Origin of the sequence: Mesorhizobium sp. M0019 (genome assembly GCF_040323975.1) — a bacterium.
Classification (GTDB): domain Bacteria; phylum Pseudomonadota; class Alphaproteobacteria; order Rhizobiales; family Rhizobiaceae; genus Mesorhizobium.
Window position 1 is genome coordinate 1 of record NZ_JAMYVK010000031.1, and the last position, 57671, is coordinate 57671.

At 61.2% G+C, this 57671-nt stretch carries 46 protein-coding genes and 4 pseudogenes; 36 read left to right on the forward strand and 14 right to left on the reverse strand.

Annotated features, from left to right (window positions below):
- The first annotated feature begins 1077 nt into the window (after window positions 1-1077).
- Window positions 1078-1374, forward strand: coding sequence for a hypothetical protein (locus NKK47_RS21460; RefSeq protein WP_352578175.1), 297 nt, complete (start codon window positions 1078-1080; stop codon window positions 1372-1374).
- On the opposite strand, the gene NKK47_RS21465 is transcribed toward NKK47_RS21460, so the two are convergent.
- Window positions 1258-1842, reverse strand: coding sequence for a hypothetical protein (locus tag NKK47_RS21465; RefSeq protein ID WP_352578176.1), 585 nt, complete (start codon window positions 1840-1842; stop codon window positions 1258-1260). The genes NKK47_RS21460 and NKK47_RS21465 overlap by 117 nt on opposite strands.
- An 892-nt stretch (window positions 1843-2734) precedes the next feature.
- Between NKK47_RS21465 and NKK47_RS21470 the strand changes: the two genes are divergently transcribed.
- The 3 genes and pseudogenes from NKK47_RS21470 to NKK47_RS21480 form a co-directional block, all read left to right on the forward strand.
- The gene (locus tag NKK47_RS21470) at window positions 2735-3031 is read left to right on the forward strand and encodes a DUF982 domain-containing protein (protein WP_352578177.1); all 297 of its coding nucleotides are present in this window, start codon (window positions 2735-2737) and stop codon (window positions 3029-3031) included.
- A gap of 103 nt (window positions 3032-3134) precedes the next feature.
- Window positions 3135-3383: a DUF982 domain-containing protein gene (locus tag NKK47_RS21475; RefSeq protein ID WP_352578178.1), complete on the forward strand. Its 249-nt coding sequence runs from the start codon at window positions 3135-3137 to the stop codon at window positions 3381-3383.
- 749 nt (window positions 3384-4132) lie between these two features.
- Window positions 4133-4838: pseudogene (locus tag NKK47_RS21480) on the forward strand (ArdC-like ssDNA-binding domain-containing protein); the annotation flags it as partial.
- Between the two features lie 353 nt (window positions 4839-5191).
- Here the strand turns inward: NKK47_RS21480 and NKK47_RS21485 are convergent.
- The gene (locus NKK47_RS21485; RefSeq protein ID WP_352517369.1) at window positions 5192-5845 is read right to left on the reverse strand and encodes a TetR/AcrR family transcriptional regulator; all 654 of its coding nucleotides are present in this window, start codon (window positions 5843-5845) and stop codon (window positions 5192-5194) included.
- 267 nt (window positions 5846-6112) lie between these two features.
- Between NKK47_RS21485 and NKK47_RS21490 the strand changes: the two genes are divergently transcribed.
- The 7 genes from NKK47_RS21490 to NKK47_RS21520 all read left to right on the forward strand — a co-directional run bounded on the left by NKK47_RS21490 (window position 6113) and on the right by NKK47_RS21520 (window position 14944).
- Complete coding sequence (locus NKK47_RS21490; RefSeq protein ID WP_352578179.1) at window positions 6113-7228, forward strand: sugar ABC transporter substrate-binding protein; 1116 nt, start codon at window positions 6113-6115, stop codon at window positions 7226-7228.
- A 68-nt stretch (window positions 7229-7296) separates the two neighbouring features.
- Window positions 7297-8262, forward strand: coding sequence for an ABC transporter permease (locus tag NKK47_RS21495; protein ID WP_352496350.1), 966 nt, complete (start codon window positions 7297-7299; stop codon window positions 8260-8262).
- 8 nt (window positions 8263-8270) lie between these two features.
- Window positions 8271-9776 carry a sugar ABC transporter ATP-binding protein gene (locus tag NKK47_RS21500; protein WP_352578180.1) on the forward strand — a complete coding sequence of 502 codons (1506 nt, stop codon included), beginning with the start codon at window positions 8271-8273 and terminating at the stop codon, window positions 9774-9776.
- Between the two features lie 8 nt (window positions 9777-9784).
- Entirely contained in the window at window positions 9785-10726 is a 942-nt protein-coding gene (locus tag NKK47_RS21505; protein ID WP_352496352.1) for an ABC transporter permease, read from the forward strand.
- A gap of 73 nt (window positions 10727-10799) precedes the next feature.
- On the forward strand, window positions 10800-11771 hold the full coding sequence (locus NKK47_RS21510) for a zinc-dependent alcohol dehydrogenase (protein WP_352529041.1): 972 nt from the start codon (window positions 10800-10802) through the stop codon (window positions 11769-11771).
- 24 nt (window positions 11772-11795) lie between these two features.
- Window positions 11796-13292, forward strand: coding sequence for an aldehyde dehydrogenase family protein (locus NKK47_RS21515; RefSeq protein ID WP_352578181.1), 1497 nt, complete (start codon window positions 11796-11798; stop codon window positions 13290-13292).
- On the forward strand, window positions 13292-14944 hold the full coding sequence (locus NKK47_RS21520; protein ID WP_352578220.1) for a GMC family oxidoreductase: 1653 nt from the start codon (window positions 13292-13294) through the stop codon (window positions 14942-14944). The genes NKK47_RS21515 and NKK47_RS21520 overlap by 1 nt, the downstream gene beginning before the upstream one ends.
- Before the next feature lie 51 nt (window positions 14945-14995).
- Here NKK47_RS21520 and NKK47_RS21525 read toward each other — a convergent pair whose 3' ends face one another.
- Entirely contained in the window at window positions 14996-15814 is an 819-nt protein-coding gene (locus NKK47_RS21525) for an aldo/keto reductase (RefSeq protein ID WP_352496356.1), read from the reverse strand.
- 138 nt (window positions 15815-15952) lie between these two features.
- Between NKK47_RS21525 and NKK47_RS21530 the strand changes: the two genes are divergently transcribed.
- The 3 genes from NKK47_RS21530 to NKK47_RS21540 are packed head-to-tail and all read left to right on the forward strand — an operon-like array spanning window position 15953 to window position 19594.
- The gene (locus NKK47_RS21530) at window positions 15953-17524 is read left to right on the forward strand and encodes an acyl CoA:acetate/3-ketoacid CoA transferase (protein WP_352578182.1); all 1572 of its coding nucleotides are present in this window, start codon (window positions 15953-15955) and stop codon (window positions 17522-17524) included.
- Window positions 17521-18294 carry an enoyl-CoA hydratase/isomerase family protein gene (locus NKK47_RS21535; RefSeq protein ID WP_352578183.1) on the forward strand — a complete coding sequence of 258 codons (774 nt, stop codon included), beginning with the start codon at window positions 17521-17523 and terminating at the stop codon, window positions 18292-18294. The genes NKK47_RS21530 and NKK47_RS21535 overlap by 4 nt, the downstream gene beginning before the upstream one ends.
- Before the next feature lie 40 nt (window positions 18295-18334).
- Window positions 18335-19594, forward strand: coding sequence for a glycerate kinase type-2 family protein (locus tag NKK47_RS21540; RefSeq protein WP_352578184.1), 1260 nt, complete (start codon window positions 18335-18337; stop codon window positions 19592-19594).
- Window positions 19595-19636: 42 nt separating this feature from the next.
- On the opposite strand, the gene NKK47_RS21545 is transcribed toward NKK47_RS21540, so the two are convergent.
- Window positions 19637-20653 carry an aldo/keto reductase gene (locus tag NKK47_RS21545; protein ID WP_352578185.1) on the reverse strand — a complete coding sequence of 339 codons (1017 nt, stop codon included), beginning with the start codon at window positions 20651-20653 and terminating at the stop codon, window positions 19637-19639.
- 156 nt (window positions 20654-20809) lie between these two features.
- Here NKK47_RS21545 and NKK47_RS21550 point away from each other — a divergent pair, with 156 nt between their 5' ends.
- The 10 genes and pseudogenes from NKK47_RS21550 to NKK47_RS21595 all read left to right on the forward strand — a co-directional run bounded on the left by NKK47_RS21550 (window position 20810) and on the right by NKK47_RS21595 (window position 30692).
- The gene (locus NKK47_RS21550) at window positions 20810-21952 is read left to right on the forward strand and encodes an acyl-CoA dehydrogenase family protein (protein ID WP_352496361.1); all 1143 of its coding nucleotides are present in this window, start codon (window positions 20810-20812) and stop codon (window positions 21950-21952) included.
- Window positions 21949-22728: a 3-ketoacyl-ACP reductase gene (locus NKK47_RS21555; RefSeq protein ID WP_352578186.1), complete on the forward strand. Its 780-nt coding sequence runs from the start codon at window positions 21949-21951 to the stop codon at window positions 22726-22728. The genes NKK47_RS21550 and NKK47_RS21555 overlap by 4 nt, the downstream gene beginning before the upstream one ends.
- 8 nt (window positions 22729-22736) lie before the next feature.
- Complete coding sequence (locus NKK47_RS21560) at window positions 22737-23885, forward strand: dihydrodipicolinate synthase family protein (protein ID WP_352578187.1); 1149 nt, start codon at window positions 22737-22739, stop codon at window positions 23883-23885.
- 3 nt (window positions 23886-23888) lie between these two features.
- Window positions 23889-24746: a sugar phosphate isomerase/epimerase family protein gene (locus NKK47_RS21565; protein ID WP_352578188.1), complete on the forward strand. Its 858-nt coding sequence runs from the start codon at window positions 23889-23891 to the stop codon at window positions 24744-24746.
- Between the two features lie 19 nt (window positions 24747-24765).
- Window positions 24766-25530 (forward strand): electron transfer flavoprotein subunit beta/FixA family protein, encoded by a 765-nt coding sequence (locus tag NKK47_RS21570; protein ID WP_352496365.1) that lies wholly within the window; start codon window positions 24766-24768, stop codon window positions 25528-25530.
- Between the two features lie 22 nt (window positions 25531-25552).
- Window positions 25553-26485 carry an electron transfer flavoprotein subunit alpha/FixB family protein gene (locus NKK47_RS21575; protein ID WP_352496366.1) on the forward strand — a complete coding sequence of 311 codons (933 nt, stop codon included), beginning with the start codon at window positions 25553-25555 and terminating at the stop codon, window positions 26483-26485.
- A 16-nt stretch (window positions 26486-26501) separates the two neighbouring features.
- Window positions 26502-26977, forward strand: a pseudogene (locus NKK47_RS21580) (NAD(P)/FAD-dependent oxidoreductase); the annotation flags it as partial.
- A gap of 714 nt (window positions 26978-27691) precedes the next feature.
- Window positions 27692-28834, forward strand: coding sequence for a non-hydrolyzing UDP-N-acetylglucosamine 2-epimerase (wecB, locus tag NKK47_RS21585; RefSeq protein ID WP_352578189.1), 1143 nt, complete (start codon window positions 27692-27694; stop codon window positions 28832-28834).
- A gap of 131 nt (window positions 28835-28965) precedes the next feature.
- The gene (locus NKK47_RS21590) at window positions 28966-29691 is read left to right on the forward strand and encodes a hypothetical protein (RefSeq protein WP_352517354.1); all 726 of its coding nucleotides are present in this window, start codon (window positions 28966-28968) and stop codon (window positions 29689-29691) included.
- 182 nt (window positions 29692-29873) lie between these two features.
- Window positions 29874-30692: an aldo/keto reductase gene (locus NKK47_RS21595; protein WP_352578190.1), complete on the forward strand. Its 819-nt coding sequence runs from the start codon at window positions 29874-29876 to the stop codon at window positions 30690-30692.
- Between the two features lie 117 nt (window positions 30693-30809).
- On the opposite strand, the pseudogene NKK47_RS21600 reads toward NKK47_RS21595, so the two are convergent.
- Window positions 30810-31035 (reverse strand): annotated as a pseudogene (locus tag NKK47_RS21600) (DDE-type integrase/transposase/recombinase); the annotation flags it as partial.
- A gap of 872 nt (window positions 31036-31907) precedes the next feature.
- On the opposite strand from NKK47_RS21600, the pseudogene NKK47_RS21605 reads away from it, so the two are divergent.
- A pseudogene (locus tag NKK47_RS21605) lies at window positions 31908-32947 on the forward strand (ISNCY family transposase); the annotation flags it as partial.
- A gap of 193 nt (window positions 32948-33140) precedes the next feature.
- Here NKK47_RS21605 and NKK47_RS21610 read toward each other — a convergent pair.
- Window positions 33141-33647: a flavin reductase family protein gene (locus NKK47_RS21610; protein WP_352578191.1), complete on the reverse strand. Its 507-nt coding sequence runs from the start codon at window positions 33645-33647 to the stop codon at window positions 33141-33143.
- A 27-nt stretch (window positions 33648-33674) separates the two neighbouring features.
- Window positions 33675-34259 carry an FAD/NAD(P)-binding protein gene (locus tag NKK47_RS21615; protein ID WP_352578192.1) on the reverse strand — a complete coding sequence of 195 codons (585 nt, stop codon included), beginning with the start codon at window positions 34257-34259 and terminating at the stop codon, window positions 33675-33677.
- A gap of 279 nt (window positions 34260-34538) precedes the next feature.
- Here NKK47_RS21615 and NKK47_RS21620 point away from each other — a divergent pair, with 279 nt between their 5' ends.
- On the forward strand, window positions 34539-36569 hold the full coding sequence (locus NKK47_RS21620; RefSeq protein WP_352578193.1) for a conjugal transfer protein TraG: 2031 nt from the start codon (window positions 34539-34541) through the stop codon (window positions 36567-36569).
- Window positions 36570-36668: 99 nt separating this feature from the next.
- Here the strand turns inward: NKK47_RS21620 and NKK47_RS21625 are convergent, their stop codons facing one another.
- Window positions 36669-37040: a hypothetical protein gene (locus tag NKK47_RS21625; protein WP_352578194.1), complete on the reverse strand. Its 372-nt coding sequence runs from the start codon at window positions 37038-37040 to the stop codon at window positions 36669-36671.
- Between the two features lie 56 nt (window positions 37041-37096).
- Here NKK47_RS21625 and trbB point away from each other — a divergent pair, with 56 nt between their 5' ends.
- From trbB to NKK47_RS21675, 10 genes are read left to right on the forward strand one after another with little or no spacing between them, the layout of a single operon-like run.
- Window positions 37097-38065 carry a P-type conjugative transfer ATPase TrbB gene (trbB, locus tag NKK47_RS21630; RefSeq protein ID WP_352578195.1) on the forward strand — a complete coding sequence of 323 codons (969 nt, stop codon included), beginning with the start codon at window positions 37097-37099 and terminating at the stop codon, window positions 38063-38065.
- 11 nt (window positions 38066-38076) lie between these two features.
- Entirely contained in the window at window positions 38077-38385 is a 309-nt protein-coding gene (locus tag NKK47_RS21635; protein ID WP_352578196.1) for a TrbC/VirB2 family type IV secretion system protein, read from the forward strand.
- Window positions 38385-38657, forward strand: a complete 273-nt coding sequence (locus NKK47_RS21640; RefSeq protein WP_352578197.1) for a VirB3 family type IV secretion system protein — start codon at window positions 38385-38387, stop codon at window positions 38655-38657. Before NKK47_RS21635 ends, NKK47_RS21640 begins: the two co-directional genes overlap by 1 nt.
- Entirely contained in the window at window positions 38651-41101 is a 2451-nt protein-coding gene (gene trbE, locus NKK47_RS21645; protein ID WP_352578198.1) for a conjugal transfer protein TrbE, read from the forward strand. Before NKK47_RS21640 ends, trbE begins: the two co-directional genes overlap by 7 nt.
- On the forward strand, window positions 41098-41823 hold the full coding sequence (gene trbJ, locus NKK47_RS21650) for a P-type conjugative transfer protein TrbJ (RefSeq protein WP_352578199.1): 726 nt from the start codon (window positions 41098-41100) through the stop codon (window positions 41821-41823). The genes trbE and trbJ overlap by 4 nt, the downstream gene beginning before the upstream one ends.
- Before the next feature lie 36 nt (window positions 41824-41859).
- Entirely contained in the window at window positions 41860-43182 is a 1323-nt protein-coding gene (gene trbL, locus NKK47_RS21655; protein WP_352578200.1) for a P-type conjugative transfer protein TrbL, read from the forward strand.
- Complete coding sequence (gene trbF, locus NKK47_RS21660; RefSeq protein WP_352578201.1) at window positions 43183-43914, forward strand: conjugal transfer protein TrbF; 732 nt, start codon at window positions 43183-43185, stop codon at window positions 43912-43914.
- The gene (gene trbG / locus NKK47_RS21665; RefSeq protein ID WP_352578202.1) at window positions 43904-44932 is read left to right on the forward strand and encodes a P-type conjugative transfer protein TrbG; all 1029 of its coding nucleotides are present in this window, start codon (window positions 43904-43906) and stop codon (window positions 44930-44932) included. Before trbF ends, trbG begins: the two co-directional genes overlap by 11 nt.
- Before the next feature lie 10 nt (window positions 44933-44942).
- Window positions 44943-46160, forward strand: coding sequence for a TraB/TrbI/VirB10 family type IV secretion system protein (locus tag NKK47_RS21670; protein WP_352578203.1), 1218 nt, complete (start codon window positions 44943-44945; stop codon window positions 46158-46160).
- Between the two features lie 11 nt (window positions 46161-46171).
- Window positions 46172-46444: a DUF2274 domain-containing protein gene (locus NKK47_RS21675; RefSeq protein ID WP_352578204.1), complete on the forward strand. Its 273-nt coding sequence runs from the start codon at window positions 46172-46174 to the stop codon at window positions 46442-46444.
- Between the two features lie 323 nt (window positions 46445-46767).
- Here NKK47_RS21675 and NKK47_RS21680 read toward each other — a convergent pair whose 3' ends face one another.
- The 6 genes from NKK47_RS21680 to NKK47_RS21705 all read right to left on the reverse strand — a co-directional run bounded on the left by NKK47_RS21680 (window position 46768) and on the right by NKK47_RS21705 (window position 57654).
- Window positions 46768-50463: a hypothetical protein gene (locus NKK47_RS21680; protein WP_352578205.1), complete on the reverse strand. Its 3696-nt coding sequence runs from the start codon at window positions 50461-50463 to the stop codon at window positions 46768-46770.
- A 118-nt stretch (window positions 50464-50581) separates the two neighbouring features.
- The gene (locus NKK47_RS21685; protein WP_352578206.1) at window positions 50582-52096 is read right to left on the reverse strand and encodes an argonaute/piwi family protein; all 1515 of its coding nucleotides are present in this window, start codon (window positions 52094-52096) and stop codon (window positions 50582-50584) included.
- Window positions 52093-53508 carry a toll/interleukin-1 receptor domain-containing protein gene (locus tag NKK47_RS21690; RefSeq protein WP_352578207.1) on the reverse strand — a complete coding sequence of 472 codons (1416 nt, stop codon included), beginning with the start codon at window positions 53506-53508 and terminating at the stop codon, window positions 52093-52095. The genes NKK47_RS21685 and NKK47_RS21690 overlap by 4 nt, the downstream gene beginning before the upstream one ends.
- A gap of 424 nt (window positions 53509-53932) precedes the next feature.
- Window positions 53933-55135: a PAN domain-containing protein gene (locus NKK47_RS21695; protein ID WP_023680065.1), complete on the reverse strand. Its 1203-nt coding sequence runs from the start codon at window positions 55133-55135 to the stop codon at window positions 53933-53935.
- Window positions 55119-56705, reverse strand: a complete 1587-nt coding sequence (locus NKK47_RS21700; protein ID WP_352474457.1) for a hypothetical protein — start codon at window positions 56703-56705, stop codon at window positions 55119-55121. The genes NKK47_RS21695 and NKK47_RS21700 overlap by 17 nt, the downstream gene beginning before the upstream one ends.
- Window positions 56706-56955: 250 nt before the next feature.
- Window positions 56956-57654: a thermonuclease family protein gene (locus NKK47_RS21705; protein ID WP_245274837.1), complete on the reverse strand. Its 699-nt coding sequence runs from the start codon at window positions 57652-57654 to the stop codon at window positions 56956-56958.
- Window positions 57655-57671 lie beyond the last annotated feature (17 nt).

The following is a 57671-nucleotide window of genomic DNA, read 5'->3' on the forward strand; positions in this document are numbered from 1 at the left end:
TTCGGATCGGCCTTAGCAACCAAATTCTACGTCATTTCAACGGCTTGAACCACATCCGCCAACCCACCGTGAATTTTTCAGGCTAGGATGTCACCCACGGTGACTGAACCGATCGACATCGACGCCGAGGTCTCGGCATTCCTCGCGCGGCTGGAGGCCGAAGTCCCCTGACATGATGCCGCCGTCGAGCCCGCCGACGGGTCACTCGCTGGCGCTCGGTCGGATCATAAATGCCGAGCACCCCGTTCCGAGACCACCTTTGACTTCCGTCATTCGATGCAGACGCGCGGAATCGGCCCCGATCTTTGCGGCGTAGAGCCAGAGGCCGGCCGCCAGGTCCCAGGCCGGTTGGCTCCAATCGCGCTAGGTCGTGTGGATCAGGTTTGTCCACACCACTTAGCTAGGGGCGACAATATGCCATCGAAGAAGAAATGGCGCAGGTATTGGGTATCGATCCGTCGGAGCACCCAATCCCGCCCGCAACGCGGTTCGCAGCCATCTCGACCGATTGGTGGACTCCTGACTGCGGGATCTAAGGAGCTTTTCCTAGCCTATAGCTAAATTGAAAGACGCCGGACCCCCGATCGAGCCAACCGCGACCCAACCTACTGGACTCCAGAGCGAATAGAGCGCGTGCGGCTCGAGCGACTTGAGAGGAAAAGGAAATGGCGCCTCGGCATGACTGACTCCGACTGCCTGAGCGCCGGCATCGCCTTTCAGTGCGCGCAAGGGGAGCGTTCCGGTGGCCAATGCTGCTGTTGGAACGGAGCAGGTGGGTTGTTCTAGCAACACGGTTGAGTGTCCGGGGTGCCAACAATGAACAAATGCGCAGGAACACTCGATCCGCGCCTTCGGCAGGCCTGCCTACAACCTGTGCAAGTGCACAGGTAGCGAAGGTGCGCGCGTTCAAGCACGTTTGAGTGTCGGCGCAATTTCCATGCCGAGGTTATATAGACGCCCGAGAGCCGTGGCGCACTGGCAGAAGACGGCTGGACACCTTTGACTTCGCATCAACCTTGACGAAACTCTTCCCTGGAGTTGGATACCTGTCACCGTGACCTACGCCGAGGCCGCTTGATGCCGACAATAACCCACGTCTTCACAATCGACCACGTTTCGCAAATGATCGGGGAGGATCTCGAGCTCCTTCAGGCGATCGTCAGCAACGATGACAATCTCAGCTCTGGCAGTATCATCAGTGTCCATGACGGTACGGAGAAGGCAATAACCGCTCTCACCGACGACGGCATTGACGAGCTAACACAGATGCTTACCCATGCTCGCCGCTCGGCCGAAAAGTGGAGCGACTTCCTCGATGACTTCGTCTCGGATCCCGACAGCATCGCGCGCATCAAGGCGAGGTCTTCGGCGTAAGACCGACGGCTGCGGCAAAGTTGAGGACAAGCCGATCAATATGGTTAACTTTGCCGCCACCTCGTCCAGAGTAGCGGTAAGCCGGTTTATCTGCGAGGCGGTTGCAGCCAGCTCCGGGCCGTAACGGGTCACGAGATATTCCCGGTTCTGGCTGAGGGAGTGAAGATGTTGGGCGGTTTTCGCGCGAAGGCGCAGCCTCGCTTCCAAGGCGAGTTCCGTGCGCGCCGACAGATCGTGCTGCATTTTGCGGATCTGATTGGGGCTGTGCCCACGGTGGAGCAAAAGCGCGGTCAGATAGAGTTCGATCGCATGGATTGCCGACAATCTGAACGGCGCTCGAGTGAGCGGCTTGCCTGGCCGGCCGAGCCGAAGCAGCAGGGTTGCCGCCTTGCGGTACTCTTCCGCAAGCTCGTGGATCTGCAGCGGGAAGGCTAGCTCTCCTGGGTATTTTCGTTCTTCAATCTCCATTCATGCAATTAAAATGCCACGCAGAAGTTTTGGTAAAGAGCGAACAATCGTATTCTTCGGCACTTTCCATTTCTTGGCATCGCTATCGCAATTCCGAGCAAGACCTGCGGCAGTGGGGATCTGCGTCGACGCGACCGCAGTGGTTCTCGACGGATGAGAAGGGCGCATGCCGCGCCTGGCTTATCGATGCCTCGCGGATCGGCGCGGGAAGAGATCAGGTGGGCGTCTCCCTGCGGGCCGGGCTGCGGGCTTCGCTGAAGCCGGCCTGCGGTCGTCTTCACCCCTTCGGGCACGCATCCCTGACGCACCCGCTGCCGCAGCCCCGGCGCTTGGCCTGGCTTGAGTAGGGATAAAGCGCCTTACCTCGTTACCGAGGCGGTTTCTTCATCTCCGCTGCGAACCCCGGCGTGCGCGTTTTACCGCATCCGCCTCTCCATGCGTGACTTCGACTACGGGCCGAGGGTGCCTGGTAGCATTCCAGGGGCTCGTTCAATCCATTCCCAGGCGCGGGCGCCGTGCGCATACCGCGGGCGTTTTGTGTCGGCGAACTTGGCGAGTTTTCTTCTATGCAATCTGCATCACTGACCGGGTTGAGCTCGTCAATGAGGTAGGCAAGGATTCGAGCTTCCCTCGGCTGGGGTGTCGATCCCGCCGCAAAGGAACTGCAACTTGCCGTTCGAATGCAGAGCATACCGAACGAAGCGGAGAGAACCGGCCACCGCTTGACCATTGAGAGCGCCTTGAGATGCTTCGGCCAATGGCCGATGGCATCACGCCCGCGTTTCCCTCTTGAAGCGTCATCGCGCCGACAACACTTTGTGCGACGATCGGCGGGCGCCGATGTGGCCCCTGCCTCACGTGAACTGGCTGTTCAGCAGGTCGGGAGGAACAAATGAAGGCCGAGGCTTTCAGCAGCCCCATTTTCGTGAAGCGCTCCACCTACATCGTGCAAGAGATTGCAAGTCTTGCCGAAGCCATCGATCATCTCGATGAATGGCCGCCAGATCGCAGAGATCGTGCCCACGAAACTGCCCTTAGGACGTGCCATGATGCCTACGATGGGCACAAGCCTGTAGGTGCGGCGCGTAACGCGCTTTACGACTTTGCAAAGCAGGTTGGCATATTAGAGGATGCGACCTCTGCGATGCAGTGGATTGCTGCCTGCAAAGCGGGCACCGCAAAAGTCTAAATCCTATTCGCCGATGCGACTGGGGCGAGGCGCGAGTAACATTCGGTTTAGCATTCGGCCTGCCGCCGCAGACTGTCTGTCAAGGAGGGAAGGGGGAGGGGAGATGGCCGGCTCGAGCAGATTCGAAAGGCCAGTCATTGTGCAGGTCGGCCGCCATGGCTCAGAGCGTATCGTGCTCGACGTCAATGACGCCGCCGCTATCTTGCTGCGGGATATTGGTCGTCAGACCGAGAAGAGTAGGATAGCAATGGACGTGTGTCTGCAGGTGCTGCGTGGGAAGGCTCGGTCGCCAGCTGCTCGAGGCGCTTTCGTCGTGGCCGCACTCGAAGCAAAGATTCTGCGCGGCGATTAAACCGAGCTCTGGCACGGGTCATCTCTTCGGCCTCTTGCTGCCTGGTACAGCCGTCGGATATGACCCATCAGAGCGCGGCAAGGGAGTTTGAAGCGCGTCGTCGCCGTGCTCGCGAGCGACCCGCAAGCCCAAGCGATAGGCCAACTGGCCAACTGCGCTGCGCCCTCGGCTCGCGTTGCCGCCTATCCTGTTTGCGGATTGAGACGCATACTTCCTGGAGCGCCGGACAGCAGACTTTCTATTCGTTGGAGGCTGAGCGGGAGCCGGCGCAGCGCTGCGGCCCGATCCGGCGTGGAGAGCGCGGGCGGGGCTTGGCTTCTCAACGAAAGCACCGGCCCAAACTAAACTCATCACATACCGTCGCTATGTTATGGCAGCTGCACCATATCCCGCTTTCGCCGGCAAGGGGCTCGGAACGAAACTCCGGAGTAGCCGGGAACGGTCGAATCCGGCGCAAAGGTGTGGACGGAATCAGGCCGGCGTCACCACGGCTTCCTCAATGACGTGATGAACTTATCCTACGGCATAGTCAGGAGCTCCTCGTCAGCGCGATGATCACCGCTCGGCACCATTCCCAGAACGTTCAAAGCAAATGTAGCCCTGCAAGTCGCTCTTGAGCGATATGCCGGTCAGGGCGATTTGATAGCTGCTTCAGGCCATCGCTTCGCGATGCGGTTTTGTTTTGTGTTGCCAGCCCCCGCTCGCGGGGTGGGCGACGCTCCTTTCTAAGCCCGCTGCGGCGTGCCGCAATGCCTGCTTGGCTCACATTCTCCACTCCGTTGCGGCCCTCCGGGTGCGGCCCGCCTCGTTCAGCGGGCCAAGCCAGTCGCTTTCTGCCGCCCACCCACTCACGGGTAAGGCGCGGGAGATTAGCGACCGGAAACGAAGATCATGCGCAGACCGGCAAGCGTGGTGCCCGTGGCGAAGTGGGCGGGAACAAGAACGAGGCTCCAAGGGCGAGCCTTTATTGCGAGATCACCGACCGCATCATCGCAGATCTGGAGCGGGGCTCGCTGCCTTGGGTCAAACCCTTGGGGCAGCGCCAAATCAGCTCTTGGCTTGCCGAAGAATGCCGCCACCGGTCGCAACGTTCCGGCATCAACATCCTGATCCTGTGGGGCGCGCTGATCGAGCGCGGCCACCCCGGCCAGAACTGGCTCACCTTCCGGCAGGCGCTTTCGCTTGCGGCAATGTCGAAAAGGCGAGCACGGCTCGACTATCGTTCATGCCGATCGCTTCATCCCGAAGAACGAGAAGGAACGCGCTAGAAAAGAAGACACCGAGCCGCAGGCGGTGCCCTTCCTCAAGCGTTTCACCGTCTTCAATGTCGCGCAGTGCGAGGGCCTGCCCGAGCAGTTTTACACCCAGTCTGAGCCGCTGCCCAAACGCGAAATCATCCCGCAGGCCGAGGCGTTCATCGCTCCCAGCGGCGCAGAAATTCGCATCGGCGGCAATCGCGCCTTCTACACGCCGGGCGGCGACTTCATCCAACTGCCGCCGCAGCCCGTTTGTTTGCCGAGGCCTCGCGGACAAGCGACAGGCAAGGTACGCGTTCAACCCAAATCCCTCCCTGGCCGAGCAGTTCGCCATACTGGCGGCATGACAGCGGTCGGTCTCGACCACCTTCATGACGCAGAAAAACTTTGCAACACGACCCATCCGCCGCCGCCAGCACCTGCTTGCGTGTCGCTTCGGAGGGTCGGCCGGTTCCCGAAAGCACGTAAGATGCCGTTGCGACCGACGCCTGCCACCGCCGCGACTTCCTTGATTCCGGACCGTTTCAGGGAATGTGCCGCCGGCCGGTAACGTCAAGCGGCAACGAGCCGCATGATCGTATCGATATTGAACTGGATGCGCTGCTCCAGGGCGTCCTTGGCCATCAGGTCCCGCTCGTAGATGATCGAACCGGTGAAGCGGTTTGTCAGGTAGTAGTAGCCGACGGCCGCGATGGTGATGTTGAGCTGCACGGGATCGATGCCGTCGCGGAGGACGCCCGCCTTCACCCCGCGCTCAAGGATGCTCGAGACCAAGTTCACGAGCTTCCTGCTGGAGACCTTGACGATCTCCGACTTTTTCAGGTGCTTGGCTCGATGCAGATTTTCGCTGTTGACGAGCGTCAGAAATTCCGGGTTCTTCAGGTAGTATTCCCAGGTGAAGCGCACCAGTTTTTCGAGCGCTGCCTTCGGGTCAAGATCTTCCAGGTGCAGCTTCTGCTCGGCGTTGCGAATATCGAGATAGGCCTCTTCGAGAATGGTCTGGAACAGGCCCTCCTTGCTCTCGAAATAGTGGTAGATCATGCGCTTGTTGGCCTTCGCCTTCTCTGCGATGTCGTCGACGCGCGCCCCACCCAAGCCTTTCTTTGCAAATTCTTTTTTTGCCGCCTCGAGGATGCGCGCTTTGGTGGCTTCCGCGTCGCGGATGCGCGGTTTTCGTCCCGGTTTTTCGTTTCGTTCGCCCGTCATGTTTTGCGCCTGCCCTCTGCCGCGGTCGGGATTTCTTCCCTGCAACTCATACACGCGCGTCGCCGTCCGTCACAGCCGTTCGACGCGATTGCTTGTCTTGATCATACTGAAACCGCTTGACTTGGGCAAACTAAAAGAAGTAACTGGTTAGTGCGTTAAATGGCGTAGGTCACGCCGGAGCGCCTCGCCCGAAGGCAAGGCTCTCCTGTCGACAGCAGCGCCAGTCGTGACGCGCGAAGCGTTTCAATCGAAGATTGGGAGGAACCAATGTCGACCTTTATCAAGGATTTCATCGAGCGCGAAACGGTCAGCCGTCGCAATTTTCTGTTCGCAGCTGCGGCCGGCATGGGCGCGGCTGCCGTGCCGGGACTATTCGGTGGCGGCATCGCACGCGCCGCGCTGACAGACCCGGCGATTGCCTGGAGCTACCGCGACCGCGCCTCGGCATACTGGAACTCTGTCGTCTCCGGCGGCGAGGCCTTCGTGGAGTCGCTCGGCAAGCCGAAGAGCACACTCATCAGCCTTATCAACGAGGGCTCGACGGAAAAGTCGCTCGCTGACATCAAGGCCTTCCTTGCCAAGAACAATGGCAATTGCGCCATTGCCTGCGATGCCAATGACAGCCCGAACGCCCGTCCGGTCGTCGAGGCCGTTCAAGCTGCCGGCGCCTATGTGTCGACGATCTGGAACAAGACCGACGACCTGCACCCCTGGGACATCGGCGACAACTATGTCTCGCACATGACCTGGTCGGACGAAAAGCCGGCGGAAGAAACCGCCCGCATCCTCTTCAAAGCCATGGGCGGTGAGGGTGGCGTGGTCCATCTCGGCGGCATCGCAGCCAACAATCCGGCCGTCGAGCGCCTCAACGGCCTCAAGAACGCACTGAAGGACTTCCCGAAGGTCGAGCTGCTCGATGCCGAGCCGGCCGACTGGGACACACAGAAGGGCGCGGCACTGATGGCCTCGTTCCTGACGCGCTACGGTGACAAGATCAAGGGCGTGCATTGCGCCAATGACAACATAGCCTACGGCGTCATCGAGGCGCTGCGTGCCGAGGGCATCGAGAACATGCCGATCGTCGCCTATGACGGCAATCCGGAAGCCGTGCAGATGGTCATGGATGGTCAGCTACTCGCCACCGTCTTCACCAATCCGCATTGGGGCGGCGGCATCAGCGCTGCACTCGCCTACCATGCCGCCATCGGCACCTTCAAACCTTCCGAGGAGCCGAAGGAGCATCGCGAATTCTATGGCCCGACGATTCTCGTTACGGCCAAGGACGCGGCGGAATTCAAGGCGAAGTACCTGGATTCCGTGCCGACCTACGACTGGAAGGACTTCTGGGGCCCGTCGAACGGTCAGATCCAGTACAAGTCCTGACCATAGGCAGGGCGGCAGCCGTACGCTGCCGCCACATCTCCTGCGAAACCATTAGAGGGGTGTCTGACGTGACACGTCGCCTTTCGCGCGAAACCTTGATCAAGTGGGCGCCGCTACTGGTGCTGATCGCGCTGCTGATCTTTTTCACCGCACTCAACCCGACCTTCTTTTCCTTGCGGAACTTTGCCCGTATCGCGATCGCGGCGGCCCCGGCGCTCATGGTCGCCGTCGGCGTCACCTTCATCATCGTCATGGGTTCGATCGACCTTTCCATGGAGGGAACGGTCTCGCTCACGGCGGTCTCCTTCGCCTTCATCTTCGCCCAGCTTGGCGGCACGCTCGCCGGCTTCGGCTGGATAGCCATTCCGCTTGTGCTTGTGCTCGGCGGCATGCTCGGGCTCTTGAACGGGCTGGTGCATGTGAAACTGAAGATCCCGTCCTTCATGGCAAGCCTCGCCATGGGCTTTGTCGGCACCGGTGCCGCGATCCTGCTGACCGGCGGTGATATCGTGAAGGTCAGCGATGCCACCTTCCGCGGCCTGCTCACGGTGCGCTGGCTCGGCTTCCCGCTGATGGTCTATGTCGCGGCCCTCTTCCTGTTCGTCGGCAGGTTCATCCAAACCCACACGACGCTCGGCCGCAATTTCTACGCTGTCGGCGGCGGCGAGGACCTCGCTCACGCCTCGGGCCTCAACGTCACCCGCGTCCGCGTCACCGGCTTTGCGCTCGCCGGCGTCTTCTACGCCATCGCCGCGATCCTCGTCGTCGCCCGCATCGGGCAGGCGGAATCTGTGACGGGCGCAAACTTCATGTTCGTCTCCATCACCTCTGTGGTCGTCGGTGGCGTGGCGCTCTGGGGCGGCATCGGCGGCGTGTGGAACGCGCTCGTCGGCGTTCTTATCGTCAACGTCATCGACAACGGCATGGTCGTCATCGGTCTGCCCGATTTCCTCCAGGACGGAGTGCTGGGCCTCCTCGTCATTCTTGCGGTGGTGCTTTCCACCGACCGCAAGATGGTTTCCTTCGTTAAGTGAGGAGCGCCATGTACGAGCTGAAAGCCGTCGACAAGAAATTCCCCGGCGTCCACGCGCTGAAGTCTATCAATTTCCACATCAAGCGCGGTGAGATCGTCGGTCTCGTCGGTGAGAACGGCGCCGGCAAATCCACGCTGATGAAGGTCATCTACGGCGCCTACCAGCCGGATGGCGGCCAGGTCCTTATCAACGGCGCGTCCGTTCGCTTCGCCAATCCGCGCCAGGCGATGGAAAAGGGCATCGGGATGGTGTTCCAGGAACAGTCCCTGATCCCGAACCTCTCTGTCATGGAGAACATCTTTCTCGGCTACGAGCGCCAGTTCGTCCGCTTCGGCGTGGTCGACTGGAAGGCGATGGCGAGCGCGGCCAAGGCGCAGCTCGCCAAGGTGAAGCTCGACATCGACCCGGTGACGGTGACCTCGAAACTCTCCTTCGCCCAGCGCCAGCTTGTCGAACTCGCCAAGGTTCTGACACTGGAGGAGCGGGTGAAGGGCGACCTCGTCATCCTGCTCGACGAGCCGACCTCGGTTCTATCGAAGGAAGAGGTCGAGCTGCTCTTCAAGCTTGTGCGGGAGCTGACGACGCGCGCCTCCTTCATCTTCGTTTCGCATCGCATGGAAGAGGTGATGGAGCTCTCCGACCGCATCTATGTCATGAAGGACGGCGAGGTGGTCGACGTGGTAGAGCGGGGCGGCGCGACGGCGGAGGCCATCCAGCACAAGATGGTCGGCCGCAACGTCGACAAGCAATATTACCGAGAACACCTGCAGAAGCCGTTCGATGGCTCGAAGGTGCTGGTCGAGATGGCGGCCGTCGGACTGCCGGGCAGCATCCAGGATATCTCGTTCAAAGTGCATGCCGGTGAAGTCCTGTGTCTCGTCGGCACGGAAGGTTCCGGGCGCGAGGCGATCCTGCGCACGATCTACGGCATGCTGACGCCGGCGACCGGCCGTCTCAAGATCAAGGGCGCTGACGCCACAGGCTATTCGCCGCGCCAGTCGGTCGCCCATGGGGTCGGCTATGTGCCGCGCGAACGCAAGATCGAAGGCATCGTCGCCGGCATGAACGTCTACGAGAACATGACGCTCTCGCAGATGCGGAACCATTCGAGCGGGGGGGTACTGCGCGTTAACGAGGAGCGGGCGCTGGCGCGCGACTGGATCAAGAAACTCTCGATCAAGGCACATTCGGAATTTGCCGATTGCGGCAATCTCTCGGGCGGCAATCAGCAGAAGGTCGTGCTGGCCAAATGGCGTTCCGCCGGCTCCGACATCATGTTGCTCGACCACCCGACGCGCGGCCTCGACATCGGCGCGAAGGAAGACGTCTACGACATGATCCGCGCGATGGGCGAGGCAGGCGTCGGCATCGTGCTCGTCGCCGATACGCTGGAAGAAGGGATCGGCCTGTCGCACACCATCATCGTCGTCAAGGACGGGCGCATCCAGAAGCAATTCGCCTGTAAGCCGGGCGCCAAGCCCACGCCCTTCGACCTGCTGCACCATATGATCTGAGGGAAGAGATGGATATTCAGCGCCTCAAACCGCACCTACCCTGGATCACGCTGGTCGTGCTCGTCGCGATCGTCGGCGTCAACGATCCCGGCTTCCTGCGCCCTTCGAACCTACTCGGCATCGCCGGGGATATCGTGCCGCTCTTCATCATGGCGCTCGGGCTCACCTTTGCTATCTATATCGGGGGCATCGATCTTTCGGCCCAGTCCATGGCGAACATGGTGACGGTCGTCGCCTCGGTATATCTCGCCTCCATGGGGGCGTGGGTCGCCGTGCTGTGCGTGCTTGCCGGCTTCCTGCTCGGCATGCTCTCCGGTTATGTGACGACGCGGCTTTTCGTGCCGTCCTTCATCTCCACGCTCGCTGTCGGCGGTGTCGCCTTTTCTATTGCGCAATGGCTCTCCGGCCAGCGCGCACTCAACATGGATGCCACACAGCGCAACGAGACCTTCGGCTGGATGATCGGCCGCACCTGGGGCGTGCCGCATGAGCTGCTGATTGCCGCGGCGCTCGTCGCGATCTGCCTCTTCATCGAGCGACGCACGACGCTTGGCCGTGCCCTGAAGGCCGTCGGTGCCGGCGAACTCGCGGCCGCGGCCTCAGGCCTCAATGTCGCCCGCTACAAGATTCTTGCTTTCGCGATCTCGGGCGCACTCGCCGCCATTGCCGGCCTCCTCTTTGCTGTAAAGCTTTCGGGCGGTGCGCCGACGATCGCCAACGGCTTCCTGCTGCCGGCCATCGTTGCGGTGCTCGTCGGTGGTACGCCGCTGACAGGTGGCGTCGGCGGTGTCGTCAACACCGTGGTCGGTACGCTCATTGTTGCCGTCATCCGCGCCTCGATGCTCTATTTCGAGATCGACGCGACGCGCCAGCAGATGGTTTTCGGCGTCGTGCTGATCGTCGCCATCGCGCTGACCATCGACCGCGCAAAGCTGCGCACCGTGAAGTGAGGATCTGGCCATGAGCACCATGCGCGCCGCTGTCCTCACTGCGCCGAAGCGCTTCGAACTCCGCGACGTTCCGGTGCCGTCCGTCGGGCCGGATGATGTACTGGTGCGGGTAACGCGCACAGGCATTTGCGGCACGGATATCCATATCTTCAACGGCCACTACGCCGCTGACCAATTGCCGCTGATCCCCGGCCATGAGTTCTGCGGCACGATTGCTGAGATGGGCACCAATGTGCGCCATCTGGCGCCTGGTACGCGCGTGGTCGTCGACATTAATATCGGCTGCGGCACATGCTTCTGGTGCCGGCGTAATGAGGTGTTGAACTGCGCCGAGGTCACCCAGGTCGGCATCGGCAGGGATGGGGCTTTCGCCGAATTCGTCGCCGTGCCCGCGCGCCTCGCGATCCCCGTTGAGGCTAACATCGCTGACGAAGTTCTCGTCCTCACCGAGCCGGTCGCCTGCGTCGTCCGCGCCGCGCGCAAGGCGAGGGCGACCTTCGGCCAGTCGGTCGTAATCTTCGGCGCAGGGCCGATCGGCAATCTTCATGTGCAGATGATGCGGCTCGTCGGCGCGGCCCCCATTATCGTCGCCGATCTGTCCGCCGAGCGCTCCCGGATGGCTCTCGAAGCCGGCGCGGATGCGGCGGTGTCCGATCCGGCCGAGCTCAAGAAAACCGTGCTGCGGATGACCGGCGGACGCGGCGCGGATCTGGTGGTCGAAAGCGTCGGCAACAGAAAGCTCTATGAACAGGCTTTCGACCTGACGCGCCGCGGCGGGCACATCGCCTTCTTCGGCATCACGTCGCGGGGCGAGACGGTCCCCCTCGATATCCTCCGCACGGTTCTGGAGGAGACGAGCCTCAAGGGCTCCGTCGCGGGCATGGGGGAGGATATGCATGACGCATTGACCCTTCTATCGCATGGCCGGTTCCGCACGGATGATTTCACCAAGGCGAGCTACTCCCTGGAGAATATCCAGGCGGCTTTCGACACCCTCGGGGAACGGCCGCACGACCTGAAGACGCAAATCGCCATTGCGGCGTAAGACCTATCGAAGTGGAGGTATCCCGTGGACCAGAAAAACCCGTTCCTTTCTGCCCCGGCCGCAGCGCGCACCTTCGGCTTTTTCGTCGATGGCGAGTGGAAAGACGGCGCGCAATACTTCGAACGCACGTCGCCCGGCCACGGCACGCCTGTCACGCGCACGGTTCGTTGCACGGTCGATGATCTGAACGCCGCCGTCGCCGCGGCGCGCCGCGCCTTCGAAGATCGCCGCTGGGCTGGCCTTTCGGGTGCGGCCCGCGGAAGCGTCCTGTTGCGCGTTGCTGAAATCTTGCGCCGCCGTCGCGACGAAATCGCCTATTGGGAGGCGCTGGAAAACGGCAAGCCGATCTCCCAAGCGCGAGGTGAAATCGATCACTGCATCGCCTGCTTCCAAACGGGCGCCGGTGCGGCGCGCATGCTGCACGGAGACAGCTTCAACTCGCTCGGCGACGATCTCTTCGGCATGGTGCTGCGCGAGCCGATCGGCGTCGTCGGCCTCATCACGCCCTGGAACTTCCCGTTCCTGATCCTCTGCGAGCGCGTGCCCTTCATCCTCGCCTCTGGCTGCACGATGATCGTGAAGCCGTCGGAAGTCACCGCTGCAACGACGCTGCTGCTCGCCGAAGTGCTGGCGGAAGCGGGCCTTCCGGCCGGTGTCTACAACGTCATCACCGGTGCCGGCCGCAGGATTGGCCAGGCGCTGTCCGAGCATCCTGACGTCGACATGCTGTCCTTCACCGGCTCGACAGCCGTCGGCCGCTCCTGCGTCCACGCGGCAGCCAACAGCAACTTCAAGAAGCTCGGCCTGGAGCTTGGCGGCAAGAACCCCATCATCGTCTTCGCCGATGCCGATCTGGAAGACGCCGCCGACGGCGCGGCCTTCGGCATCAGCTTTAACACCGGGCAATGCTGCGTCTCCTCCTCCCGCCTGATCGTCGAGCGCTCCATCGCCGCCGAATTCGAAAAGCTGCTCGTCGAAAAAATGAAGAAGATCCGCGTCGGCGATCCGCTGGACGAGGCGACTCAGGTCGGGGCCATTACGACAGAGGCGCAGAACGCCACGATCCTCGACTACATCGCGAAGGGCAAGGCCGAGGGCGCAAAACTTCTCACCGGCGGCGGGCCGATCAATCTTGGTCGCGGCCAGTATATCGCGCCGACGCTCTTCTCCGGCGTTTCATGCGACATGGTCATCGCCCGCGACGAGATTTTCGGCCCCGTGCTGTGCTCCATGCATTTCGATACGTTGGAAGAAGCCATCAAGCTTGCCAATGACACGGTTTACGGTCTTGCGGCGAGCGTCTGGACGAAGAATATCGACAAGGCACTGATGGTGAGCCGCCGGGTTCGCGCCGGGCGCTTCTGGGTCAACACGATCATGGCCGGCGGTCCCGAAATGCCGCTCGGCGGCTTCAAGCAGTCCGGCTGGGGCCGAGAGGCCGGGATGTATGGGGTAGAGGAATATACGCAGGTGAAGTCCGTTCATGTCGAGATCGGCAAGCGCACGCATTGGATCGCATGATGGCCGCTGGCTATGATTATGTGATCGTCGGCGGCGGTACCTCCGGGTGCGTGCTGGCGGCGCGGCTTTCGGAAAACCCGTCCGCGCGAGTGTGCCTCATCGAGGCGGGCGGGCGCGATACCAATCCGCTCATCCACATGCCCGTTGGCTTCGCTAAGATGACGACGGGGCCGCTCACTTGGGGCCTGAAGACCGCGCCCCAGAAGCACGCCAACAACCGTGAGATCCTTTACGCGCAGGCCAAGGTGCTCGGGGGCGGGTCGTCGATCAATGCCGAGGTTTTCACGCGTGGTGTGCCCGCCGATTATGATCGCTGGGTCGAGGAAGGCGCGGAAGGGTGGGGCTTCAAGGACATCCAGAAATATTTCCTGCGATCGGAGGGCAATTCGATCCTCTCCGGTGCCTGGCATGGAACGGATGGCCCGCTCGGCGTCTCCAACATCCCCGAGCCGCAACGCATGACGCGCGCCTTCGTGCAGAGCTGCCAGGAGTTCGGCATTCCCTACAATCCGGATTTCAATGGCCCGGTGCAGGAGGGGGCGGGCGTCTACCAGACGACGACGCGCGACAACCGGCGCTGCTCGGCGGCCGTCGGCTATCTGCGTCCGGCCCTGAAGCGTCCGAACCTGGCGGTCGTCACCGGTGCGCTTGTCCTGCGCATTGTCTTCGAGGGACTCCGTGCGGTGGGCGTCGACTATGAGGCCGGCGGCTACCGCACGACGGCGCGGGCGGAAAGCGAAGTGATTCTTACCTCTGGCGCCATCGGCACGCCGAAGCTGATGATGCTCTCCGGCGTCGGACCGGCCGATGCGCTCAACAGCCACGGCATCGAGGTGGTGCAGGACATGGCCGGCGTAGGGCAGAACCTCCAGGACCATTTTGGCGTCGACATCGTCGCGGAACTGAAGAACCACGATAGCCTCGACAAATACAACAAGTTGCACTGGTCGATCTGGGCAGGCATTCAGTACACACTCTTCAAGTCCGGCCCCATCACCTCCAACCTCGTGGAGGGTGGGGCGTTCTGGTATGGCGACAAGGCGAGCCGCATCACCTCCAACGTCGTGCAGGGTGGGGCGTTCTGGTATGGCGACGAGGCGAGCCCGACCCCGGACCTGCAGTTCCACTTCCTTGCGGGCGCGGGGGCGGAGGCAGGCGTACCGAGCGTGCCGAAGGGCGCGTCCGGCATCACGCTCAACTCCTATACGCTTCGGCCGAAGTCGCGCGGAACCGTGACCTTGCGCTCGGCCGATCCGCGCGCCTTGCCCGTTATCGATCCGAACTTCCTCGGCGACCCCGACGATGTAACGATTTCCGCTGAAGGCGTGAAGATCAGTCAGGAAATCTTTGGCCAGCCTTCCCTGCAGAAATGCATCAAAACGTTGCATTTTCCCGATAGAAACGTGCGCACGCAGGAAGACTATGTCGCCTATGCGCGCCAATACGGGCGTACCTCCTATCACCCCACCTGCACCTGCAAGATGGGGCGGGACGAGATGTCGGTGGTCGACCCGCAACTGCGCGTCCACGGCCTCGATGGCATCCGCATCTGCGACAGTTCCATCATGCCGAGCCTCGTCGGCTCCAATACCAATGCGGTGACTATCATGATCGGCGAAAAGGCATCGGACATGATCCGCGGCAATGCCTGATCGATCGAGGCGTCTCAAGCAAAAGGGCGGCCTTGCGGCCGCCCTTTTGCGTCAGTCCCATTGGGGGACCCAGGGCAGTTGCCCCGGCTTGACAATGCGGTAACCGGTCGCGTTCAGGGCGTCGATCCTGTCCATGTCGATGGACGACAGCGTGAAATCCATGATGTCGAAATTCCCCCGGATGTTTTCCGGCTTCGTCGACATCGTGTTGAGCGGCACACCCTTCTGGAGAGTCCAGCGCAGCACGACCTGTGCAGCAGATTTTCCGTAGGTTTTGCCGATCTCGGCGAAAAGACGGTGCTTGAACACTTCGCCGCGGGCGATGGACGCGTAGGAGGAAAGCGGGATGCCCGTCTCCGATGCGGCGGCGAGGAGCTTCTGCTGGTTGACCAGCGGGTGAAACTCCACTTGGTTGGTGACGAGCGGTCCTTCGACCACGGCGCGCGCCACATGCATCATGCGTGCGGTATAGTTCGAGACGCCGATGGTATCCGTAAGACCCCTGTCCCGGGCGGATTGCAGGAGGCGCAGGGATGGCGCGACGTCACCGTCTGCCGGCGGCCAGTGCAGGAGAAGCGCATCGAGGCGATCGATCTGCAATGACTTCAGGCTGGCCTCGACCGAGGGCAGGAATTTTTCTTCTGAATAGTTGTCCGGATGCACCTTCGTGGTAATGCAGAGCTCTTCCCGCGCGACGCTGCAGACTGCGAGTGCCGCACCCGTATCGGCCTCATTGCCGTACATCTGCGCCGTATCGAACGCTCGGTAACCGGCGCCGATGGCGGCAGCGATCGCGTGTCTGAGGTCGTTTCCCTTCAGCGGAAAGGTGCCGAAGCCGCGCTGAAAGCTCTTCTGGAAATAGATGTTCATGCCTCCTCCTTGGCTGTCTGGGAGCATCGATGGCGCCATGCGCGTCGACGCGAAAAACCTGCTTGCCTGATCGCCCAGGCCGTGTTTAATCTATAACTAGTTAGTTACTTAATGCAATGCGGAACGGAGGTGAAGTCGATGAAGAAGGTAAAGACGGCGGAGGAGGCGGCCCAACTCGTCAGGGATGGTGCGGTCGTTGCAGTCAACTCTTCGTCGGGCCTGTGTTGCCCTGAGGCCGTTCTCAAGGCGCTAGGCGAACGCTTTGATCGCGAAGGCCATCCGCGCGGTCTCACCTCCATTCACCCGATCGCGGCCGGCGACTTCTTTGGCACCCGTGGTGTTGACCACATCGCCAAGCCGGGCATGCTGAAGAAGATCATCGGCGGCTCCTATCCCTCGGGGCCAAGCAATGCCGAGCCGCCGCTGGTCTGGCAGATGATCCTCAAGGAGGAGCTCGCCGCCTGGAACGTGCCCTCCGGCATCGTCTTCGACATGCTCCGGGAGGGCGCCGCCAAGCGTCCGGGCGTGCTCACCAAGGTCGGCATGGAGACCTTCGTCGATCCCGATCAGGAAGGCTGCGCGATGAATGCGAGTGCGCGCGCCGAGCCGATCGTTCAGCGGGTTTCGTTCGCGGGAGAGGACTGGCTGCATTTCCCGGCGCTTCGCCCCGATGTTGCGATCATCCGTGCGACGACCTCCGACGAGAAGGGCAACCTCACCTTCGAACAGGAGGGTGCGACTCTCGGCGCTATGGAAATGGCGCTGGCCGCCCGCAATTCCGGCGGTCTGGTCATAGCGCAGGTCAAGCGGGTGGCGGCCAGCGGCACCCTGCGGCCCCATGACGTGCGCGTCCCCGGCATCCTCGTCGACGTCATCGTCGAGGCGCCCGATCAATTGCAGACGACGGCGACGCCCTATGACCCGGCGATTTCCGGCGAGCTCTTCCGGCCGCTCGAAACCTTCCGCCTGCCGGCCCTCGATGTTGGCAAGGTCATCGCCCGCCGCGTGGCGCGGGAACTGCAGGATGGCTGGGCCGTCAATATCGGCTTCGGCATTTCGGCCAACGTGCCGCGCATCCTCATCGAGGAGGGGCTGCACGGCAAAATCACCTGGGTGATCGAGCAGGGCGCCGTCGGCGGCGTGCCGCTTCTCGATTTCAAGTTCGGCTGTGCCTCCAACGCCGAGGCCTTCGTCGCCTCGCCCCATCAGTTCTGTTACTTCCAGGCGGGCGGCTTCGACTGCTCGCTCCTGTCCTTCCTGGAAATCGACGCCGAGGGCTCGGTCAATGTCAGCCGCCTGGCGGCAACGCCACACCGCACCGCTGGCGCAGGCGGTTTTGTTGATATCACGTCGCGTGCGAAAAAAATCGTCTTCTCCGGCAATTTCAATGCAGGCGCCAAGATGCACATCGAGGACGGCCGGTTGGTGATCGACATGGAGGGCCGCATCGCCAAGTTCGTGCCAAAAGTTGATCAGGTCAGTTTTTCTGGCAAGCGCGCCCGCGCGCAGGGGCAGGAGATCACATGTGTCACGGAGCGCTGCGTAATAGAGCTTGATACGGACGGACTTGTGATAACAGAGATCGCCCCCGGCCTCGACCTTCAGCGTGACGTCCTCGACCAGGCGGCGACGCCGTTACGCGTCTCGCAGACGCTCAGGGTGATGGACGATGCGCTATTCCGCGCTGGCACCATGGGGCTGGCGCTGTGAGCGATCCGCGCATCGAACTCCGAATCGAGGGCCACCTTGCGCGGCTCACCCTGCGACGGCCGGAAAAGCTGAACGCGATCGATGAGGACATGGTCGATGCGCTGTTGCGGGCCTGCCGTACCATCGAGCGCTCGGATGCCCGAGTTGCGATCCTGTCGGGAGAGGGCGGCAGGTCCTTTTGCGCGGGGGGCGATATCGAGGCGTGGAGCAGCCTCGACGCCGACACGTTCTCGCGCCGCTGGCTGCGCGACGGACACGGCGCCTTCGATGCGCTGGCCCGCCTCACGGTTCCACTGATCGCGGTGCTGAACGGCCACGCGCTCGGCGGCGGGCTGGAGCTTGCTGCCTGCGCGGACCTGCGTATCGCCGAAGCGCATGTGAAGATCGGCCAGCCGGAGGCCGGCCTCGGCATCATTCCCGGCTGGTCCGGCACGCAGCGCGCCTCGCGCCGCTTCGGCACGCAGCTTGTCCGCCGCATGGCGCTTTTTGGCGAAGTCTACTCAGCTGATGAGGCCATCGCGCTCGGGCTCGTTGATCAGGTCGTGCCCACGGGCGAGGGTGGCGCCGCCGCAGAGGCCGCCGCGGCCCGCGTGCTGAAGCGATCTCCAAGGGCGACAGAATTGACGAAGATGCTGATCAATGCCGCCGAGCACGAGGAGAGCGAACGGGTCGTAGAGGCCTTGGCCGGCGCGGTGGCGGCTGCATCCGAAGATCTCACGGAAGGGCTGGCGGCCCACAGGCAGAAGCGGCCGGTGCGTTTCGACAGATAGCTTTCGGTCATCGCATACTCCTGATCCGTTTGGCGGTCTCATGAAGCCTGAAGACAAAGATTTTCTCGCACAACTCTTTCGCGCAGCGATCGAAGCCGCGGCTCCCGAAAAGGCCTTAAGCACATATCTACCGACCCGACCCAAAGGAAAGACCGTCGTCATCGGCGCGGGCAAGGGCGCCGCGCAGCTTGCCGCGGCTTTCGAAAGGCTGTGGGATGGCCCACTGGAAGGGGTTGTGGTGACGCGTTATGGCTATTCGGCGGCCTGCCAGAGGATCCGTGTGCTGGAGGCTGCCCATCCCGTTCCGGATGTTGCAGGGCTTGAAGCGTCTCAATCGCTTTTCGACGCTGTAAAGGGGCTTGGTGAGAATGATCTCGTCGTGGCGCTGATCTGTGGCGGCGGGTCCGCCCTGCTCCCAGCCCCGCCCGGCGATCTCACGCTGAACGATGAAGCCGCTCTAAACAGCGCGCTGCTGGCGGGCGGTGCGCCGATTTCCGTCATGAACGCTATTCGCAAGCAGGTCTCCGGCATTAAGGGTGGGCGGCTCGCCGCCGCATGTCATCCTGCAAGGGTTGTGACGCTCGTTGTCTCCGATGTGCCTGGCGACGACCCGGCGCAGGTCGCCAGTGGACCGACCGTGCCGGATGCAAGCAATCGCAAAGAGGCGCGCGCACTGGTCAAGACATGGGGTGTCAAGCTGCCCGAGCGGATCCTGGCTTGGCTTGATGAAGACGTGGGCCAGCCGCCATCGCCTCATGACTCAGCCTTTGCCAGTCATGAGGTCCACATCATCGCTTCTGCACGCCTCTCACTGGAGGCTGCCGCGCAACGGTCGGAGGCGCTCGGCGTGCCCGCCGTCATTCTATCGGACTGCATAGAGGGGGAGGCACGCGACGTCGCGGGTGTTCACGCCGCTATCGCTCGCGAGGTCGCCAGCCGTGACCGCCCGTTCTTGCGTCCCGTCGTCATCCTCTCCGGCGGAGAAACGACGGTGACGATCAAGGGACGTGGCAAGGGTGGACGCAACACGGAGTTTTTGTTGTCGCTCGCGCTCGCAGGCGAAGGTGTGCCGTTTGCAGCACTTGCCGCCGATACGGATGGTATCGATGGCTCAGAGGACAATGCGGGGGCCTTTGCCGACGGCGCCAGCATGGGGCGCCTGCGGGAACTGGGGGCGGATCCTGCCGCACTGCTTGCCGGCAACGACGCCTGGACGGCGTTTCATCGTTTGGGCGACCTGTTCGTGCCCGGCCCGACAGGAACCAATGTCAATGACTTCAGGGCAATCCTGATCCGTTAGAGGTTGCCCGCGCCGCTTGTTGCAGCGCGGGCTGATGCGAGCTCAGCCCGGAACGGGTGCGTCCTCGCGCAATAGGCCCTGCCTCTTGAGATCCGCCCAGAACTCTGCCGGGATCGGATGGGAGAACCAGGCAAGGTTCTGGTCAAGCTGTTCGACCGTGCGCGTGCCCGCCATGAAAGAGGGTACGGCAGGATGGGCGAGCACGAATTGCAGTGCGGCGGCGGCCAGCGGCACGCCATGCGCCGCACAGACCACCTCGATTTTCGCGACCTTTTCCAGGATGTCGCGCGGCGCCGGCGCGTAATTGTACTTCGCCCCTTCCTTCGCGCCGGTGGCAAGGATTCCCGAATTGAAGCCGCCGCCCACGACGACCGCCGCGCCACGTGCCTCGCACAGCGGAAGGAACGCGTCGAGCGCGTCCTGTTCGAGGAGGGTGTAGCGGCCGGCCAGCAGGAAGCAGTCGAAATCGTGACGGCGGAGGGCCTCATGGCAGACCTGCCATTCGTTGACGCCGACGCCGATCGCCTTCACGACCTTTTCCGAGCGCAGCCGCTCCAGCGCGCGCCAGGCGCCGTCCATCGCCTGCTCGAACACTTCCGGCTGCTCGCTCCCGCGTGTGAAAACGTCGATGTCATGGATGAAACACATGTCCATCCGCTCCAACCCCAGCCGCTGCAGGCTGTCCTCGAAGGCGCGCATCGTGCCGTCGTAACTGTAGTCGAAATGCATGGTGAAGGGCGCAGCATTCGTCCACGGCGCAAAATCGATGGTGTCGCGCCGTGCCGGTCGCAGCAGGCGCCCGACCTTGGAGGAGAGGACGAAATCGTCTCGCTCCTTCCAGCGCAGGGCGTGGCTCGTGCGCAGTTCGGCAAGCCCGTGGCCATACATCGGCGCGGTGTCGAAGAACCGTACGCCGGCGGCCCATGCGCGTTCGAACATATCCCCGGCTGTGGCTTCGTCGATCTCGCGGAAAATGTTGCCGAGGGGCGCGGTCCCAAAGCCGAACGTCGTGACGTCAAGTTCTGTTCGGCCGAATTTCCTCTTTTCGCCAGGGTGCATGCCTCTCCTCCATAAGTAACCAGTTGGTGAATAAATAAGCACGGACCAAACGCCTGTGCAAGCAGCTTTCTTCCCGGTCTCCGATTTTTCCGACTTGACGTCTTGAGACTGGGGAATGTATATAACCGGATAGTTACTAAGTGGGAGTCGAGGGCCATGTATCTCACTGAAACGCAGGAGCAGGTGCGAGAGATGGCGCGCGCCTTTGCCGACGAAATGATCCGGCCCGTGGCCGAGGAATTGGACCGCGAGGAACGCTTCCCGGCGGCTCTTTACGACGAAATGGCAAAGCTCGGCCTATTCGGCATAGGCGTGCCGGAAGCCCTCGGCGGGCCGGGCTTCGACACGCTGACCTATGCCCTTGTGATGGAGGAGTTGAGCCGCGGATATGCTTCCGTCGCCGACCAGTGCGGCCTGGTCGAACTGATTTCAAGCCTGTTGGTGCGCCACGGCACTGAAAGCCAGCAGGCCCTGCTGCCGGAAATACTCGGCATGCGCTCGAAGGTCGCCTACTGCATCACCGAGCCGGAGGCGGGCACTGATGTTTCGGGCATCCGCACGACGGCCGAGCGCGACGGCGACGGCTGGCGTTTGAACGGCGGCAAGATCTGGATCCACAATGCGCCGGTGGCCGACTACGGTTTCGTGCTGGCGCGAACCGACAAGCAAGCCGGCAATCGCGGCATGTCGATCTTCATCGTCGACCTGCATGCGGCCGGCGTCGAGAAGGGGCCGAAGGAGCACAAGATGGGCCAGCGCGCCAGCCAGGTCGGCGCGCTGAACTTCACCGATGTGCGCCTTCGGGCAGATGCCCTGCTCGGCACCGAGGGGCGCGGTTTCCACATGATGATGTCGGTCCTCGACAAGGGGCGCGTCGGCATTGCGTCACTCGCCGTCGGTATCGCACAGGCCGGCCTGGAGGCCGCCCTCGACTATGCCGGGACGCGCAAACAGTTCGGCAAGGCGATCGCCGACTTCCAGGGCGTGCAATGGCTTCTGGCCGACATGGCGAAGGACATCGAGGCCGCACGCCTGCTCGTCCATTCTGCCGCTTCGAAAATCGACAGCGGCGCGGATGCGACCAAAGCCTGCTCCATCGCCAAGTGCTTTGCCGGCGACATGGCTGTACAGCGTACCGCCGATGCCGTGCAGGTCTTTGGCGGCTCCGGCTATATCCGCGGCTTCGAGGTGGAGCGGCTCTACCGCGATGCAAAGATCACGCAGATCTATGAAGGCACGAACCAGATCCAGCGCATGATCATCGCGCGCGAACTCCTGAAGAAAGGCGCTAGGGCATGAGCGCCGCGTCCGCCCGGCCGGTCGCGCTCGTCACCGGCTCCTCGCGCGGCATCGGCCTTGCCGTTGCTGAAGCTCTGGCGAAGGAAGGATTTGCGGTCGCCGTCAACGGGCCGGCTGAGGACGCCGAACTTGCCGCCGCGGTCGAGCGCGTCGCCGCCCATGGCGTCCCCGTCGTCGTCGCCGCGTTCGATGTCGCTGCGATCGGCGGTCACGGTGCGGCGATCGATGCGGTCGAGGAAAAGCTCGGGCCGCTTACCACGCTCGTCAACAATGCCGGTGTCGGCGTGCTCAAGCGCGGAGACATGATGGAGGTCTCCGAGGAGAGCTGGGACCGGTGTTTTGCCGTCAACACGAAGGCTGTGTTCTTCCTGAGCCAGGCATTCGCGCGTCGTCTGCTTGCACGCGCGCGGCCGCCACTCTTCCATTCGATCGTCAATGTCACGTCTTCGAATGCGGTCGCGGTGGCGGAGCAGCGCTCGGAATACTGCGCCTCGAAGGCCGCCGCCGCCATGGTCTCCAAGACTCTCGCCGTCCGTCTCGGGCGCGAGAACATTGCCGTCTATGACGTCCAGCCGGGCCTGATTGCCACCGAGATGACCGCGCCGGTTATCGAGGCCTATCGCGAACGGGCCGCGCAGGGCCTCACGCTTCTCCCGCGTGTCGGCGAGCCGGAGGAGGTCGGTGCGCTGATTGCCTCGCTTGCGACTGGCAGGCTTCCGTACACAACCGGACTGTCGATCCCAGCCGATGCCGGCATGCTCGTCCCGCGCTTCTGAGGTTTTCCATGAAAATCGCCCTTCCCGATACCGCTGGACGCCTTGCGCACTATGCCCTGACCGGAAAGCCAATCGCCGCCGCCACGCTTGGCAGGAACCCGGCGCGAACAGTCTACTCGGCCGCCCACGTCGTCGCCGATCCCTTCACTGCGAACGATCCGTCGGGTCGCGCCACGGTCGACTGGGCCAAGACGATGGAGTTTCGCCGCTATCTCGCCGGCCTCGGCCTCGGCATTGCCGAGGCGATGGATACGGCGCAGCGCGGCATGGGTCTCGACTGGCCGGGCGCACTGGAGCTGATCCGCCGCACCCGCGAGGAACTCCCGGATGCGGTGGTCGCCAATGGCTGCGGCACGGATCATCTCGACCCCGCGGCAGTGGCGAGTCTGGACGATGTGCGCCGGGCCTATCTGGAACAGGCGGAAGCCATTCAGAAGCTCGGCGGCCGCCTCATCCTCATGGCCTCCCGTGCTCTGGTGCGCGTCGCAAAAAAGCCGGAAGACTACGTCAAGATCTATTCCGATGTGCTCGCCGCCTGCGACCAGCCAGTGATCCTGCATTGGCTCGGCGATATGTTTGATCCGCAGCTTGCCGGCTATTGGGGCGACGCGGCGTTTGACCCCGCCATGCAGACGGCGCTCGCCGTCATCGAAGCGAACACGGCCAAGGTTGACGGCATCAAGATCTCCCTTCTCGACAAGGAAAAGGAGGCCGTCATGCGCCGTCGTCTGCCCGCCGGCGTGAAAATGTATACGGGCGACGACTTCAACTATCCGGAACTCATCGAAGGTGACAGCGAGGGCTTTTCGCACGCCCTTCTCGGCATCTTCGACCCGCTCGCGCCGGCCGCCGCCTATGCGGTGGAGCGGCTGGGCGACGGCGACAAGGCGGGCTTCCGTGCAACGCTCGACCCGACCGTGCCGCTCGCTCACTTGATCTTCCGCGCGCCCACCCAATACTACAAGACCGGCGTCGTCTTCCTCGCCTGGCTGAACGGCTTCCAGGATCACTTCGTGATGCTGAACGGCGCCCAGGCGATGCGGCCGCTGCCGTATTTCGTCGAGGTGTTCCGTCAGGCGGACCAGTGCGGCCTGCTGCGCGATCCCAACCGCGCCGTCGAGCGCATGAAGAAGTTGCTCGCTGTTTACGGGGCGTAGGCGATGCGCGATTTCTCGACGGACCATTTGGCGCTCGCGCTCAACACCGCCAGCCTCGGACACAACTTGGATGGCCACGGTGCAGGCTGGTCACCGGAGCGGGTGATTGATGCGTGTGCTGCCCGTCGTTTCGGCTCGATCGTCTTCTGGCGCCGCGAAGTCGGTGCGCGGGCGAACGAGATTGGCGAGCGGGTGCGCTCGGCAGGCCTTTCCGTCGCCGGGCTTTGCCGCACACCGTTCCTTGTCGGTACCGAAGCGATCGACAGGACAGCGGTTCTCGATGAGGCGAGGGCGTCCATCGATATGGCTGCCGGTCTGGGTGCCACTGTGCTGACGATTGTGGTGGGCGGCGTACATCCCGGCACCAAGGGCACTGCCGAGAGCTTGAAGATTGTCGCTGAACGTGTTGCCGACCTCGCACTCTATGCGGCGGACCGCAATGTCAAGCTGGCGCTGGAACCTCTCAATCCCGTCTACGCCGGGAACCGCTCCTGCCTGACGACCGTGCGTGACGCTGTCGATATCTGCGAGGCGGTCGATGCGCCGAACCTTGGCATTGCCGTTGACGTCTACCATGTCTGGTGGGACTGCGATCTTGACACCCAGTTGCAGCGCGCCGGCAAGGACAGGATTTTCGGCTATCACCTTTGCGATTGGCTTGCCGACACGCGCGACGTGCTGCTGGACCGCGGTATGATGGGCGACGGTGTTGCCGATCTCAAGACGATCCGCGCGAGTGTCGAAGGCACCGGCTACACCGGTCCCTGCGAGGTCGAGATTTTCTCCGCTAACAATTGGTGGAAGCGTGATCCCGGCGAGGTGCTTGACGTCATGGTCGAACGTTTCCACGCCCTCTGCTGACGAATTTTGGAGTTGAGCCATGAAGATCTTGGTCCCAGTCAAGCGCGTTGTTGATTACAACGTAAAGATCCGCGTGAAGGCGGATGGCTCCGGTGTCGAGCTTACGAATGTCAAGATGTCGATGAACCCGTTTGACGAGATTTCGGTTGAGGAAGCGCTACGCCTCAGGGAAGCCGGCAAGGCTGAGGAAGTGGTTGTGGTGTCGATCGGTCCTGCGAAAGCCGAAGAGACGCTGCGCACCGCGCTCGCCATGGGCGCCGATCGCGCCTTGCTGGTCGAGACGGACGACGCCGTCGAGCCGCTCGCCGTCGCCAAGATCCTCAAGGGTGTCACCGAGGCCGAACAGCCCGGCCTCGTCATCGTCGGCAAGCAGGCGATCGACGACGACAGCAGCCAGACCGGCCAGATGCTCTCGGCCCTTCTTGGTTGGGCGCAGGCGACGTTTGCTTCCAAGGTCGAGATCGACGACGGCAAGGCGCCAGAGGGCACAGCCAGGGTGACGCGGGAAGTCGACGGTGGTCTCCAGACGATCGACGTGAAGCTTCCGGCCGTCGTTACGACCGACCTTCGCCTCAACGAGCCGCGTTATGCGTCGCTGCCGAACATCATGAAGGCCAAAAAAAAGCCGCTCGACAAGAAGACGCCGGTCGACTTCGGCGTCGACACCGCCCCGCGCCTCAAGGTGCTGAAGACCCAGGAACCGTTCGGCCGCAAGGCAGGCGTCAAGGTTAAGTCGGTCGCCGAACTGGTTGAAAAGCTCAAGACCGAAGCCGGCGTGCTCTAAGGTGGGAAAGGGAGACTAAACCATGGCCATTCTTCTTCTGGCAGATCACGACAATGAAACCCTTTCCGACCAGACCGCAAAGGCGCTGACGGCCGCGTCGAAGATCGGTTCCGACGTGCATGTGCTCGTCGCCGGCTCCGGCGTCAAGGCTGCGGCCGATGCGGCTGCAAAACTCTCCGGCGTTTCCAAGGTGCTGCTTGCCGACGACGCCAGTCTTGCCAACAATCTCGCAGAACCGCTGGCGGCGCTCATCGTGTCGATCGCCGGCAATTACGATGCGGTCGTCTCGGCCGCGACCTCGGTCGGCAAAAACATCCTGCCGCGCGTTGCTGCGCTGCTCGATGTCGCGCAGATCTCGGAAATCGTCGAGGTCGTCTCTGCCGACACGTTCAAACGGCCGATCTATGCCGGCAATGCCATCCAGGTGGTGCAGTCGACTGACGCCAAGAAGGTGATCACCGTACGCACGGCGTCTTTTTCCCACGCCTCCCAAGGCCCATCTGCTGTCGTCGAGGAAATCTCGACGGCAGCCTTTTCTTCAGAGCTTTCGACCTTTGTGTCGAACGCACTTTCGACCTCGGACCGACCGGAGCTGACCTCGGCGAAGATCATCATCTCCGGCGGTCGGGCGCTCGGCTCGTCGGAGAAATTCAAAGAAGTCATCCTTCCCGTTGCGGACAAGCTTGGCGCCGCCGTCGGTGCGTCGCGTGCGGCCGTCGATGCTGGCTATGCACCCAACGACTGGCAGGTCGGCCAGACCGGCAAGGTGGTCGCCCCGGACCTTTACATCGCCTGCGGCATCTCCGGGGCCATCCAGCATCTGGCCGGCATGAAGGATTCGAAGGTCATCGTCGCGATCAATAAGGACGAGGAGGCGCCTATTTTCCAAGTTGCCGACTACGGTCTCGTTGCGGATCTCTTCGAGGCCCTGCCGGAACTCGAAAAGGCGCTTTGAGGACTTAGCTGTTTCGATGACGATCGAACTCTCCGAACGCGAGAGCATGGAATTCGACGTCGTGATCGTCGGCGCGGGGCCTGCGGGCCGGCGGCGATCCGGTTGAAGCAGGTCAATCCTGATCTCACCGTCCTCATGCTGGAAAAGGGCTCGGAAGTCGGCGCCCATATCCTGTCGGGCGCCGTTGTCGATCCCATCGGCATCGACCGCCTGCTGCCTGACTGGCGCGTGGACGATAGCCATCCGTTCAAGACCACGGTGACGGACGACCATTTCTTGCTGCTCGGCCCGGCCGGCTCGATCCACCTGCCGAACTTCGCCATGCCGCCCTTGATGAACAATCCTGGCAACTACATCGTATCGCTCGGCAATGTCTGTCGCTGACTGGCGACCAAGGCGGAAGAGCTCGGCGTCGAGATCTATCCCGGCTTTGCCGCAACCGAAGTGCTCTACAACGACGAGGGCGCGGTGATCGGTGTCGCCACCGGCGACCAGCACGGAAAGATGGTTAGTCCTCTGTTGCGATAGACCATCATCGGGTTACCTCCTTCCGAGAGTTCCCATTCTGTCAGCCTAAAATCCCCTTCGCTTTTCGAACGAAAAGCCAATCCAGAACCCCACAGCCATTCTCCGCCAATCACTGCCGGGACTGTGGTGGGCGATCAGGGAAAGAGTGAAGAGTCAGCGACGCCTTGAAGGGCGGTCCAACGCCAACGTGGACCAACGCGGCCAATTTTTTCTTCTTTGCACCAGATCCGCGCCCTCTGTCGGCTTTGTCGGGTCCGTGACACACAGTCTCTTTATCGGGTCCGTCACACACCGATTTTTTGTTCCTTTGGCTAAATAGCTGTAAAGCAACCACAAAGTTTTTTCTTCGGCTCGATCAGCCAAATTGGCACGAGTTTTGTGTCTCTTCGTGAGGAGTGGCGGCAGCAACTGCCGACCAGCATTGATGGCGCGGTCAGCCGCGATGGATCAAACAAAGAAGGAGATCTGCGTCAGATCGCATTCTGTGGGAAGGGCGCATCGCCAAGTCCACCAGAAAGCGACGCTCGCATTCCAGTCGACCTCGGCTAGAGGATCCTCGTTGTCCGCTGTGATTGGCCAAGACGTGGTTTGCTTCGGCCCTGATGGATGGCCCCCCTGTGCAATTCCTTGGCAACCGCGGTCGCCGGCGACCCCTCAGATTCATTCGGAGAGACGATCATGCCCAAAGTGGCATTCATTTTCGGTACTCGTCCTGAGGCGATTAAATGCGCCCCAGTCATCAACGCAATGAAGCTCGACCGCAGGTTCGAGCCACTCGTTGTTTCCACGGGGCAGCATCGCGAGATGCTTGATATCACTTTAACGGAATTCGGTATTCGACCGGACATCGAACTAAACGTCATGCAACCTCGCCAGACCTTGTCGCAGGTCACACATCGAATACTGGAAATGCTCTCCGTGCAAATGGAACAATGGGGAATGGACGCGGTGATCGTTCATGGCGATACCGCGAGCACCCTGGCAGGCGCCCTGGCCGCCTTCCAGCACCGTATCCCCATCATTCATCTCGAGGCGGGCTTACGCAGCGGCAACATTGCATCACCATATCCAGAGGAGGCCAATCGGCGCCTCGTTGCCCAGATAACGGATCTCCACCTAGCGCCGACCATCCGGAGCAGCGAGAACCTTATCCGCGAAGGTGCCCGTGAGGATCGTATCACGGTCACCGGCAACACGGTCGTCGATGCACTTCATTGGGCGGCCGAAAATGCTCCCGCCTTCGCCGAGCCCGCACTTGCCGACCTCAAGAACGATACGCGGCGAATCGTGGTCGCCTCAGCACATCGACGCGAGTCGTGGGGTGCACCGATGCACGAGATCGCAAGAGCTCTGGTGCAGCTATCATCCCAGGAGAACGTGCGTGTCATCATCCCATTGCACAAGAACCTGGCAGTGCGCGAAGTCATGTTGCCCTATCTGAGCAACCAGGCGAATATTACGGTGGTGGATCCGCTACCGTACCGGAATTTCTGCAGCCTTATGCTGCGCTCGGACATCATCATCTCGGACAGCAGCGGCGCAGAGGAAGAAGGCCCTTCACTCGGCAAACCGACGCTTGTTTTAAGGGACATCACCGAGCGGCCGGAGGCTGTCGAAGCTGGCACAGCGCGCCTTGTGGGCCGCAGCACCGCCCGCATCGTGAGTGAAGCGACCCGACTGCTGCGCGATCCGGACGAATATTCACGAATGGCCCGGCCCGTGGACGCCTACGGCGATGGAAAGGCGACAACTCGGGTTATCGATGCAATCGCGAGATATTTCGCTGCACAGACGGCACGCGAGGCGCGGCTGGCCAGCTGATGGGCACCAGATGTCAGCGGCGTGGCGCGCACCGATCTTTGGATTTCGCTGCGATCCACGCCCTCCCACGAACACCACCACGTCCCTGTCGGACGGACCGGACCGGGCGACGATGGCAAGAGAGGAAGCTCATGGCTAGGCGTAACAACCGGCGAGATCTCAATTTCTCCAACGCTGTGGTTGACGCCGAACTGATTGAGGGCGCTTCGTCATTCGCACTTCACGGGCGCAATATCGTCTTCAACATCGGTGATACCGTCGTTGAGATCGCTGGTAAGCCTCGGCAAACAATCCAGCCATTTTCATCGACCACGCTCATCGACGCGGTCATCGAGAACGCACAGGCAATGATTGTGATCCGTGTTCTCGAGACAGTAGGCGCCAGGGCGAGCACTCTAGGGTGGCCGCGATATGCGGAGACGATCACCGACCCGACCGCGGAAATTCTCGGACTGCCGCTCTACCGCTCATCGCAGGACGACCTTATTGAAATTCGTCTGAGCGGTGCAGCGGCAATGCTTGCCGGGAACCCGGAGACCGACGGCATGACTTTTGCCGCGAAAGCCAATCTTTGGTTTGCTCCGGAAGCGACGGACTGCCTGATCCACAATCTGCATCCATTCATCGAGACCCATGTGCAGATCATGGGAGTGGGACGGATGCAGAAGTTTCAGACGCAGCAGCGGGAAACACTGACCGAAGAAATCCTGATGGCTCCGGGCTTCGCCCAGCCATTCTTCGATTGCACAAGCGATAGTATTGGCGGGTTTCTCTACCCATGGCATCAGTATTACGCGGATACGGATTGCATGTGGCTAGCTTTGGAGCTTCATCCGTTCGCTGGATCGCATGATTGACGTCGGCTCCATCCACAACGGAGGTTGACCACTGCATTATGAAAGGACGTCAGTCGGAGAATGGCCGTGGCAGAGAGGAAGGTGATCCAGTCGATCGATCGCGCCGTGGTTTGGGACAGCATCCATCTATAGCAGCTCAATGTGCACACGGTTCGCTACGGCGCCTGGGAAAGGAAAGGAAAATGTCGATCTGCTTTCGGCCGGGACATGAACGTTCGTTTGGAACATATCCGCTCAAGGGCGAGGATTTGGAGAAGGCATTTGCCGCTGCGTACGAGGTCGGCTATCGATCATTCGACACAGCTCAACTGTACGGAAACGAGGCCGACTTGGGCGCGGCCATCCGCCAGGCTAACGTCTCGACAGACGACCTTCTCATCACCACGAAAGTGCATCCCGAGAACTACACCGAGGAACAGTTCCTGAAATCGGTGGAGGCGAGTCTGAACGCTCTTGGCGTGTCGAAGGTCGCCCTTCTGCTCCTTCATTGGCCGGATCCGTCCGGGGACAATCGCAAGTCTCTCGCCCTACTTCAGGACGCGAAGCGTAAGGGAATCGCGACCGAGATCGGCGTCTCTAATTTCACGGCCTCAATGATGCGGGACGCGCAATCATTCACCAATGGCGAAATCGCGATCAACCAGGTTGAATTCCACCCGCTTCTCGATCAGTCAATTCTGCTCGACATGTCCTTTCAGACGGGCGTTCCGCTGGCTTCGTTCTCTTCGGTCGCGAGGGGGGAGGTTTTCAAATATCCGCAATTTGGCCAGATCGGCATAGCCTACGGAAAGTCGGCTGCGCAGGTGGTGTTGAGATGGATTCTGCAGAAAGGCGTCGCCGTCAATACAATGTCAACCAAGCCGGAAAACATGCGGTCGAACTTCGACGTCATGGATTTCGTTCTATCTAGCGTCGACATGAAGCGGATCGACGCTCTCACATGCACGAACTTCAGGTGCGTGGACAAGAACAAGGTGCCGTGGACGCCGGAATGGGATTGACCGATTGCATGAGTGTGCCATGAGCAACCGCTCTCTGCTTCCTGTCTCTCTGCAAAATCTCCCTGCTCGGTCCCAAAGTTTTTTCTGCGTCATGAAGGTGGTCGAGACCGGCCGCTGTCATGCCGCCAGCATGGCGAACTGCTCGGCCAGGGAGGGATTTGGATTGAATGCGTACTTGCCTGTCGCTTGCGCATCATGTGAAGCATTTCGATCCCGGACAGGATGATGCTGGCGGTGGCCGGCGACTTGAAGGAGCATCGGCCGCACACGGCGATTGAATGCGCCGATGGTCCTGCTCGATCCTGTTGTTCAAGTATCGACTTTTCCTGATCGTGATCGGTTTCAGCCAGCGTACTGGGCACCACCGACAAGGGCTGATCAATGACTGTTCGCCGGGCCGGGCAATGTCGGCGAAACCATCAAGTCCGGCGACGGCAAGGTGCTTGGCCATTCCGACGTGGCAACTCTGGTCGCGGCCATGGTTGGTTTGGATCCGGCAACGTCGCCCACTGGGATCCGGCATCCAACCCAACGATGCGCGGTTTGGCGACGCCTAGCAGGTTGGAACCATCGCTGCGGCAATGCAGCAGTCCTGGATGGCTAATGAAAACAAGTCCAAGATGCCGGAGGCGCGCTTACACCGCACCACCGGGGTCTTCGCCGGAGCCAAATGCAGAAAAATCCAGGCGCGTGCTGAAACATCGTGAGGAATTCGATTTGGATTATGTCAGCTGATAAAACGACCCGAATTCAAATTCGATCGATCAATCAGCGCCCTTCGCCGGGGGGCTGTCGGTCCGCATCGCGCCTGACGGTATGCCGGTGCTCCTACGGCCGCCCTGTTGGCGAGGGCTTTCGGGTCATCGCACTGTCACGCTTCGGCTATCCGCCTTCCCCCTCATGCTCAGCCCTACTCGATGCGGTGGACGCCCCCCAACGGCATCGCGATGTGCTGTCGTTTCCGACTCTGACACCATGGTTCAAACCCCCGCAGTTTACTGAGAGATTCCACAACTTCGTAAGCTGCGGCAGGAGAGAAAAAGCAACAGCTAGAAAACCGCCACCGAGTTCCATAATATGCGTTGCACCTTTTTAAGATGTCCTGATCTGGCAAAATAGGAATGTCGCTCCTGCTTGTGCCTTGCCACTCTCTCGCTTCGAGAGCGGGGAGATTGCATCTTGGGACTGAAATCGCATTGAGGTCTTGTCGATGTTATAGAGCGGCGGATGACGAGCGTTGCCGCCGCAAGCGTGTTGGGAATTACTGCTCGGCAAGTCCAACGATTGATGAAGACATTCCTGGGCGACGGCGCGGCGGCTCTCGACAAAAGGCGCGGGGGCGACGCTCCAACAATCGCATCATCAATGGCATTCGCGACTTCGCTTTGGAGCTGATCCGCGAACACTATGTCGACTTCGGTCCGACGCTTGCCCACGAAGAGTGATCGAGCGGCATCAAATCGCCGTCAGCAGAGACGCTGCGCAAATGGATGACGGAGGCCGGGATCTGGACATCGGGCCGTGAACGCAAGCGCCGCGTGCACCAGCCGCGCGGACGGCGCGACTGTCTCGGCGAGATGGTGCAGATCGACGGCTCGCATCACTGGTGGTTCGAGAATCGTGGCCCCAAATGCGCCATGCTCGTCTTCATAGACGACGCGACCGGCAAGCTGCTGCATCTGCGCTTTGCGGGGTCGGAGAACACGTTCGACTATTTTCATGCCGCAAGGCGCTGGGGCAAGCCGCTTTCTTTCTACAGGGACAAGCATGGCGTCTTCCGGACGACACATGTTCGGAGAAGGATAGAAGCAGTGGCCTGACGCAGTTCGGCCGGGCTCTCTACGAGCTCAACATCCACATCATCTGCGCCAACTCCCCACAGGCAAAAGGTCGTGTTAAGCGCCCATCAGACGCTGCAGGACCGGCTTATGAAGGAACTGCGCCTTCGCGGCATCAACACCATCGAGGCGGCCAACGCCTTTGCGCCGGCATTCATGGCGGACTTTAACGCACGTTTTCGCAAAGAACCACGCAACCCGAAGGACATGCGCCGCCCCGATCACGAGAATCTGGTCGGCGCCATGTGCCGCAAGGAGGTCCGCACACTGTCTCAGGCCCTGACACTGCGCTACGACAAGGTGCTGTTCATACTCGATCCGACCGATACCGCGAGGCGACTTGCCCGCAAAAAGGTCGTCGTCTGCGACTACCCCGATGGTCGCCTCGAGGTCATGCACGACGGCATTGCCCTGCCTCCTGTCCCGCCCTCCCGATGTCTGCCTGGATACGAACTGAGTGGCCGGATCGTGAACTCGGTGGACGAAGGTTTCGACCTTGCCCTTCGCGCGATGGGGCGCCGTGGCCCAGTGCCAGGCTGATGGCGCTTTACATCGCTTCGCGCGGTTTAGCTTAATCAAGCTGTTTGGAAAGGAGCCGAACCCAACAAGCTCACGATGATCCGTATGCGCCGTGATGATAGATCAGCGCCGGGCCTGGCTCTCCGCTCACCACCTGCCGGACGCTGCCGAGGATCAGCGCGTGGCTGTGACGAATAATCGTGTCCTCGACCGTACAGTCGACCGCGGCGAGCGCGCTGTCGAGTGCCAATGCGCCGCTTGTAAGGCTAGACCAGCGGGCTCCCTCGTAACGCGCCGCCCCCCTCAGGTCACCGCGTCCGGCGAAACGGTCGGCAATCGCCATCTGGTCGGCACGCAGCACATTCACGCAGAAATGCCCATGCCGGCTGATGGCTGCCCAGGTAGACGAGTTCAGGTTGATGCTCACAACCATCACCTCTGGTTCGACCGATAGGGAATGAGCGGTGGTAACGGTTGCGCCCGTCCGTTCGTCGCCAACACCTGCGGTCACCACGGAGACAGCTCCGGCCAAGTGTCGCATCGCAAATTTCAGGGGAATCCGGGTTTCCACTGGGGGAACGCGTTCGGTCAGTGTCATCTGGATAGCCTTATCGTGTTTGCAGCTTCATGACACCTTGTGGCGCAACGCCGTTTGATATCCAAGCCATTCGTCGATTTCAGCGGCGATGCGCTCGGCATGCGCGGTGACTTCGGGAATTCCCATCAATTCGCCAACGCTGCCGCGCGCCAGTGGCCCGCTGACGAAAATGCTGTCGGTCGGGCGCCCGGATGTGCCGACCGCACGGCCTTGACTGTCGGTCTCCAAACCAAGACCAATCGGGTCGAGCCGGACCAATCCCATCCGCTCGAGCGCCGCAATCGCTGTGTTGGTCCGCAAGACATCGGCGTGCGCCGGTCCGGTCGTCACGATCACACTGTCGAAAGCATCGACAACGAGGCTGCGTTGGCCACGCAGCCGCTGCCGCACGCGAATGCATCCGTCTGCCTGTTCGGCGCCGACAATCGATGCGGCGCGATAGGCAAGCCTGCCCTCGGCAACGCGGCGATCGAGCACGGCCGCGATCTGTGGCGCAACGCGGAAGCGATGCACATCCCACAGCGCACGAAGATGACGCACCACGCGGCGCTGCTCGGCTAGCGGCAAGGCCTGCCAGATGGCCTGTCCCCGACGCCGGACGGCATCAAGCACCGGGTGCCAGTCCCCTGACGCTTGGCATCATCGTGGCCCGGATGCGCCTTCCTCACCACACACAGCCTTCTTCAATGTGCCCCGCGCAGATGCCAACATTTCTGCAACCAAACCGCGTACCTGGCACGCCGATAGGTTGCTGCGGCGGATTTTCGCTGTTCGCAGCTGAACAATACCTATCAACCTTGTCATCGCACCTAGTCGCACGTAGAGGCCGTTCGAATTCTCATCGCTCGGCGCGATGTTTGGTCCGTCTGCCCAGAAGAGCGGAGCAAGCCATTGACACCCACGAAGTTGCTGATTGGGCAGATCGCTGTCGTATTCGCAATTGTCATTCTTGGCGTGTGGACTGCAACCCAATGGTGCGCCCACATGCTCTCCTATCAGCCGCCACTCGGCGCGCCATGGTTTGTCGCGGCGGCCTGGCCGGTCTACAAGCCGTGGAAACTGTTCGAATGGTGGTTTCAATTTGACGCCTATGCGCCTGAGGTTTTCGACAAGGCCGGCATGCTTGCTGGAGCCAGTGGGTTCCTAGGCTGTGCCGCCGCGATAGCTGGCTCCCTCTGGCGCGCGCGGCAGCGCGGATTGGTCACCACCTATGGTTCCTCACGGTGGGCCGCGACTCGGGAGATCGAGAAGGCAGGGCTGTTTCAGCCGGCCGGCGTTTTCCTTGGCGAACTAAAGGATCGCTATCTGCGCCATGACGGACCGGAACACGTCATGGCCTTTGCGCCGACACGTTCGGGCAAGGGCGTCGGACTGGTCGTTCCGACGCTTCTTTCCTGGACCGGCTCGACCGTCATTCACGACATCAAAGGCGAGAACTGGCAGCTGACCTCCGGCTGGCGGTCGAAGTTCTCGTACTCCCTTTTGTTCAACCCCACCGATCCGAGATCGGCGCGGTACAACCCGCTGCTGGAAGTGCGCAAAGGTCCAGATGAGGTCCGCGACGTTCAGAATATCGCAGACATTCTCGTCGATCCGGAAGGCGCGCTGGAGCGGCGGAACCATTGGGAGAAGACCAGTCATTCACTCCTAGTTGGCGCCATCTTGCACGTGCTCTACGCCGAAGAGGAAAAGACGCTTGCCCGCGTCGCCACCTTCCTGTCGAACCCGCAACGCTCATTTGCCGCGACACTGCAGCAGATGATGATGACCAACCACCTCGGCGCGGCGGACAAGCCTGAGGCCCATCCCGTTGTGGCGTCGGCGGCCCGTGAGGTGCTGAACAAGTCAGAGAACGAGCGTTCAGGCGTTCTCTCGACCGCCATGTCGTTTCTCGGGCTCTATCGTGATCCAACCGTGGCCGCGGCAACATCGGCCTGCGACTGGCGCATTGCCGACCTTGTGGATGCCGAGCGACCGATGTCGCTCTATCTGGTCGTGCCGCCGTCGGATATCTCGCGCACCAAGCCACTGGTACGATTGGTGCTCAATCAAATCGGCCGGCGGCTGACCGAGCGGCTGGAGGGGGATCCAAAGAAGAGCCGCAAGCATCAGCTCCTGATGATGCTGGATGAATTCCCGGCGCTCGGTCGGCTCGACTTCTTCGAGACTGCGCTCGCCTTCATGGCAGGCTACGGCATCCGCGCTTATCTGATCGCGCAATCGTTGAACCAAATCTCCAAGGCCTATGGCGAGAACAACGCCATTCTCGACAATTGCCATGTGCGGATTGCCTTTTCCTCCAATGACGAGCGCACGGCCAAGCGTATCTCGGACGCGCTCGGTACGGCGACGGAGCTCAGATCCATGCGCAACTATGCCGGCCATCGGCTGGCGCCCTGGCTTTCGCACGTCATGGTGAGCCGCCAGGAAACCGCACGGCCGTTGCTGACGCCGGGCGAGGTGATGCAGCTGCCGCAGGAAGACGAATTGATACTGGTTTCGGGGTTGCCGCCGATCCGCGCGAAGAAACTGCGCTATTACCAGGATCAGAATTTCACCGAACGGGTGCTGCCTTCGCCGGCGCTACGCGAGGGTCCCTACGCGGACTCCCCTGCGTCACGCCCGGACGATTGGGTCGGACAGGTGCGCGGCGTTGACCGCCGTCTTGCTGCCGAGGGCGACAGCACCGGCGCAGCAATCGAAGAGGACGGCGGTCTCCAGCAGCAGCGTCATCCAGGTCTGCCCGAAGACCATCCCCTCCTTGCCCAAGAGCCTGATCAGGAGGATTTGCTCAAGCCTGCTGACGATGATAGCGAGGCGGCTGCCGACCAACGCGTGATGGACCGGATTTCCACCGCAGCACGTGCGTACGGCCTCAACGAGGGAATGGGCGACGACAAGGACATCGTGCCCGGCTTCTGAACGGCGCTCAAAGGCAGAGCGCATCTCAGCGTAGATAACGGCCATAAGCAATTTGGGGTGTCTGGCCGATGCTTGTTCCTGCTGGCGCATCAGCGTCGGTCAGTTGGAACGAGCTTCATGAAGCCCCACCGCATTCGCCACCAGTTTCTGCTCGAACTCGAGTTGAGCAAGAGGCTGGATAAACTCAGTCGTGATCCCTCGACCACCAAATCCGCGATCGTGGCAAAGGCGGTCGAGGCCTTCATCGAGCGGCGCGGTGAGAACGAGCTCGATCAGCGCTACGGTGTGAGGCTCGACCGTCTTTCCCGCGACCTCGGCCATGTCAGGCGCGATGTCGAGGTGATCCTGGAGAGCTTGGCGCTCTTCATCCGATTTTCGATCACGCTTCATGCGCACACGCCGGTCCCGGACAGGGCGACGCAGGCGATTGCCCAGGAGCGTTTCGACAAATTTGTCGAACAGGTCGGCCACCAGCTCGCTTCTGGGAAACGGTCTCTTGGCAAAGACAATCGTGGGGGAGGGGAAGGATGAGTTCTCATCCAGAAGCCGAGCATCGCCGCCGCGCCATGCTGCGCACCGCCATGGGCCCGGCGATCACCGAAGCCCTTGCCGATCCGACCGTCATTGAGGTGATGGTCAATCCCGACGGTGCGCTGTGGCTCGACCGGTTGGGTGAAGGCCGGGGCGATACCAGCGTGCATATGCACCCGTCCGAGGCGGAACGCATCATTCGCCTGGTCGCGTCACACGTGCGCGACGAGGCGCATGCGGACAATCCGATTGTCAGTGCCGAACTTCCGTCGGGCGAGCGCTTTGAGGGTCTGCTGCCGCCGGTCGTGCTGGCGCCATGCTTCGCCATCCGAAAGCCTGCGGCAAAACTCTACACGTTGGCCGACTATGTCGCCGATGGCATCATGCTGCAGGTGCAGGCCGATGCCCTGAGGAAGGCGGTGCGCGAGCGGCGCAACATCCTGGTCGCCGGCGGCACGTCGTCGGGCAAGACAACACTTGCCAATGCGCTGCTGGCACAAGTCGCCGATTGCGACGAGCGGGTGATCCTGATCGAGGACACGCGCGAACTGCAATGCGCGGCGAAGGATTGCGTCGCCTTGAGGACGAGGCGGGGGTCGGTCACGCTCGCCGATCTCGTGCGCTCGACGCTGCGGCTCAGACCCGACCGCATCATCGTGGGCGAAGTCAGGGGCGCGGAGGCCCTGGACATGCTGAAGGCATGGAACACCGGGCATCCCGGCGGCATCGCCACGGTTCACGCCAATTCGGCGCGCTCCGCCCTCTACCGGATCGAGCAACTCGCCCAGGAGGCCGTCGTCACCGTTCCCCGCCGCCTCATAGCCGATGCCATCGATCTGATCGTGTTCATCGCCGGGCGCGGATCCTCGCGCCGCATCGACGCGATCGCCGAGGTCACCGGTCTCGACGGCAGCGGCGATTACGTCGTCGCCCCGCTCACGCTTTCGCAACTCCAGCAGCTTTGAAAGGTCACCTCATGCGCAAGAACCTTCGCTTTCTTTCGTCCACCGCGCTCGCGTTTCTTATTACGGCCCCAGCTTACGCAGCGGGCTCCGGCATGCCATGGGAACAGCCGCTGCAGCAGATCCTGGAATCGGTGCAGGGACCGGTCGCCAAGATTGTCGCGGTGATCATCATCATCACCACCGGCCTGACGCTCGCCTTCGGCGACACGGCAGGCGGTTTCCGCCGGCTTATCCAGATCGTCTTCGGCCTGTCGATCGCCTTCGCGGCATCGAGCTTCTTTCTCTCCTTCTTCTCCTTCGGCGGCGGGGCACTCGTCTGATGGCCACCGGAGAGCAGCATATCGCAGGCTTCGAGGTTCCCGTTCACAGGGCATTGACCGAGCCGATCCTGCTGGGCGGCGCACCGCGAGCGGTGGCGATCCTCAATGGCACGGTGGCCGCGGCAATAGGCCTTGGCCTGCAGCAGTGGATTGCCGGGCTGGTGCTCTGGATCGCCGGCCACACGCTCGCGGTCTTTGCCGCTCGCCGCGATCCGGACTTCGCCGGCGTGCTTGTCCGTCATCTTCGCCTGAAGGGGTGGCTTGCATGCTGAACCTTTCGGAGTATCGCGGTAAGGCCGATCGGCTTGCCGATCATCTGCCTTGGGCCGCACTGGTCGCTCCGGGCATCGTTCTCAACAAGGACGGCAGCTTTCAACGGACCTTCCGGTTCCGCGGCCCCGATCTGGAAAGCGCGACGGAAGCCGAACTTGTCGGCATCTGCGCGCGGGCAAACAATGCGCTGAGAAGGCTTGGCTCCGGCTGGGCATTGTTCTTCGGAGCCGAGCGCGTCGAAGCGCTGGGCTATCCGAATTCGCGCTTTCCCGACGCGGCTTCATGGCTGGTCGATGAAGAACGGCGTGCGGCCTTCGAGGGCAAGGTCGAGCACTTCGAGAGCCGCGATTACCTGAGCTTGCTATTTATGCCGCCGCCAGACGCCCAAGCGCGGGCGGAAAGCGCACTCGTCGACTTTCGTCATTCCCAGGGCGTAAGAGACTGGCGCCAGGAACTGGCGCGGTTTCGTGATGAGACCGACCGCGTCCTGGATCTCCTGTCGGGCTTTATGCCCGAAGTGCGCGCTCTCGATGATGCCGAGACGCTGACTTACCTACACGGCACAATCTCGCCCCGCCGCCATCCTGTCACCGTCCCGGAGACGCCGATATATCTCGATGGCGTGCTGGTCGATGCACCGCTCACCGGCGGCTTGGAGCCGATGCTAGGTGAGCAGCATCTGCGTACCCTTACCATTCTCGGCTTCCCGAGCCTCACCCGGCCCGGAATCTTGGATCCCCTTAACCATCAAGATTTCGCCTATCGCTGGATGACGCGCTTCATCCCGCTCGACAAGACGGAAGCCACCAAGACACTGACCCGGTTGCGGCGGCAGTGGTTTGCCAAGCGCAAATCGATCGTCGCGATCCTACGCGAAGTTGTGACCAACGAACCGGTCCCGCTCGTCGACAGCGATGCCGACAACAAGGCGCTCGACGCCGACGAAGCACTTCAGGCGTTGGGCGGCGATCATGTCGGCTTCGGCTATCTCACCACTACCGTGACGGTATGGGACGAGGATCACCAAGCCGCCGCGGAGAAACTTCGCGCGGTCGAGCGCATCGTCAACGGACTCGGCTTCACCACAATCCGTGAAAGCGTCAATGCGGTCGAGGCGTGGCTCGGCTCGTTGCCCGGCCATGTCTATGCCAACATTCGCCAGCCGCTCATTCATACATTGAACCTTGCCCATCTCATGCCGCTATCGTCGGTTTGGGCCGGTCCGGCGACAAACGAGCATCTCGCGAAAGTCACCCGGATGGAGGCACCGTCGCTTCTTGTTGCCGAGACCAGCGGGGCGACCCCGTTTCGGCTTTCCACCCATGTCGACGATGTCGGTCACATGCTGATCGTCGGTCCAACTGGTGCCGGCAAGTCGGTTCTGCTTGCCCTCATCGCTCTGCAGTTCCGCCGCTATGCCGGCGCACAGGTTTATGTCTTCGACAAGGGCAACTCGGCCCGCGCGGCGACACTCGCCACGGGTGGAGAGCACCATGCGCTTGGTGCGGACGGTGCGCTTGCCTTCCAACCGCTGCGCAATGTCAACGACCAGGCTGTCCGCAGCTGGGCAGCCGAATGGATCGCCGGCCTCATCGCCCATGAGAATGTCACCGTCACGCCGGAGGTGAAGGAGGCGATCTGGTCGGCCCTCACCAGCCTTGCCACCGCGCCGGCGCAGGAACGCACGCTCACTGGGTTGTCGGTCCTGCTTCAGTCCAATGCGCTGAAATCCGCGTTGATGCCGTACACGCTCGATGGCCCGTTCGGGCGTCTGCTCGACGCCGATGACGATCGGCTGGCCTTGTCGGATGTGCAGTGCTTCGAGACCGAAGAGCTGATGCACAGCCAAGGCGCTGTGCTGCCGGTGCTCACCTATCTCTTCCATCGTCTCGAGGAGCGGTTCGACGGACGGCCGACGCTGCTGATGCTCGACGAGGCGTGGGTCTATCTCGACAACCCTCTCTTTGCCGCCCGCATCCGTGAATGGCTGAAGGTGCTGCGAAAGAAGAACGTGTCGGTCATCTTCGCCACGCAGTCGCTGGCTGACATTGCTGGCTCAACAATCGCGCCGGCGATTATCGAGAGCTGCCCCCAGCGCATTTTTCTTCCCAATGACCGTGCCGTGGAACCGCAGGCGCGGGTGGCCTATGAGCGATTTGGTCTGAACGAGCGGCAGATAGAACTGGTCGCCCGTGCGACGCCGAAGAGGCAATACTATCTGCAGTCGCGTCGCGGCAACCGGCTCTTCGAGCTCGGGCTCGGCCCGATCACGCTTGCGCTTTGCGGAGCCTCCGACCCGGCCACGCAGACCCTGATCGACAGGGTCCTGTCGGAGCACGGACAGGACAGCTTTGCCGCCCGGTTCCTGGGTGCGCGCGGCCTCGATTGGGCTGCCGAGCTTCTCCAGCAATTCCCTCAACCAGACAAGGAGCAATCGTCATGATGCGGCGCCGCCTTCTCACCAGCCTGATCACCGTTTCCCTAATCGCAAAACCGATGGCCGACTACGTCCAGCCGGCCCACGCCCTAATCGTGTTCGATCCGTCGAATTATGCGCAGAACGTGCTGACAGCGGCACGTTCCCTGGAGCAGATAAACAACCAGATCCAGTCGCTTCAGAACCAGGCGACCATGCTGCAGAACATGGCGCGCAACCTTCAGCGCCTGGATTTCTCTTCCGTGGGCCAGCTCACAGGTTCGCTCCAACGGATCGACGGCCTGATGACCCAGGCCAGCGGCCTGAGCTTCGATCTCGACAAGCTTCAGAACCAGTGGCGTGTGCAATATCCGGAAAGCTACGACGCCACAATCGAGGTCAGCGATGTGGCGAGCGCCGCGCGCGAGCGCTGGCAAAACGCCATGCAGGCGTTCCGCCAAACCATGAGTGCGCAGTCGCAGATCGTGGAGAACGTGCGGGCCGACGGCGACCTGCTTACCGACCTCGTCAACCGCAGTCAGGGCGCGGCAGGTGCCCTTGAGGCAAGCCAGGCCACCAATCAGCTGATCGCGCTTTCGACCAAGCAGCAGATGCAGATCCAGACGCTGCTCGCGACCCAGTTCCGGGCTGAAGCCGAAGATGCTGCCCGCAAGGCGCAGTCCGAGGAAGCCGCCCGCGAGACGACGAAGCGTTTCCTGGGCACCGGTACGGCCTATCCCGGCAACTGATCAGCAGTTCTTCAAGACAACGAGGAAGGCGGCGACATGAATGACCTCGGCGTCATCGATCGCTTCATGGAGACTTTTACCCGCTATATTGATAGCGGGTTCGGTCTGCTTTCCGGCGACGTCGCCTTTCTCACCACCATCCTGATCGGCATCGACATCACGCTGGCAGGCCTGGTCTGGGCGTTCGGCGGCGAGCCCAATGTTCTTGGCCGGCTTGTCCGAAAAGTGCTCTATGTCGGCGCCTTCGCCTTCATCCTGAACAATTTTAAGAACCTCGCCGACATCATCTACCATTCCTTTGCCGGGCTCGGCATCAACGCATCGGCCGGCAATCTGTCCGCCGACAGTCTCCTGCGGCCAGGCCGCATTGCCGCGGCCGGCTTCGAGGGCGCCTGGCCGCTGCTCAATCAAGCGAGCCAGCTAGTCGGCTTCCCCGAGATCTTTGGCAACGCGCTGACCATCTTCGTGCTGCTTCTCGCCTGGTTCCTGGTCCTCATCGCCTTCTTCATTCTTTCAATTCAGCTCTTCATCACCATCCTGGAGTTCAAACTCACCACATTGGCCGGTTTTGTTCTAGTGCCTTTCGCGCTCTGGAACCGCTCGGCGTTTCTGGCCGAGCGCGTGCTCGGCAATGTGATCTCGTCGGGCATTAAGGTGATGGTGCTTGCTGTCATCGTCGGCATCGGCTCCACGCTCTTCGGCGAGTTCGCTTCCGCGCTGCAAGGCAAGGAGCCGGACTTGGCCGCGGCCATGTCACAGGTACTGGGCGCGTTGGCGCTGCTTGGGCTCGGCATTTTCGGGCCGGGAATTGCCTCGGGTCTTGTCTCGGGCGCGCCGCAGCTTGGCGCGGGAGCCGCACTCGGAACCACCGCGGCGGCCGCCGGATCAACGCTCGTTGCCGGAGGTGCGGCGCTTGCCGGCGCGCGCATGGCAACCGGCGGCGGTCTCGCCGCCGTTCGAGCCGGCACGGCCATGGGATCGGCTGCTTCCACAGCTTGGCAGATGGGGCGTGCAACATCGCCCGAGTCCGGCCTCTCCGGCGTAGCTGCTGGACTGCAAGGCGTTGCCGGCGCAGCTGCCGGCGCCGCGATGCGGGGAATGCGATCTGCAACAGAACCATTCCGGCGCAGCGCCGATGCCAGCCGCGATGCCGCCTGGACCGCGGCGGGCGGCACGCCGACCGCATCAATGACCGGAAACCCTGCCGCGTCAGGTGCCAATGCCGCGCCGGCGTGGGCGAGGCGCTTGCGTTCCGAACAGACCGCGCGCGCCCATCGCCACGCCGCCACGCAGGCCGTCCGTGATGGCGATCAGGGTGGAAGCGGCGCCAACCCCTCTCTCAATGACAAGGAAGACTAGATGCTCTTCAAGCGACCTGTTCAACGCTACGGGAAGACGCCCCACCCCGTCACACCATACCAGAAGGCCGCCCAACTTTGGGACGAGCGCATCGGCACAGCGCGCGTGCAGGCAAGGAACTGGCGCCTGATGGCCTTCGGCTGCCTCGCTCTGGCCACCGGGCTCTGTGGTGGACTCTTGTGGCAGTCGATGCAGGGCCGCGTCGTGCCCTATGTCGTCGAGGTAGATCGTTTCGGCGAGGCGCGCGCCGTCGCCCCAGCAATCCGGGACTACGAGCCCACCGATGCCCAGATCGCCTGGCATCTCGGCCGCTTCATCCAGAATGTCCGCTCTGTTTCCACCGATGCGGTGCTGGTGCGGCAGAATTGGCTCTCGGCCTACGACTTTGCCACCGACCGTGGAGCCCTCTTTCTCAACGAGTACGCTAAGGCCAACGACCCGTTCGGCAAGATCGGCACGCGCAGCGTCTCGGTGCAGGTGACGAGCGTGGTTCGAGCGTCCGACAGCTCCTTTCAAGTCAAATGGACCGAGCAGGTCTTTGAGCGCGGCAGCCTCGCCAGCACAACGCGTTGGACCGGGATCCTCACCATTGTGATCCGGCCGCCGAACAATACCGATCAGCTGCGCAAAAACCCGCTCGGCGTCTTCATCAATGCCATCGACTGGTCGCGCGAGCTCGACAGTGCAGCGCAGACTTCCGTTCCCCCAAAGGAGCCCGCCAATGATAAATAGACTCTCGTCGCTCCGCACTGCGCTAATCCTCTCGGCGTTGGCTGCGGTCATCTCCGCCTGTGCCTCGAAGCCGGTGCCGCCGCCGCAGATTTCCTATGACCATGCTGACTTCAAGCCGGCGGCGATTGAGAAGGCGCCGGAGAAGCCCGTCAAAGTCGTGGAATTGCCGAAACCGCTGCCGCTGCCCGGCCAGTTGCAGCCCGAGCCGGGCAAGGCTGCTGAAGACGAGCGCTCGCCTGAAGAACGTGTCGCCGATGCCAACAAGGCGGCGACGCAGCAACCCACCAAATATGGCTATGTGAATGCGGTGCAGGTTTACCCTTTTGCCGAAGGCGCGCTCTACCAGCTCTATGCCGCACCGGAGCGCGTCAGCGATATCGCTCTGCAGTCAGGCGAGAAACTCCAATCCGTGTCGGCCGGCGATACAGTGCGCTGGGTAATTGGCGACACCGTCAGTGGCTCCGGCGATGACCAGCGCACCCATGTGCTGGTGAAGCCCTTCGCGCCAGGACTTGCCACCAATCTGGTGATCACCACGGACCGGCGAAGCTATCACCTGCAGCTTCAAAGCACGGATAAGACCGCCATGGCGGCCATCTCCTGGACTTACAGCGAGGACCAGATCATCGCGCTACGCCGGCGCAATGCGCAGGCCGACGCCGCTATGCCAGTGGCGTCGAATGTGGCTCTCGAAAATATTCGCTTCCGCTATTCGATTACCGGCGACATGCCGCCCTGGAGGCCGACGCGCGCGTTCGATGATGGCAGCAAGGTCTACATCGAGTTCCCGCGCCGCATCGATCAGGGCGAGGCCCCGCCGCTCTTCATCGTCGGTGCTGACGGGGACAACCAGCTCGTCAACTACCGCATACGGGGCAACTATTACATCGTCGATCGCCTCTTCGCCGCGGCCGAACTGCGCCTCGGCGCCAAGCAGCAGCAGGTGGTGCGCATCACGAGGACCGACGGCAGGCAAGCGCCGCGGCGGATATTGCTCTTTTCGCGTTCCAGCAGGTGAGGGACGGCCCATGACGGATACTTCCCGCTCCGATGCTCCACCGAAACTCGATCCAGAACAGCTGCAGCTGCGGGCCTCGCCTCGCCGCGCTGTGCGCTTCAAGCGCGGCATTATTGTCGCCATTGCTGCTGTTGGTTCCGGGACCGTTCTAGGCGTCACCATGATGGCGCTGCAGGGACCGGCGCTGCGCATCAAAGAGCAGGCTGAAGAGCTTTACAACACTGAGCGGAAGCCAACCGCGGAGGCAATTGAAAGGCTGCCTAAGGACTATTCCGGGATCAAGCCCAAGCCTCCGGTGCTTGGACCACCGCTGCCCGGCGACCTCGGCCGCCCCATCCTTGAGCACCAACGCCAGCTGGGCATCGCGCCGGGCCAGGAGGTTTCGGCGGAGGAGCAGCGCCTTGCACAGCAGGCGATCGAGGCGCGCGAATCGCAAGTCTTCTTCCGGATCGAAAATCGACCCCGGCAAGCGGATGCCGCCGGCAACGGGCAGGGCGGGCGTCCACCCTTTGATGGAACGGCTCCACAATCCGATGCCGCACGCGATTCAGCTTCCGTTGCACCGGCCGAGGGCGACCAAAACAATCAACAGCGCAAGCTCGATTTTGTCAGCCAGCGGAACACAAGTGGAATCTACAATCTGCATGCACTGCAGACGCCGGCTTCGCCGTATCAGCTGATGGCCGGCAGCGTCATCGCAGCGAGCCTGATCACTGGCATCAATTCCGACTTGCCCGGCCTCATCGTCGCACAGGTCACCGAGAATGTGCACGACACAGTCACCGGCAGCACCTTGCTCATTCCGCAAGGCTCTCGCCTGATTGGCACCTATGACAGCGTTGTTGCCTTTGGACAAAGGCGCGCGCTGCTGGTCTGGCAACGGATACTGCTGCCCGACGGCTCTTCGATCGAAATCGACAATCTGCCGGCGACGGACACCGCCGGCTATGCCGGGCTTGAGGACAAGGTGGATTTCCACACCTGGCAGCTGATGAAAGGCGTTGCGCTGGCCACGTTGCTGGGGGTCGGCACGGAGCTGAGCCTCGGGCAAGACGAAAGCGACCTGGTCAAAGCAATCCGCGAATCCGCTCAGCAGAACGTTAGTCAAGCTGGCCAGCGCATCACCGAGAAGAACCTCAATATTCAGCCCACGATCACCGTCCGCCCTGGTTGGCCACTGCGCGTCATCGTGCACAAGGATCTTGTGCTACGGCCGTACCCGAATTGACTGGAGTCATCATGACCAATCTGAAACTCCGCAAACTTCCGGATCGGACACCTTCGAAGATCACCATAAGCGTAAGTGCAGACCTGAACCAAGCACTGAAGGACTATGCGGCCCTTTATCGTCAGACCTATGGCGAGTCCGAATCGGTAGCGGAACTGATCCCGTTCATGCTGGCGGAGTTCCTGGAGAGCGATCGAGCGTTTGCCAAGGCCAGAAAGGAAGGGCTGCCTGTCGTCGACAAGTCAGAGAAATCCCGGCGGAAGGCAATTTCAGGGTCCGAATAAGTGACAGCGACCAGTGAATCCGAGGGGGCACCTTTCTAGGCGGGCAAATGCATTGAAGCAATTTGCCGGCGGCAAGCCGAAACATAGGGCACAAAAGACGAGCTGATCTGCCCCGAACCAATGCCGGCTCTGCGCCGCAGAACAGCCATTCGAGATCGTTCGTACTGACGCCGGAAGCGGACATGTCCATGACCGAATGAGCATACGCAGGTGTGCCGCGACTCTATTGGCGCGCGCTCGTTTGACTGGAGTTGAGCCGGACGTCGGGAAGCGGTTCGTATTGACCTTCTGAATCGCGTTGTAGTGTCTGCACCTCGCATTCTCTATCGCAAATAGCCTGCGGGCGGATACTTCCAGCCATCTTGCTTACCCTCGCCAAGCAGACGCCGCCCCTTCATGCCTTCGATGTTATCGATCTCGAAGAACGATATCGTGGCTTGGGGCTGACCGTGGGTGTGGAACACCTGTCGCTCATAGGCTCCCCCCTTGGGGACATGGGCGTTGCTTCCTCCATAGGCTCCGTTGTTTGCGATCAGGACGAGCTGGTACATATGATAGTGCAGCGCCTGCGCCATCTGATCGAAGGTGCCCACATCGAGATTCAGCGCCGGGATCGCGAAAACGTCTGACCGGTCGCGAAGATCACTTGCTAATCTCAGATCGGTTGCATCGTAGCAGATGGACGCTGTGAGCCACAGCGGATCACTGGCCGGATTATTTGACCATTCGTACCCGACCAGCCATTGGCACGGCCGGAATCCAGTTACCAATTCAACTGGCGAATTGAACGGCAGCTCCATCGGAGAAAGGTGCTGCTTCCCTTGCCGCCTGATGATGGTCTGCAGGCCCTGACCCTCCACCATTCTCGGTATGATCCACAGAGCGGAATTGATCAGCGGCTGGCCAGGAACGACGCGTTCGTAGACCATTCCGGCCAAAATAGCGGTCTTGAACGCTCGAGCGAACGGAATGAGGTGAGTGGCCACATCATCCGGATGTACCGACAGCTCTGGTAGGATCAGCCAGTCCAGGCGCTTGTTCGCTGGTTTGTGGGTTTCGCGCAGGTCCAGCATTTTTTCCACTGCGGCCAGTGCCGTCGACAGATGCCTCCGGTGTTTCCGCCGAACAGCGCGCGAGCGCATTTCGAGATCGGCCGTTGAGAAATCATTCTTCTCGGGCATGATCGATTGGACGACGCATGCCCTGAGCGGCCGACCCTTAAGTGCCGTACCCGGGATCGGCGCATTCACCTTGAGCATAAGCGTGCCCGTTGCCGAGCCGACTGCGGCGTAGGCGTTGGTCAGCGCGGCGCGGATCCGAGATGCTGTCTCACCAAGAGAAAGCTGATCCGCCTCGGACTTGCTGGTGCGGCAGCCCGGCCAGATCAGAAGGTCGAACAGAAGATCCTGTGTGAATTGAGATATTGGAAGCCAGTCGTCGCCGAACGCCTCGTGTCCATTGTAGAACCCGTACTGCCTCTGGAACCAATGCCCCCTTGTGGGTCGATAGACGGGCTCTGCTTCCCTCCACGACGAAGGCCGAACTGGAAGGCTGAAATCTATCCTAGCCGTCAAAATGAAGCGCATCAGATAACCGAGCTGAAACCTCCAGCGTTGGGAGTCCGGGGCCCATGAGGGAGCCGTGTAGATCGACCTGTAGGCTTGGGTGATCTGAGCGGATCTGAAGACTACCTGATCCACACGGACATATTTCCCGACATCACTCACCGCGATCTGCGTTGTGGAGGGCGTTACGACATCCGGCACGTTTCCCTGCGCGATATGCTCGATGAACTTCTCGGCGAAGCTCAGAACGCCTATCTCGTTTCGCAGCGGATTCAGCGGTCCCTTGTCCTGAACGTACGACTGCAAGGAATGCATGTCGGGCGAACTCGACCACTCGATGGCCCCCAAATCCTCGGCGATTCCCGCTGGCATGGTGAATTGCCGGTCGACGGTGCGGAACAGGTCCCGAGCGAATTCGATGTCCCGGGCAGCAATCTCAGCAAACCTATCCGGAGTCAGCGTCCTTCCGACCAGTTCCACAGCCTGTCCTTTGCCCAAGAAAGACCGACGGATGACGACTGCGAGTATCGCATATTCCCGTTCCGACGATGGTTCTCGTCTTCCCGTCAAGAAGGAGAGGAGCCTCCAATATTGTCGATTGGTCTTCAGAAGTTTGGGCGGACGTATCGACTGAGGGTTATGTACGGCAATGTAGAGGAGAGCCTGCTGGGTGAGGTACCATGGTACCTGCGTCGCTTCGCCGTTGGCCACCCGGATTGCGGACTTCAGGAGAAATGACCGGTATCCAGCGACATCAACCGAAGCCGGAAGGCATTCGAGATCATCGACGAAGCCGGTCTCCGTGGCTCCAGCACGAAAGATCTCCGCGAGGCAGTAATAGGCGATCCGACGGCTGCCGGCCGTCTTGATAAGCCCGTCCAGATAGGGATCGATGAGCTTTAGCACCTCGGCCAACATCTCGGGAGAGGGCCAAAGGTCCAGGGCGACACGAAGCAGTCGCACATTGGATGGATCGGAAATCCACCGCTCAACGAGGATCAGTGCGAAAGCGTGCGCTTCATCGTCCAGTTCCGCCTGCGAAAGCCGGGTACGCCGGAACGTCTCTTCGCCGAACTCGGGGAGATCCATGAAGGGGCGATCGTCGAGGAGCGGTCTGAGAGAACGGAAGGTCTTTCTAAAGCGACCCGCGGCGAACCTGCCGATCGTCTCGTCCTTGACGTCAGGCACTGCCCTCAGGCTAGCAGGGCCCGACGCCCGCTCGGTGTCATTGAGATTCAGTTGGGACCTGACCAGCGCTTCGATCGCCTGTATTACTTCTTCACCGCCGCTTGCGTCGAACCCGCCGGAGATTGCAGTCTGAATGCGCTCCATCTTTCGGGACTGGCGAACGAGAGGCGTCTGCTCGCCGCCCACCGAGGCCGTGGAGGTCTTTTCGGGAGCGAGTTCCAGGGCTGGACTGGTGTTCGTGAGCGTTTCCTGCAGCCAGGCAAAAACGCGTGTCTGAGCCTCTGCTTGCGAAACTCCAGGCGCCACGGTGATGGTTAGCCTAATGTCGTCGACGTACCGACATGCGTCCTGGAGCCAGACTCCGTTGGCTATCTCCCGCCCAAGCTGGCCCAGCACGGTCTGGTCGAAAGCCAGAAGCACTATGTTCGAGAAGAATCCGGCTGCCACTAGCCCCTGAGGAAGGGAGACGCCGTCGAACTCTGGTATCGAGGCACCCTGCTTGTAGCTTTCGAACCGGCGCTGATCGGCGCCGCCCCAAGACCAATTGAGCACTTGGCTGGCAAGATCGAAGAACCCCCCGTCGTCGTCGGGAGCCTGCAGCGTCCGAATCTTGGAGTTTAGAAGTTCGGGCGTCACCCGATCATAGAACTGCTTCAGGTCGGTCTGGACGATCAGGATTCGATCCTCGTCAACGAGGGTTGCCGCAACCAATTCTGGCCGGTGGAGAAAGGACCGGTAATCCTGAAAATAAGCGCGATAGAGCTTGGAGGAGCCCCAACGATGGACCAGGCGGTCACCTGCCTCCGCGCGATCGCAGAATAGCCGATTGCCGTAGGACATCACTGACCGTCGGACTGCGGGGGATCCGACGTTCCCACGAGGGTCTCCTTGCGCGGTTTCAGCCCGTTCGCTCAGGCAAAGGAGAAGCGCCGTCGCGGCAACCTGGTCGGCTAGCGAGACGTGGGCGAGCGGCCGCGTCTTCGTTGGTCCGGATCGAGTGGGTTTCCAGAGCCCCTGGGCGTCGAGCTGCCAGCGCTGGCTCTTAGGAGCGGGAACGAGTTTCAGCTCGTCGGTTTCGTAATGTCCCGATCGGAGACGCCTCGATAGTCGGGATATGAAATTCGGAAGGTCCGCGGCGGCCCGGTCGAGCTCTAGGGTGTCGGAGAACCAGTTGTGATAGCGGATGTAGCCAGCCGCCTTTTTCCAAGCCTGAACGAGGACATATTCCTGAGATATCTGATCGAGTGTCGGAAAAAGCCGCTGCACTTTCTCACCTGTTTCACGCGCCGCGCGTCTTGGCACGAAGCTCCAATGGTCGGGCCAGTATTTACTTCAGCACCTGTCAGCGCTCTTGGAATTGATATCCCATGGGCCAAAGACAGACCTAGATGTAGTACTTGAATGGTAGCGGCGGTGTGTTGTCGGTTGGCCCGGCTGTCAAAATTTCACCGACTAAGTCCGCAAACCGCAGTGTCACCGGGAGTCCATCCGAGAATCCGGCATTGTTGAAGTTTAGCTTGGTTAGCGCCAGAAGGTCGGCGAGAACGCGTTCAATATCAGCCTCGCCGCGAACGATGTCCACGGTGAGCGGGTTGGGCACCTCCCGGCCGGGATAGGTGTTGAGACGAGGTGTGAATCCGGCGCTCCAAAGATAGGCCTTTCGGGTCCCTGCAATCATGGCCGTCCCCCGCAATACGGGACGGTCACCAAAGCGAAACAGTTTGATCTCGGTCTGCCTCTTGATGCGCACGCCGACGAGTTTGGTGCCTTCCGGCACCGTGCTTGCAAAGCCGGACCACTCATCGTCGCCGAAGGCTGCCTGGCCGTGGATGAAAAGCTCTGCGGGCGGATTACCGTGCATCTCTTTGTAAGCCTTGACGACCATATCCATGAGTTCGGCTGCTTTCGCCTTCGAGAGCTGGTACTGGTCGTTGGTCTGTGAATACCAAGGGCCCACCGCGCCTTTGAAAACGACGCCATCCCCACTGGCAAGGAACATCTGAGCGCCGCAACAGGCATTGTCGCGCCCTTTGGCATTTTCGATCAGCTTGTAGAGCAGTCCGACATAACAGACATCTTCGCGCACATCGGCGATACGCCACGGCCGCCCGCCGGACTTGTAGAAGCTCGTCGTGGTGAGATTCCATGCGACCGAAGCGGGATCCTGCAACGATCGCCGGCTGTCTTCTTCAGCGAGGAGCGGCGCGAGCGTCGTCTCGCGAACCACTTGGATCACCTGTTTTGTATCGAGGAGCCGCGCCTTCAACTGGTTGTGAAAATTGAGCTCGTACTCATAGATTGCAGCGGCCTCGACCTCTTCGGGAAAGAGGGAACCTTCACGAAGGATCCTTTGCGCTACACGCTTACCTAGCCCTCCCTTTGCGGGCTCGCGAATATCGCGTGGTACACTCGATTGCGGCCGCCCGTAACGGAAGACTTCCTCGGGAACGATCGCGTACCATAGCTGCGGCCGTGCTTCTTCTTCCCGCATGTAGCGGCGCAGGGCTTCTTCATACAGGTCAACCGCCTTATAGATCGCCTCATGGCGGTCAGCGCCGCGTATCCGGCGGCTGAGTTCTGCGCCGTCGATCTGGCAAAAGGCGAAGGGCTTGGCGGGCCAAGGAATGCCGAAGACGGCCTGAAAACCTGGCCACATCATCTTGTTCTCGGGTTTCCCTTTTTCCGCTTCGGCAATCGTCGCCTGGATCGACTGGACCCAGCTTTCATAGATCGCCGTCGCCCGAGTGGTGCCGATGATGCCGATATCCATGCGTGCCGGATTCTGGTTGGAGGCCGGCGGGCCGAACAGGAACAGGCCATCTTTCGGATGTTCCGCTTTCTGGCCAAAACCGAATGCCAGCTGCGGCTCGTCAATATGGACCAGACGCCACCCTTTCATTCCGCCGCCTCCGATGCATCCTCGTCGGCCTCCTCAAGTAAGAAGTCGTCATCACCGTACTCGTCAATTTCCGACTCGGCGGGGTCTTCTGCATCCTCCGGTTCCAACAGCGCCAGATCGTCCGACATCCGGCGCGCGGCCGGCAGCTCAAGCAGGGACCCGTTCAGGACCAACCCCTGAGCGCCAAGGCTGATGGGGATGTTCTGACCGTCAGCGACAAGGAACGCGCAGAAAGCCTGCTGCAATTGCCGCCAGTGCTTGTTCCACCAGTTCATGCAGAACCGCCGACGGATCGCCGACGTCTTCTTTGCATCGGCGATGGCAGCGAGGCCTTCTTCGGAAAAGCAGATATAGGGCTTGAAGCGCACGAATGGCGTTTCGCCCAGTGTGAGGTTGACCTTCATGGCTAGATGCCAGAACACCTTATGTCGCTCGCTCCGGCCGACGACATTTTTCCTCGCGGCTTTACCCGACGCGGCCAGATACGCGACCTTGTCGTTCGTGACCAAACCTTTGGGGAAATAATATGCGGCGCCGGACGACGTTTCGTAACGTTTGAGCCCGCGGCTAACGAGATGGCTTTCAACATGCTCGCGCAGAAGATGGGTGGCGATATTTCGCGCGTCCGCAGCGCGCGGTGAAGTGACAGCCGCCGTCTTGCCTGACAGAAAATCTGCCAGCGGCACCTGTGCCCGGAACAAGAGCGTGTTGGACGGCGGCATGCTGGATTGCAGGCTGGCCAGGTCGAGAAAAGATATGATTAGCCTGTGGAAAGGCCGATGCGGCAGCCCCGCACCCTGCAACGCCTTCCTGATCACATCTTCGGAACCCGCATACTCGTAGAAATTCACGGAACTCGGCAGCGCCGCGATGGGCAACCAGTTAGTCAGGACCCGTTCTTCGGCCTCTTCGACGAAAACGGCTTTGCTGGTAAAACCGTCTCGCCAGGCCTCGAATTCGGCGGTGCGATCGTTCTGATTCCGCGGAACGTTGGCCGCCTCAAGAGTATCCAGCAGCTCGATAAATCGGGCGCCCCAATCGCGCGAAAAGTCGATTGCGTTGAGCTGGTGGACCTGGATCGGAAATTCGCCGAACGGGACATCATCTACCCGCACCGGAATGATGAAATCTGGATCGCGCAAGGATTTCTTGAGAGCATCCGCGACCGAGAGCTCGTTGCGGACTCCCGATCGCGCTGGGTCTACGCTCTGGCGGGAAACGACGAAGATGACTTTGATTGCCCGCTGGCGCAGTGCCTCTTCGATCGTGACCCAGAAAGGGGTCCCTCCCTTCAATTCGAACAGGTCTGCCCAGACGCGATATCCATGCCCGCTCAGCCGCGCGCCGAGCCACCTGACGAACATATTGTCGTCAGGAGTCGCATGGCTGATAAAAACCGTATCCCGTATCATCCCGCTCCCACGTTCCTCAATTATTATCTAAGATTCTTGCTACGAGTTTGTCGAAGAAAAACGCTCAGTAGCAGTTATCCACATCCTTGTTTTTGTTTTGTTCCTAGGCTCTCATTCGGAGATGACTGCAATCGATACGAGTCCCGCGCTGGCGTAGGTATGCCTGCTTTTACGGAAGCTCCCAAAAGGCGACAATGAAGTTGGGAGGCGAACGTCAAACTATCGCATATCGAAGCCAGCACCGGACAGTCCGCTCACGGGCCCCATTTTGACATTCAGTCAGACGGTCCCGCAATGCGCCGACGACAATGGAAGAACATTCCTGCCGCTAACCCAAAGGTTATCGTGGAATTTTGCTAGCCACTTTCTTTGACAAGCGGCTTGGTTTCAATCGCTCCTTGAGGATAGGTTCTTCGCTTCAACTTTAGTTGGCGACGCTCTTGATGCCAGATGCGACCGCTGCGTTATCAGCGGATTGGGTTATGCTGTTGAAAAGGACACACGCACTTTCTTTTTTGCGGAAATTGAACCCTAAGCAGGATTTGTCGTTTGCACATTGCAGTATGCAGTCTGGATATCGGAGCGGAGAGGTCCAATAGGCGTTGCCAGAAATTTCCGTTTTTGTGGCGAACACCAAATTCGAGTAGCGCAAATTGCTCTCGACCACTTTTTTTGCGGCCATGATCGACTCTTCGCTTTTGACCAGTAGCGATGCGTCCCCTTTCATGAAACAAGCTCGAAATTTTGTGTTATAAGTAACCGCTAGACACCTGAAGTCGGTGTCGCAGGCGGTTTGACACTGCTCAGAACTCACGTTCCTAATTGGCATATCCGGCAGGTCGTTTCCGATCGCGTCCCACCCGGACACGACAACAAATCCACTATCTGGATCGACCTCTGTCGCAGGAGTTTCCGCGGGGACAGTTGCGGCCTGCTCTCGTGACGAGTCAGGAATGATGTCTGAAGACGCAAATGTGCGACCATCCAGCCACGCGCATCTTGTTGCAAGATCGACGGCGGATGAATCATTAAGGCCGACCAACTGAAGCGTCTGAGCAGCAGCGCCAGGCCCGGCTGGTGGCGCTGTCGGTGCAGAACGAGCTGCCAATGATACATTTACGTCTACGCCGTTCACACTCCGCCGAGAGTAACACCACGCTCGGTCCCAGGTTTGGTCGTTCTCATCCTTGAAGTGGTGACCTGTGATTAACTCCCAAGTGGTGCCTTGGAACTCGACGTTCTTGGTGGCGAACTTGTTGAAGTCGACGGTCACCACGTCAGGCTTGGTAGGGACGTCAGCCTGGGGCGCCTGCTCCTGAGTTGGCTTTGGAGTTGGAACAGGAATAGGCGGCTCATCTTTTGGGGAGGTGAGATCGCTTGGCTGCTCTATGGTCGGCAAAGCCGCCGGCTCCGGCAAGGTTTTGTCCCATAGACCAAGATTGATGCCTAGCCCAATCCCGACCGCCGCCACTGCAATGGCTCCGCCAGTCGCCATTCGGCGAAAGGCGGTCGCTCGGGCTGTCTTCTCTTGGGCCGCGGCTTGAGCCTGCAAGGTTGGAATCGCTGACCTTTTGACGGCGAGATCGACGGCTTGCTCAAGCAGGGTGGTATTATGCCGGACGAGCACTTTTGCGACCCTTCATTGATACCGTCACGAGGTCTGAGACCTCAGGCGGCAAATCCTGGTCGAGGGCCTTGCGAAGGACTTCGGGATCATCGGTGAAGAGCGGAACATAGAGGATCTCTTTGACCACCTTTTCCACAGGCACCTCAACCCGCTTCTCAACCTCTTTCTCGACCATAACTTCGACTGGTACCTTAATCGTTCGAATTCGGCGCCACCGCCAACTCAGAAGCATTCTGCGGAGCAGCCTGGAAGTCTTGCTGTCTGAATTGTCCTCTTCTCGGGCGGCAATGCGCTGGAGCGCTAGAGCGACCATTGCCGTAATTGGTCCCGCGAGCGCGGCGATGAGCGCGAGCGAGCCGAACCAAATCACAGAGATTATTCCGGCCTGTGCCTCAGTCACCAGTTCAGGTTTGCTGCCGTACCACCGTGAGGCAATACGGCGGACCTGATCTGTCCGCGCCATTGGGATCCGCTCCTTGGCCAAGGCGCTGAGGGCTTTGGCAATCTGGTCCTGTCTGACCTGGTTTTGCGCCGAGGTGTTTGCCTTGTTGGCTTCTGCCGCCTGGGCATCTGCGAGCCGTTTGCCCGCTTCATCCAATCGACGCTGCCAAGCCGCGGCATCACTATCGCGCGTTTGCTCCAGAGACGAACGCCTATCGACAAGCTTCTGCCTCTGGTCAGTAGTCATAGGAGGGCTATTTGCCCGCAAACGATCGAAATTTTCGCGCAGCGCAGCAATCTCTTGATCGAGCGGCTCAATCCGAGTGTCGAACTTGGTGATAATTTTCGTGCGGGGGTTGGCAAGTTTAGCCACTTCCGATTCTAGCCTGCGTGCCGAGTCGCTGTCGCCTGAATCGCGCGCCATCTTGATACGTTCAACAAAGCTGTCGCGTTGGCGCTCAAACTGATCGACAGCGTCTTTAACTTCGCGATCACGCTGTTGAATCAGCGCCGATCGAACAGCATTTTTCTCATCCACTTGATCGCGAACACGCGAGGCCTCTGGAGTAAGGGCTGTCGTTCCCTCCAATTCCGCATTGGCCTCGGCAATTTGCGACTGAGAGGTCGCACGCGATTTTTCTGCAAGAGAGGTCAGCTGCTCAATTTCGGAACGGGCTTGATCGACCTGATCGGCTCTTCGACCAAGTTCGTCAGCAGAGGCGAGCTTTGTCGCTTCCTGCTCAAGGGCATCAATCTTGTTTACGAGCTCCTCATAACGCAGCTGACGCAATGCGCCTGCCCTCTCCATCCCCATAAAGACAGTTTCGAAAGTGATGCCTGCAAGAACCAGGAGGAAGACCAAGATTATGGGCTTCCAGAGCCAAGACGCGCTGAAAAGCAGTGTAGCTATCGGTATCTTGGTGAGCTCCGCGATTGCCACCATGAGAAAGGGTGCACTGGCGAGCGTCAAATCCATTGCAGTGACAGACTCGCTTGCAGAAAACGCTTGTACGCCTAATGCTACACCTGTCGTAAGACCAATCGCTGCGGCCGCAATCTCTAGGGCCCAGGCACCACGGTAGGTCCACTGGCCATAGCTTGCCAGCTTTTGACTCATCACAGTCTGCATTTTACTCGCCCCCCCGACAGGGCAACATCACGCCTTGATCGCCTGCCAGCATACATTTAACGGTTTTGAAAGTCTTAGTTAAGGCGTCTCTTCTCTCTATTGTCGCAATAACTTTTTCTGCCCTTCAGATATAGAATACCTCGTCAAAAAATGGGGTTAGCAGACCGCGTCGCCCATGCATGGTTTTCGTTGGATCGGTGTAAGCGGAAAGCCGAACAGGCCGTAGCGCGCTTACTCCGTTACATTTCAGCTAGCAGAGTGTTTCGCATGGGATCCCATCCTTGTCGCGATCGAGTTTTCCGCCCCATGAGCAGTTTTGCAGGTACCAGTTGGCTTCGTCGCAGGAACCGATCTGCTTGCACGTTCTCCGCGGCTCGCAAGAATAGCCGCTTTGCGCGACCAGCTTACGGCTGATGATGCCCAGCGGGCGACTCGACGGCGCCGCGCCGTCGGCGTGCGCAGCGCGCCATTCCCAGGGTGCCTGAAACGTCCCGGCCCACAGGCCGATCTTTGAGGCTTGGGCTTGCGCCTGCTGCCCCCCATAGGCGCCCTGGCTGTAGTGAGGCCAATCCAGCGCCTGGCCGTGCTTGACCATCCAGGCGGCCACGCCCGCGCCGTCGGCGCGCCGGCAATCGCCGACAAAGCGGTGGTAGCGGTCCCACGTCACGAATGTGCATTCGAGCGGCCTCGACGCGGCCAGGAAAGTGTCCAGCGCTTCGGCCGATCGCCGGCCGCAAGGATACTCGGCGCCATTCGCATCGCGGCACAGCTGCCGGCTCTCTGGCGCGTCGATGCCGTTGAAGCGGACGCGCTGGCCGTGGATTTCGATCGTATCGCCGTCAATGACGGAAGCGACACCGGTAAGCGAGGCGGGCGCCGCCCTTTGTGGGCTGGCCTTTGATGCATCGTCGCTACGTTGCGCGCCCGACGGCGCCAGGAAGGCGGCCACCGCCGCCGCTGCCGTAA

Excerpts from the sequence above, each read along its gene's own strand:
- NKK47_RS21505 (WP_352496352.1), top strand. The coding sequence starts at position 9,785 with ATGGATATTCAGCGCCTCAAACCGCACCTACCCTGGATCACGCTGGTC.
- NKK47_RS21490 (WP_352578179.1), top strand. The coding sequence starts at position 6,113 with ATGTCGACCTTTATCAAGGATTTCATCGAGCGCGAAACGGTCAGCCGT.
- trbJ (WP_352578199.1), top strand. The coding sequence starts at position 41,098 with ATGATGCGGCGCCGCCTTCTCACCAGCCTGATCACCGTTTCCCTAATC.
- NKK47_RS21500 (WP_352578180.1), top strand. The coding sequence starts at position 8,271 with ATGTACGAGCTGAAAGCCGTCGACAAGAAATTCCCCGGCGTCCACGCG.
- NKK47_RS21685 (WP_352578206.1), bottom strand. The coding sequence starts at position 52,096 with ATGAAAGGGTGGCGTCTGGTCCATATTGACGAGCCGCAGCTGGCATTC.
- NKK47_RS21555 (WP_352578186.1), top strand. The coding sequence starts at position 21,949 with ATGAGCGCCGCGTCCGCCCGGCCGGTCGCGCTCGTCACCGGCTCCTCG.
- NKK47_RS21570 (WP_352496365.1), top strand. The coding sequence starts at position 24,766 with ATGAAGATCTTGGTCCCAGTCAAGCGCGTTGTTGATTACAACGTAAAG.
- NKK47_RS21670 (WP_352578203.1), top strand. The coding sequence starts at position 44,943 with ATGACGGATACTTCCCGCTCCGATGCTCCACCGAAACTCGATCCAGAA.
- NKK47_RS21675 (WP_352578204.1), top strand. The coding sequence starts at position 46,172 with ATGACCAATCTGAAACTCCGCAAACTTCCGGATCGGACACCTTCGAAG.
- NKK47_RS21595 (WP_352578190.1), top strand. The coding sequence starts at position 29,874 with ATGTCGATCTGCTTTCGGCCGGGACATGAACGTTCGTTTGGAACATAT.
- NKK47_RS21590 (WP_352517354.1), top strand. The coding sequence starts at position 28,966 with ATGGCTAGGCGTAACAACCGGCGAGATCTCAATTTCTCCAACGCTGTG.
- NKK47_RS21465 (WP_352578176.1), bottom strand. The coding sequence starts at position 1,842 with ATGGAGATTGAAGAACGAAAATACCCAGGAGAGCTAGCCTTCCCGCTG.
- NKK47_RS21525 (WP_352496356.1), bottom strand. The coding sequence starts at position 15,814 with ATGAACATCTATTTCCAGAAGAGCTTTCAGCGCGGCTTCGGCACCTTT.
- NKK47_RS21635 (WP_352578196.1), top strand. The coding sequence starts at position 38,077 with ATGCGCAAGAACCTTCGCTTTCTTTCGTCCACCGCGCTCGCGTTTCTT.
- NKK47_RS21610 (WP_352578191.1), bottom strand. The coding sequence starts at position 33,647 with ATGACACTGACCGAACGCGTTCCCCCAGTGGAAACCCGGATTCCCCTG.
- NKK47_RS21560 (WP_352578187.1), top strand. The coding sequence starts at position 22,737 with ATGAAAATCGCCCTTCCCGATACCGCTGGACGCCTTGCGCACTATGCC.
- NKK47_RS21520 (WP_352578220.1), top strand. The coding sequence starts at position 13,292 with ATGGCCGCTGGCTATGATTATGTGATCGTCGGCGGCGGTACCTCCGGG.
- NKK47_RS21575 (WP_352496366.1), top strand. The coding sequence starts at position 25,553 with ATGGCCATTCTTCTTCTGGCAGATCACGACAATGAAACCCTTTCCGAC.
- trbE (WP_352578198.1), top strand. The coding sequence starts at position 38,651 with ATGCTGAACCTTTCGGAGTATCGCGGTAAGGCCGATCGGCTTGCCGAT.
- NKK47_RS21565 (WP_352578188.1), top strand. The coding sequence starts at position 23,889 with ATGCGCGATTTCTCGACGGACCATTTGGCGCTCGCGCTCAACACCGCC.
- NKK47_RS21485 (WP_352517369.1), bottom strand. The coding sequence starts at position 5,845 with ATGACGGGCGAACGAAACGAAAAACCGGGACGAAAACCGCGCATCCGC.
- NKK47_RS21690 (WP_352578207.1), bottom strand. The coding sequence starts at position 53,508 with ATGATACGGGATACGGTTTTTATCAGCCATGCGACTCCTGACGACAAT.
- NKK47_RS21700 (WP_352474457.1), bottom strand. The coding sequence starts at position 56,705 with ATGCAGACTGTGATGAGTCAAAAGCTGGCAAGCTATGGCCAGTGGACC.
- NKK47_RS21640 (WP_352578197.1), top strand. The coding sequence starts at position 38,385 with ATGGCCACCGGAGAGCAGCATATCGCAGGCTTCGAGGTTCCCGTTCAC.
- trbG (WP_352578202.1), top strand. The coding sequence starts at position 43,904 with ATGATAAATAGACTCTCGTCGCTCCGCACTGCGCTAATCCTCTCGGCG.
- NKK47_RS21475 (WP_352578178.1), top strand. The coding sequence starts at position 3,135 with ATGGCCGGCTCGAGCAGATTCGAAAGGCCAGTCATTGTGCAGGTCGGC.
- NKK47_RS21460 (WP_352578175.1), top strand. The coding sequence starts at position 1,078 with ATGCCGACAATAACCCACGTCTTCACAATCGACCACGTTTCGCAAATG.
- NKK47_RS21530 (WP_352578182.1), top strand. The coding sequence starts at position 15,953 with ATGAAGAAGGTAAAGACGGCGGAGGAGGCGGCCCAACTCGTCAGGGAT.
- NKK47_RS21540 (WP_352578184.1), top strand. The coding sequence starts at position 18,335 with ATGAAGCCTGAAGACAAAGATTTTCTCGCACAACTCTTTCGCGCAGCG.
- wecB (WP_352578189.1), top strand. The coding sequence starts at position 27,692 with ATGCCCAAAGTGGCATTCATTTTCGGTACTCGTCCTGAGGCGATTAAA.
- trbF (WP_352578201.1), top strand. The coding sequence starts at position 43,183 with ATGCTCTTCAAGCGACCTGTTCAACGCTACGGGAAGACGCCCCACCCC.
- NKK47_RS21550 (WP_352496361.1), top strand. The coding sequence starts at position 20,810 with ATGTATCTCACTGAAACGCAGGAGCAGGTGCGAGAGATGGCGCGCGCC.
- NKK47_RS21545 (WP_352578185.1), bottom strand. The coding sequence starts at position 20,653 with ATGCACCCTGGCGAAAAGAGGAAATTCGGCCGAACAGAACTTGACGTC.
- trbB (WP_352578195.1), top strand. The coding sequence starts at position 37,097 with ATGAGTTCTCATCCAGAAGCCGAGCATCGCCGCCGCGCCATGCTGCGC.
- trbL (WP_352578200.1), top strand. The coding sequence starts at position 41,860 with ATGAATGACCTCGGCGTCATCGATCGCTTCATGGAGACTTTTACCCGC.
- NKK47_RS21470 (WP_352578177.1), top strand. The coding sequence starts at position 2,735 with ATGAAGGCCGAGGCTTTCAGCAGCCCCATTTTCGTGAAGCGCTCCACC.